Here is a 54,595-nt window from a genome sequence, read left to right on the forward strand (position 1 = left end):
TCGAGGCGACGAGCGACACCGGGTCGTTCATGTCGTTCTCGTCGACCCTCAAGCGCAACGCCATGAAGCTCTCGAAGATCTGCAACGACCTGCGGCTGCTCTCCTCGGGCCCGCAGGCGGGTCTCGGCGAGATCAACCTGCCCGCCCAGCAGGCGGGATCGTCGATCATGCCCGGCAAGGTCAACCCGGTGATCCCCGAGGTCGTGAATCAGGTCGCCTTCTCGGTCGCCGGCGCCGACCTCACCGTCACGATGGCCTCCGAGGCGGGTCAGCTGCAGCTGAACGCATTCGAGCCGATCATCGCCCATTCGATCTTTCAATCGATCACGTGGATGCGCCGCGGCATGCGGACGCTCCGGGTCAACTGCATCGACGGCATCACGGCGAACCGGGATCGCCTCGGTGCGATGGTCGGGTCGTCGGTCGGCGTCGTCACGGCACTGACCCCCTTCATCGGCTACGCGGCATCCGCCGCCCTCGCGAAGACGGCGCTCCTGACGCATCGCAACGTCGGCGATCTCGTCGTCGAGGCAGGACTCATGTCGCGCGACGAGGTCGACAAGCAGCTCTCGCCGGCGCGGCTGTCGGGGCTCGAGGCGATCACGCAGGCGATCCCCGTGATCCAGCCGGTGGAGAACCTCGTCGAGGGCTGACACGCGGAACTGGCGGGCAGCGGCGGCCAGGCGATAGCTTTCTCTCACGCCCGATCGTCGCCGCCGTACCCTCCGAGGAGAACGACATGTCCGACCCGCAGAACCCCGAACCCGCTCCCGCCTACGCTGCGGCTCCCGCGTACGCCGGCCCTCCCGCCGCTCCGGCGACGGTTCCCGGCAAGACGCTCGGCATCGTCGCGTTCGTGCTGTCCTTCTTCGCGCAGCTGATCGCCCTCATCCTCGGCATCGTCGCCCTCGTGCAGAGTCGTAAGGCCGGTGTCAAGAACGGCTTCGCGCTCGCTGCGATCATCATCAGCTCTGTGGTCATCGTCGTGGGCACCATCGTGTTGATCGTGCTCATCTCGGTCTTCGCCTCGGCGGCCGGGGATCTCGTGCAGTTCTGTCTCGACAACCCCGCCGGTGTCTACGAGGTCAACGGACAGACGATCACCTGCGGCGGCTGACCACCCGCGCTGACCCTGTAGCGTCGGAGGACCGGAAACACCGGCACGATCCCCGCGAAGGAGACCGACCCATGACCGATCCGCACAACCCCGCCGCACAGAACCCCTCCGGAGGCGACGCCGCGCCCGCGACGCCTCCCGCTCCGCCTGCTTACGGCGAGTACGCGACGCCGCCCGCCGCGCCGGCATACGGCGAGTACGCGCCGACCGCGCCGGCGGCTCCGCCCGCTCCCGACGCGAACGCCTACCAGCAGCCCGCCTACGCGCAGGCGCCCGCGTACGCCCCCGGAGCGCCTGCGCCGGGAGCCCCCGTTCCCGGCAAGACCCTCGGGATCGTCGCGTTCGTGCTGTCGTTCTTCGTGCAGCTGATCGCACTGATCCTCGGGATCGTCGCGCTCGTGCAGTCGAAGAAGGCCGGTCGCAGCAACGGCTTCGCGCTCGCCGCCATCATCATCAGCGCCGTCCTGATGGTGATCGGCGCGATTCTCGCGGCGATCTTCATCCCCATCTTCATCGAGTCGATCAACGCGGCCACGGTATGCGCGAACGACCCCAACGCGACGGTCGAGGTGTTCGGCCAGCAACTGAGCTGCCAGCAGCTGCTGGAGCAGTCCGGCCGCTGAGCGGTCGGCGTCAGCCGAGAATGCGGCAGTGCGTCGTGAGCGCGCCGATGCCGTCGACCCCGACCGTGACCGTGGAGCGGTCGCGCAGGAAGATCTGCGGATCGCGCGAGTAGCCGGCGCCGCCGGGGCTGCCGGTCGAGATGAGGGTGCCGGGCAGGAGCGTCGCGGAGCGCGAGAGGTGCGAGACCAGGGTCGCGACCGAGCGGATCATCTGCCCCGTTGAGGCATCCTGCACCGTCTGTCCGTCCACGACCGCCCAGATGTGCAGGTCCTGCGGGTCGGGGATCTCGTCGGCGGTCACGACGAACGGTCCGTTCGGCGTGAAGCCGTCGAACGACTTGCACCGCGACCACTGCGCCTCGGAGAACTGGATGTCGCGCGCCGTGATGTCGTTGACGACGGTGTAGCCCCACACGTGGTCGAGGGCTTCGGATGCCTCGACATCCTTCGCCGGCGTTCCGATGATCACGCCGAGCTCCGCCTCGTAGTCGATCGACTCGCTCAGCGATCTCGGCCACGACGTCGTCTCTTCATGCGCCGCGAGCGAGTTCGGCCAGAGCACGAAGACGGTCGGTGCGGTGTCGGCCTTGAGGCCCAGCTCGCTCGAATGCGCCGCGTAGTTGAGTCCGATCGCGAGGACGATGGGGGGAGCGGTGACGGCGGGCGCGAAGACCGCGTCGGCGAGAGCGACCGACGGTGCGTCGGTCGCGTCGGCCGCCGCCGCGCGCACGCGCGCCAGCAGTGCGTCACCGCCGTCGATGAGCTGCTGCAGCGCGCGCGGCGCGCCCTCGAAGAGCTCACCCACCACGACAGCGCGCTCGTCGACGATGACGGCGAGCTCGGGCGCGAGGGACCCAGTCGCAAGGGAATCGGGCAGCCGGAGGTGGGCGAAACGCATTCGTCCAGGCTACCTGCGAGTCCGGGCGCGGCGACGCGCACCTCTAGGCTGATCGCCATGAGCCACCCCTCGCCGCTGGCCCAGCCCGCCGCCGTCGCCCCCGCGCCGATCCCTCCCGCGGCTGTCTCGCCCGCGCCGGTCGGCGCGCCGATGCCCCCGATTCCGCGCGCCGGACGCGCCGCACCGATCTGGGTGTTCGCCGTGCTGCTCGTGCTCCTCGTCGGTGTCGTCGCCTACGTCCTCACCTACCTCGGCGTCGTGGCGTCGGTCATCGGACTCGTTCTCGCGCTCATGCCGCTCGCGGGCGTGCTGTGGGCCGTACGGATCGTCGACCGATGGGAGCCGGAGCCGCCGTCGCTCGTCGTCTTCGCGATCGCGTGGGGAGCCATCGCCGCCGTCGCGATCGCCCTCGGCGTCGACATCGCGCTGTCGGTGATCGTGCCGGCAGCGGCGGACGACCCGGTGCGCGATGCCGTGTCGTCCGTGATCCAGGCGCCGCTGGTCGAAGAGTTCGCGAAGGGCCTCGGCGTGTTCCTCGTCTTCGTCTTCGGCCGCCGGACGTTCGACGGCCCCGTCGACGGCGTCGTCTACGGTGCCCTCGTGGGGGCGGGCTTCGCGTTCACGGAGAACATTCTCTACTTCGCGACGAGCCTGATCGAGGGCGGTGTCGCCGATACGGCGTTCACCTTCTTCCTCCGCGGCATCCTGTCGCCCTTCGCCCACGTCATGTTCACGGCGATCACGGGTTACGCCCTCGGCCTCGCGGCGCGGCGCGGAGCCGGGGCCCCGGGAGCCGCCGCGTCCGGCCTCGTCGGCATGCTGTGCGGTGCCGCGCTGCACGCACTCTGGAACGGGTCGGCGTTGTTCGCGGACTTCTTCCACCTCTACGTCACGCTGCAGGTGCCGCTGTTCGTCGCATTCGTCCTGGGCATCGTCGCGCTACGGCGCGAAGAGGCGCGGCTGACTCGGGCGCGTCTGAGCGAGTACGCCGCAGCGGGGTGGTTCACCCCGGCCGAGGTGGACCTCCTCGCCACGCCGGCGGGCCGGCGCCGCGCCCGCGCGTGGGCGCGTACCCTGCCCGGCGACCGATCGGCGGCGATGGTGGCGTTCATTCGAGATGCCACATCGCTCGCCGCCGCGCGCGAGCGCACCCGCACGGGACGAGACCCGCGATCGACCCAGGACGAGCGTGTACTTCTCGCTCGTGCGACCGCGGCACGCGCGGCGCTTCTCGCGCGCTGATCCACGACGGATGCCTTGACACCCGCGGGCCGGTCCCGTGAGAATGGGGGCACGACAGACCAACTCAACGCCCGGGAGACACGCAGGCATCGCCGCGGCACCGGGCGTTGAGTCTGTCAACGCCCGGCAGAGATGCTGTGCGTTGAGTCTGTCAACGCCCGGCAGAGATGCTGTGCGTTGAGTCTGTCAACGCCCGGCAATCTGTCACCACCATCTCATCCATGCTTGGATGGATGCCATGACACAAGACCGCACGAAGCCCGAGTTCGACGCCCCCGTGGGCCCCGCGCCCACCGACCTCGTCATCCGCGACATCATCGTCGGAGACGGCGCCGAGGCGAAGCCCGGTGACAACGTCACCGTCCACTACGCGGGTGTCGAGTACGAGTCGGGCGAGGAGTTCGACTCGTCGTGGGGTCGCGGCGAGTCGATCCAGTTCCCGCTGCGGGGCCTCATTCAGGGGTGGCAGGACGGCATCCCGGGCATGAAGGTCGGCGGCCGCCGTGAACTCGTCATCCCGCCGCACCTCGCGTACGGCCCCGCCGGCGGACATTTCCTGGGGGGCAAGACCCTGATCTTCATCATCGATCTGCTCGCGGTCGGCTGAGCGTTCAGAAGAACTTTATATTCGCGGGAATAGATGGTCTGCGGGGGCGTTTCACCCCGCAGACCATCGTCCGTTTCACCGAAGGAAAACCATGACCGACACCACCACGACCCTCGACGTTCCGGGCTACAAGGCGGGCACCTGGGTGCTCGACCCTGCGCACAGCGAGGTGACCTTCAGCCTGCGCCACATGATGATCTCCAAGGTCCGCGGCGAGTTCGGCCTCAAGAGCGCCACGATCGAGGCGCCCGCGAACCCCCTCGAGGCGACGGTCACGGCGTCGGTGGATGCCGCATCGATCTCCACGGGCGACCAGAACCGCGACAACCACCTGCGCTCGGCCGACTTCTTCGACGTGGAGACCTACCCGACGATCGACTTCGTCTCGACGGGCGTCCGCTACGAGGGCGGAGACTTCCTCGTCGACGGTGATCTGACGATGCACGGCGTCACCAAGCCGGTCACGTTCGAGCTCGAGTTCGGCGGCTTCGGCACCGACCCGTACGGCAACTACAAGGCCGGCGCGACCGCGAAGACCGTCGTCAATCGCGAGGACTTCGGCCTCACCTGGAACGCCGCGCTCGAGTCGGGCGGCGTGCTCGTCGGCAAGGACGTCACGATCACGCTCGACCTGCAGGGCTCGATCGAGGCCTGATCGATCTCACCGGCCTCCACTGGCCGGAACTCCGGGAGGGGGTGCCGCGAGCGCGGCATCCCCTCCCGCTCGTCTGCCCGCCCGGCGCGGGAGGCGCAGGCGGTTCTGTGCGAGCAGGATGCCGAGGAAGACGACGACCGCGCCCACGGGCTCGTTCCACGTGAGGCTCTCGCCCAGGATCACGACCCCCAGCAGCACACCGACGACAGGCGTGATGTAGGTGACGGTCGACGCACGCGTCGGGCCCCACGCGCGCAGGGCGTTCTGGTTCCAGATGTACGCGATGCCGGTGCCCAGACATCCGAGCAGCACGACGCTGCCGATGACCCAGATGTCGAGGTGCACGGGCGTCAGCACGAGCACGGGCGTCAGGACCAGCATGATGGCCGCCGCGATCCCGATGTTGAGGAACGAGAACACGAGCGCGCTCATCCCGGTATTCGACGTGAAGCGTCGCATGTAGGCGAGGCTGAACCCGTAACAGGCGGTCGCTCCCAGGATCGTCAGCTGTGCGAGCACACTCTGCGAGAGGTCGAGTCCCTGCCACGGCGCGATGATGACCATGACGCCGAGGATGCCCACGAGGATGCCGATCATCTGGCCGATCTTCAGACGCTCGACGCGGAAGACGAGCCACGCCATGATGGCCGTCATGATCGGGGTCGTGGCGTTGTAGATGCTCGCGAGGCCGCTCGTGACGTGCTGCTGCGCCCACGAGAAGAGCAGGAACGGCACGACGCAGAACGAGACGGCGAGGACGGTCATATGTCCCCACACGGCGAGGCGTCGCGGCAGTGGTTCGCGACGCAGCACGACGAACACGCCGAGCGTGATTCCGCCGAGCAGCAGCCGTCCCCAGACCACCTGTGCGGGCGAGATCCCCTCGAGCGCGACCTTCATGAACAGGAAGCTCGATCCCCAGACGATCCCGCACAGGACGAACTGCAGAGCGATCGACGCCTGTGAGGCGGAGGCGGGAGACGGAGTGCGCGGGGTCACGAGGCGACGATAGTCCGGGGTGCGGACACCGGTGCACGCAGGAGACCACGATGACCGATATCCGCCGGATTGCGGCAGTCGAGCGCGGATCAGGGGACGGGGTGCTCCGCGTCGTACGCGCGGAAACCGGGATTCAGCCGCACCAGTACGCCGACGAGAGTGACGATGACGAGCCCGCCGACGAGCGACGGGACCCAGAGCGCGGTGAGGGTCGCGAGTGTGCCCGCGTACAGGGCTCCGATGCGCGGCCCGCCCGCGACGACGACCATGAAGACGCCCTGCAGGCGTCCGCGCATCGTGTCGGGGACGGCGGCCTGCATCATCGTGGAGCGGTAGATCGCGCTGACGTTGTCGGCGGCTCCGGTGAGAGCGAGCGCGATCATCGCGAGCACGATGAGCACGAGGTTGGCGTGCGTCTCGTCGACCCGCGGCGGAGCGAACCAGCCGAGGGCGCCCGCGACGAGGACGAGCCCGAAGACCGCCGTCGCCGCGCCGAACACCTGGATCGAGCGCTGGATGCCGATCCCGTGCCAGCGGTAGCGTCCGATCGGCCCCGAGAAGAGGCTCGACACGAAGGCGCCCGCCGCGATCGAGGCCGTGAGGGCTCCCGTCGTGATGGCGCCGCCCCCGAGGAGCACGGCGCCGATCGCGGGGAAGAGGGCGATCGGGTGGCCGAACGTCATCGCCGTGATGTCGAGGATGTACTGCAGGCGGATGTTCGGTGCGTGCCGCAAGAACCTCAGCCCATCACGGAGCGACTCGAGTCCCGGACGGACGATCTCACCCTCGGGGCGGATGCGGGGCAGCGTCCAGAGACCGAGGAACAGGCTCGTCATGAGTACGACGTCGATCGAGTAGGTCCAGGCGTAGCCCGTGAACGCGACGAGCACGCCCGCGAGCGCCGGGCCCGCCATCACCATGATCCCGACCGTGATGCCCTGGAGCGCCGCCGCGGCCGGCAGCAGTTCGCGGGGGAGAAGGCGCGGTGTGATCGCCGACTTCGTCGCCCCGACGATCGAGTTCGCCGACGAGTTCACGGCGGACAGGACGAACAGCCAGGCGACGCTCTCGTGCCCCGACCATGCGAGGATCGCCAGCAGCAGGGTCGAGAGGAACGTCACGGATGCCGCGAGCAGAGCGACGAGGCGGCGGTCGAAGGCATCCGCCAGCATTCCTCCGTAGAGGCCGGCGATGATCATCGGGACGAGCCCGACGACGGCGACCATCGAGACGGCGAACGTATCGCCGGTGAGCTCGTAGACGTGCAGCATGACGGCGACGATCGTGAGCTGACCGCCGAGCCCGGCGAGCGTCGAACCGACCCACAGGCGAGCGAACGCGGGGCTCACCCGGAAGGGACGCAGATCGATGAAATGATCGCGCCGCAGACGGGGAAGGCGCTTCGGGGTGCTCACTCATCGAGGTTACCGGCCGCCGCGGAGCGCGGATTCGCTGCGGCATCCCTCGCGCTGGTAGACTCTTCGGGTTGCCGTTGGATCGGCCGCGGAGAAAGAGAGCCCACGCATCAGGCGTCGGGCGCCGCGCAACAAAGAGGAAGGGGATCACCTATGGCACTGGAAGCAGACGTCAAGAAGGCGATCATCGAAGAGTACGCGACGCACCCCGGTGACACCGGATCCCCCGAGGTGCAGGTCGCGATGCTGACGCAGCGCATCAAGGACCTCACCGAGCACCTCAAGGAGCACAAGCACGACCACCACTCGCGTCGTGGCCTGTTCCTGCTCGTCGGTCAGCGCCGTCGCCTGCTGGGTTACCTGCAGGATGTCGACATCAACCGTTACCGCTCGCTCATCGAGCGCCTCGGTCTCCGTCGATAAGCAACGCACCAGCGTTCAATCGCGCAAAACATTCTTGAGAAGGCCGCCCACGGTGTGGGCGGCCTTCGTCGTGAGCGCACGGTCTATGCGCGAGCGGCCACGAGGTCGGCGTGCCAGCGCTCGGCGACGTCCGGGTGGGCGCGCAGGCGCGACTTGAGAGCGTTCTCGCCGTAAAGGGAGTGGATCGGATTCGACGGATCCTGCGTCACTCCCCGCGCGTCGGCAGCGAGGTCGGCGGGAAGGTCGATGAGCGGCAGCCGCGCGTCGAGGGCGGGATTGAAGAAGTACGGAACGGAGATGCGGTCGTCCGGGAACCGCGGCGACACGACACGGTGGTTCGTTGCGGTGAGGTAGCCGCCCGTGGCGTACTCGAGCATCTCGCCGATGTTGACGACGAACGCGCCGGGCACCGACGGGGCATCCACCCACTCGCCGCCGCGCTCGACCTGCAGACCGCCCTTGCCGGGTTCGACCCAGAGTAGAGTGAGAACGCCCGAGTCCTTGTGCGCGCCGACGCCTTGCTGGGGCTCGGGATCGCGTGAACCGGGGTAACGGACGATCTTGAGGAGCGTCGCCGGTTCGCCGAAGTGCTCGTCGAAGTACGTCTCGGGTGCGCCGAGGGCGAGCGCCCAGGCGCGCAGCAGCTTCCGTGCGACGCCCGCCAGATGCTCCTGCCACTCGGTCGCGACCTCGCGCAGCTCGGGCTGAGCGTCGGGCCACAGATTCGGACCGATCAGGCGGGCGAAGTCGGGTGCGTCCGCGTCGGTGACGACGCCCCGCTCCGGGCCGATGTCGATCTGCTCGCGCCAGTCGACCTCGCCCTGCGTGCGCTCGCCGCCGATGCGGGTGTAGCCACGGAACTGGGGGCTGTTGATGTTCTCGATCGCGAGCTTGTCGGCCTCCGGCAGCTCGAAGAACGCCCGCGCCGTCCGGTGCAGGCGTGCTTCGAGTTCTGGCGTCACGCCCGTGCCGGTGAGGTAGAAGAAGCCGACGTCGTGGGTGGCGGCACGCAGCTGCGCGCGGAAGGATGCCGCGGCATCCGGGCCCTCGTCCAGCTGCGACAGGTCGAGGACGGGAAGGTTCAGCTCGCTCATGTCCCGACGATAAGCCGATGCCGCGCCGCGCGCGCGAGTGTTGCGTCGCGTTACCGGGGGCGTTTCGAGCCGGTCGGATCGCTGCGCCGGCCCTCCCGCGCCGCGAGCGTGCGGTCGGCGAACATCCATGCCGGCCGGGGCTCGATGAGGGGGCGGAAGACCGTGCGTACCGGCTTCGTCGCGAGGGCCAGGGCGACGAGCACCGAGCCCGCGATGACGGCCGGCAGCCACAGCCAGGTCGGCTCCGCGTTGCGCAGGACGCCGGTCTCGCGCAGCGGGTACAGCACGAAAGAGTGCAGGAGGTATACGTACATCGTGTACTGGCCGAAGTGCGTCCACCAGTACGTGCCGCGCGGCACGAGGGCGAAGAAGGCGACCGAGAGCACGAGCGCGATCGCCATGAGGGCGAGCCGAACCGCTCCGGACCACCACGGTCCGCCGAGATCGGCGTAGCTCGCGTCGTAGAACAGCCATTCGCGCAGATTCACCGCGCGCCACGTGTCGACGAAGAACCAGGCGACGAAGCCCGCGACGGCGAACAGTGCGATCGCGGCGATCCGCACCCCGAGCCGCCGGCGCTGCAGCAGGCCGAACCGTGCGACGACGTCGCGATCGGTGAGCCACCACCCGAGCGTGAAGAAGGGGAGGAGGCCGAGGGTCCGCGACAGCGACAGCGTCGAGTCGATGTTCGTCCAGTACCCCGCGGCGATCGAGATCGCGACCGTCCACAGAAGCGGCCAGCGCAGGAGGGCGAGGTAGGGGAGGACGAGGCGGAAGATCGCGAGCGCGAGCAGGAACCACAGGGTCCATGACGGGCGGGTGAGGTTGGGGTCGGCCTGCCCCTCGACGAGCCACTTCACGAGCGTCCACAGTGTCTCGAAGATCACGTAGGGCGCGACGATGTCGGTGAGCACGCGCGCCATCTGACGCTTGCTGGGAGCATCGCCCTTCGAGAAGTACCCCGAGATGATCGCGAACGCGGGCATGTGGAACGCGTAGACGAGCAGATAGAGGCCGAGGGCCACGTCGCTGTCGTAGGTCAGCCGCTGCACGGCGTGACCGAGCACCACGAGCGCGATGCACGCGAACCGCGCGTTGTCCCACAACGGCACCCGGCGCTTCGGTGCGCGTGTCGTCCCGGTGCGCGGGGCGGGCGGATCGGTCATCGCAGGCAACCCTACCCGGGCGGGAATAACCTGGACGCTGCTGCGTTGGATGGGATATATTCATCTGCATGTAATGGATGCCGAGGCATCCGGAAAGCGGGAACACCGTGAGCGAGAACATCGACACCGTCGACACCAACGGCGCCACAAGCGCCGAGCGGCAGCAGATGCAGTTCGGCCTCATGACGGTCAGCGACATCACGCAGGATCCGACGACGGGGCATACTCCGAGCGAGGCCGAGCGCATCCAGGCATCCGTCACGATCGCGAAGCACGCCGAAGAGGTGGGACTCGACGTCTTCGCGCTCGGCGAGCACCACAACCCGCCGTTCTGGTCGTCGTCGCCGACGACGACGCTCGCCTACATCGCGGCGCAGACCGAGCGCCTCATCGTCTCGACGTCGACGACCCTCATCACGACGAACGACCCGGTGAAGATCGCCGAGGACTACGCGATGCTGCAGCACCTCTCCGGCGGGCGCATGGACCTCATGATGGGCCGCGGCAACACGGGTCCCGTCTATCCCTGGTTCGGCAAGGACATCCGTCAGGGCCTGCCCCTCGCGATCGAGAACTACGCGCTGCTGCACAAGCTGTGGCGCGAGGACGTCGTCGACTGGGAAGGCAAGTTCCGCACTCCGCTGCAAGGGTTCACCGCGACTCCGCGCCCCCTCGACGGCGTCGCGCCGTTCGTGTGGCACGGCTCGATCCGCACGCCCGAGATCGCCGAACAAGCCGCCTACTACGGCGACGGCTTCTTCGCGAACAACATCTTCTGGCCCGCCGAGCACTACCAGCGGCTCATCGGTCTCTACCGCCAGCGTTGGGAGCACTACGGACACGGTGCGCCCGAGACGGCCATCGTCGGCCTCGGCGGGCAGGCGTTCATCGCGAAGAACTCGCAGGATGCCGTGAAGCAGTTCCGTCCGTACTTCGACAACGCCCCGGTCTACGGACACGGCCCGTCGATGGAGGACTTCACCGAGATGACCCCGTTGACGGTCGGCTCACCGCAGCAGGTCATCGACCGGTACGCCGGCATGCGCGACCTTTTCGGCGACTACCAGCGGCAGCTGTTCCTGATGGATCACGCGGGCCTGCCTCTGAAGACGGTGCTCGAGCAGCTCGACTTCCTCGGCGGCGAGGTCGTGCCCGTCCTCCGCAAGGAGCTCGCGCAGAACCGTCCCGCGAACGTGCCGGATGCCCCGACGCACCCCGCGCGCGTCCGCGAGACGTACGGCGACGGTCCGAGCCGTCAGGCGACGCCCCGCGCGAATCGCGGCGACAACCTGTCCGGCCCGTCGCCCTATCAGGACGTGCCCGCGCCTGCAGGAGCGGCGTTCGGAGCGGCGGCCGCGCGATGAGCACCGACACCTCTCCCCGCCGGATCGCGGTCGTCGCGGCGGGGCTGTCGAACCCGTCCTCGACGCGCATGCTCGCCGATCGGCTCGCTGCGGCGACCGTCACCCAGCTCGCGGAGCGGGGAATCACGGCATCCGTCGACACGATCGAGTTGCGTGATCTCGCCCACGACATCACGAACAATCTGCTCACGGGGTTTGCGCCGCCCGCGCTGGAGTCGGCGATCAACACCGTCGTCTCTGCCGACGCGCTGATCGCGGTGACGCCGATCTTCTCCACGAGCTACTCGGGCCTGTTCAAGTCGTTCATCGACGTGCTCGACCCTGATGCCCTCACCGGAATGCCCGTCTTGATCGGGGCCAACGCCGGAACGGCGCGGCACTCGCTCGCGATCGACTACGCGATCCGCCCGCTGTTCGCCTACCTCCACGCAGACGCCGTCTCGACCGGAGTGTTCGCCGCGTCGAGCGACTGGGGTGGGGCGGCCGACCAGGTCGCGCCGCTGAGCGCCCGTGTCGAGAAGGGTGCGCGGGAGCTCGCCGAGGCCGTCGCGCGGCGCACGCCGGCGACAGGCGGCGACCCGTTCGCCCAGGAGAACTATCTGGACAGCTTCCAGCGGTTGATCGGCGGCGGCAACGCGTCTGGCGGCGGACACCTGCTGGGCGGGCTCGCGGGCGAATAGTCGCGCGTTCGCGGTCAGCGCGCGGTGAGCCGGCGCGAGCGGACGAGATCGGCGAAGACGGCGAAGGGGGCTCCCGCGAGCTGCGCGGGGGTCCCCTCGGCTTCGGGGTGCCATTGCACCGCGATGATCGGCAGCTCGGCGTGCTCGACCGCCTCGATGACGCCGTCGGCGGCGACCGCCGTGGCGGTGAGGCCCGCGCCGAGCTCTCGAATGGCCTGGTGGTGTCCCGACGCGACGGCGATCTCGTCGGCATCCACCTCGCCGCGCAGGCGCGAGGCCGGCGCGACTTCGACGGGATGCCACGTCCACTCCAGATTGCCGCAGCCGTCGTCCCCCGTGGTGTGCCTGACCTCGTCGTGGCGGACGGGGAGGTCTTCGACGAGCGTGCCGCCGAAGGCGACGTTGAGCACCTGCAGCCCGCGGCACACTCCGAGGATGGGGAGCCCTGCAGCGACGGCCGCCGCTGTCACGGCGAAGTCGAGATCATCCTGCGCGTCGTTGACGTCGTAGACGGGTGCTGCGGCGTCGCCGCCGTAGCGGGCGGGGTCGATGTCGCCGCCGCCGGGCAGCACGACGCCGTCGAATCCCTTGAGATCGGCACCCCGCACCACGACGACATCGAGCGCCTCCGCGCGGACGAGTGCCGCGACGTCGTCGAAGATCACGTTCGCGAGGCCCACCCGCGCATCGGCGCCCTCGGCATCGGAGAGACGAGCGGGCATGGCGATGCGGGGGAGTCGGGTCACTTCTTCATTGTCCGACACCCGCGATGCCTTCTCGGAGCGGCGCGGCACGTCTCCTCAGCCGGCGCGCCGTACGGCGTCGGCCGCGCGGACGAGTGCAAGGTGGGTGAGCGCCTGCGGCATGTTCCCCACTTGGCGCCCGGCGCGCACGTCGTACTCCTCCGAGAAGAGGCCGAGATCGTTGGCACACGCGCAGACACGCGCGGGCAGCGTCCGGGCGTCGGCGACGCGTCCCGAGGCGGCGTACTGCTCGACGAGCCACAGCGAGCACGCGAGGAACGGGTTCTCCTGTCCCTCGAGACCGTCGACCCCCGATTCGGTGCGATAGCGCAGAACGAGTCCGTCTGGCATGAGCGTGCGCTCGATCTCGGCGACGGTCGCGAGCATCCGCGGGTCGTCGGGTGCGCAGAAGCCGTAGACCGGGAGGAGCAGCAGGGAGGCATCCACGGCGTCCGTATCGCGGTGCTGCACGAAGTGCCCGCTCGCGCTCACTCCGTGGTGGTCGATCTCCTCACGCAGACGTGCGCGGATACGCTCTCAGCGCACCGCCGTTGCGTCCGGCGCGTCCAAGCCATGGACGCGGACGCCTCGGATACCGCAGCCACTGCCGCCAGTGCTGCACGACATGCTGGAACCCCTGCGCGAGGAGCACCTCGATCGTCAGGGACGCGTCGCGCAGCCACACGTAGCGGTAGTCCCAGTTGCGCTCGCCGCCGAACTGCTCGGGCAGCGAGGTCGTCGGCGCCGCGATGATCCCGCCGGTGTCGTGGTGTGTGAGGGCGCGCAGCGTCAGCAGGGAGCGGACGACGACATCGCGGTGCGGACCCTCGACGCGGATGTGTGCCGCCCACTGCGCCCACCACTGCTCCGTGCGCGCGACGGCCTCTGCGACGACGAGCGGCGCAGGCGCGGGGCGGTGCGACGGATGCCACGTCAGCACGAGATCGCGCGTTTCGCCGGCGGTGACGGTGATCTCGCCGCGGTGGACGTGATCGGTGGCATCCACGCGGGCCCCGCGCAGGAGGACGGCATCCGGTCCGGCGATCGCCGTCAGCTCCGGCGCGTCGGCGTCTCCGGTCTGCCGCAGCCAGGGCAGAGCGCGCGCATAGTCGAAGCGCAGCCGCACGTCCTGCGTGAAGGTCACGTCGCCGGAGACGCCGACGACGCGTCGCACGAGATCGACCCGCTCATCCGCTTCGTGTCCGTGTGGGGGGACGACGAGGAAGTCGCGTACCTCGGTGACGCCCGTCGGGGTGCTCCAGCGCGTCACGAGGATGAAGGTGTCGCCGTCGTAGCGTCGCGTGGACTCCGCGCCGGAGTCCGTCGGCCGGACCGCCGGATCCATCTCGTCGGCGCGGGGCGCACCGAGCTCAGCGATGCGCAGTGGCGTCGACGCGTGCGCGACGCCTTCCGCGAGGCGGGCGCGGAGGATGCCTTCGCCTCCGTGGCATCCATCCCCTATCTGGCGGTCGATGCGACGACGGCTCCCGGGCTGCGCCGCGTGATCGAGGATGCCCCCACCGGGCGCCTCGTGCTGTACTTCGCCGTGCCGCCCGCCGCCGCCGCAGCGGCGTGCGCAGCCCTGGCCCCGGGGGAGCTGCCGGACGGGGCGATCCTCGCTCTGGAGAAGCCCTTCGGAGACGACGAGGAGAGCGCGCGTGAGCTGAACCGGGTCCTTTCCGCGCTCCTGCCGGAGGAGCGCATCTTCCGTGTGGATCACTTCCTCGGACGCTCGACCGTTCTCGACATCCTCGGTGTGCGTTTCGCGAATCGCGTGTTCGAGTCGATCTGGTCCGCCGAACACGTCGAGCGCGTCGAGATCCGATTCGACGAGACGCTCGGTCTCGAGGGGCGGGCGGCGTTCTACGACCACGCGGGCGCGCTCGACGACATGATCCAGAGTCATCTGCTGCAGGTCCTCGCCATCCTCGCGATGGAGCCGCCCGCAGCCCTGTCCGCCGAGGACGTGCGCTCGGCGACCTCCGCGGTCCTGCGCGCCGTGCGGGTGTGGGAGGACAACCCGGTGCGCTTCTCGCACCGTGCCCGGTACACCGCGGGGGCGGCGGGCGGGGAGGACCTGCCCGCGTACGTCGACGAGCCCGGCGTGGACCCCGCGCTCGAGACCGAGACCCTCGCACAGGTCGTCTTCGAGGTGCGCAACGCCCGGTGGGCGGGCGTGCCGTTCACGCTCCGTTCCGGAAAGGCGCTCGGTGCGAAGACGGCGGAGATCACGGTCGCCCTGCGCCCCGTGCGGCACCTGCCGACGGGTTTCACGGGCGACGCGCGGGGCGGCGTCGTCCGGATCTCGCTCGGGCCCGACCGCCTCGGCCTCGAGGTCTCGGTGAACGGCGGTGACGACCCGTTCTCGCTCCACCGCGCGACGCTGGAGGCGGATCTCGGGCTCGGGGCCCATCGCGCCTACGTCGAGGTGCTGGCCGCGATCCTCGACGGCGATGCGATGCTGTCCGTCCGCGGTGACGCCGCGGAGGAATGCTGGCGGATCGTTCAGCCGATCCGCGACGCCTGGCGCCGCGGTGATGTCCCGCTCGAGGACTATCCGGCCGGTTCCGACGGCCCGCCCGAGTGGGGCGCGGACGCACTCGGCGCCTGAGTCCGCATCCGCCGCGCGAGGAGCGCATCGATCGCCCCGCCGGTGGCGATGGCGACGGCGACGGACACCACGACGGCCACGACGGGCCCGCCCGGCAGGATCGCCGCGATGGCGGCGCCGATGAGCGCCTGATACGCGGCCCATGCCGTCGCCGCGCACGCGGCGAGGGCGAAGAAGCGGCGCGCTCGCACGCGCGTTGCCCCGGCGGTCACGCCGACAGCGAGGCGCGCGAAGGGGACGAAGCGCGCTGTGAACAGCACGAGCGCGGCTCGATCGTGGAGTCGCCGCTGCGCCCACAGGAACGCGGACTGAATGCGTGGGCGCCGCATCCAGGCCCACCTGGTCGTGCCGACGGTACGGCCGACGAGGTAGCAGAGCCCGTCGCCGCAGAGCGCGGCGGATGCCGCGACGGCGATCACCGCCCACAGCGCCGGCGTGCCGTGGTTCCGTCGTCGATCCGTCGGTTCAGCCCTGGATGCCGCCTTCGAACTCCTCGACCTCGAGCGCGAGTCTGCGCTCGTTCTCGATCTGCTCGGCGCGCGTCAGGTCGTCTTCCTCGGCCCGGGAGGGCACATCCTCGCCGAGACCGGGGGCCGCGGGCTCGTCGGAGGGGGTGTTCGGTTCGCTCATCGTCTTTCGGCCTTTTCTGCCGGGGCTTTCAGCCGCTCTTGCGGCGGAACGTGCGCTTGGTCTCGGCGCCGTGCGTGCCGTGGATCGCGGAGTCGCCGTCGAGGTGCGCTTCGCCGCTGCGGTGATGCGCGTTCTTCTTGTCGAGCGCCTCCTTGAACTTGCGCTTCATCTCGTCCGTCGCGTTCTGGTCGTCGGTGCTCATGCCTCCAGCCTACGTGGGCCGGGTCGCGGCTGATAGGGTGGAACAGGATGCCGTGGAATCTCTGCGGTGTCCGGAGCGGACCGGCGGGAAGCTGGTCTCCTGTGGTGGGTTCCTCTGCGGTGATCGACTGCTGCGCACAGCGCGGTGTATCGAATGCGCATGCAGGGTGGCTTTCTACTGGTGGCCAGCGCTGGCGGCGCGGCACGGCTGCGCGTCTGGATCCGCCTGCTCCGCTCCTTCGCACGATCTCGCGCGCGAAACGCGCGTGCGAGTCTAAACAAAGAAGGAGAGACCTCTTGGAAGGTCCTGAAATCACCGCCGCGGAAGCCGTTCTCGACAACGGCCGCTTCGGAACCCGTACCATCCGCTTCGAGACCGGACGCCTCGCCCAGCAGGCGCAGGGCGCGGTCGCCGCCTACCTCGACGAGGAGACGATGATCCTGTCGGCGACGTCCGCCGGCAAGCACCCGCGTGAAGGCTTCGACTTCTTCCCGCTGACCGTCGACGTGGAAGAGCGTTCCTACGCCGCGGGCAAGATCCCCGGTTCGTTCTTCCGTCGCGAGGGCCGTCCCTCGACCGAGGCGATCCTCGTCTGCCGTCTCATCGACCGTCCTCTGCGTCCGTCGTTCGTCGACGGCCTCCGCAACGAGGTCCAGATCGTCGTCACCGTCCTGTCCATCGCTCCGGGCGAGTACTACGACGCGCTCGCGATCAACGCGGCATCGCTGTCGACGCAGATCTCCGGTCTGCCCTTCTCCGGCCCGATCGCCGGCGTCCGTCTCGCGCTCATCCCGGGCCACGGCGAGCACGCCGACCAGTGGGTCGCGTTCCCGAATGCCGCACAGGTCGACGAGGCGGTCTTCGACCTGATGGTCGCGGGCCGTGTTCTGCCCGACGGCGACGTCGCGATCATGATGGTCGAGGCCGAAGCCACCGAGAACAGCTGGAACCTCATCAAGGGCGGCGCCACGAAGCCGTCCGAAGAGGTCGTGGCCCAGGGCCTCGAGGCGTCGAAGCCCTTCATCAAGGAGCTCGTCGCGGCGCAGAACGTCGTGGCGAACACCGCCGCAAAGGAGATCCAGCCGTACCCGGTCTTCCCCGCGTACAGCCAGGAGGTCTACGACTTCGTCGCGGGCCGCTCGTACGACGAGCTGGTGAACGTGTACCAGATCGCCGACAAGATCGAGCGCCAGAACGCCGACGACGCCGTCAAGGACCGCGTCAAGGCCGAGCTCATCGCCGCCGTCGAGGCGGGGGAGCTCCCCGCCGGTGCGACGCTCGAGTTCGCGGGTGCCTACAAGTCGGTCACGAAGAAGATCGTGCGCGGTCGCATCCTCACCGAGGGCGTCCGCATCGACGGCCGCGGCCTCGCCGACATCCGTCCGCTGGATGCCGAGGTCCAGGTGATCCCGCGCGTCCACGGTTCGGCGATCTTCCAGCGCGGTGAGACCCAGATCCTGGGTGTCACGACGCTGAACATGCTCAAGATGGAGCAGCAGATCGACTCGCTGTCGCCCACGACCAGCAAGCGCTACATGCACCACTACAACTTCCCGCCCTACTCGACCGGTGAGACCGGTCGTGTCGGGTCGCCGAAGCGTCGCGAGATCGGGCACGGCTTCCTCGCCGAGCGCGCTCTTGTGCCGGTGCTGCCGAGCCGCGAGGAGTTCCCGTACGCGATCCGTCAGGTCTCCGAGGCGCTCGGCTCCAACGGTTCGACGTCGATGGGCTCGGTGTGCGCGTCGACCCTGTCGCTGCTCAACGCGGGTGTGCCGCTGCGCGCCCCCGTCGCCGGCATCGCGATGGGTCTCGTCTCCGACGAGGTCGACGGTCAGACGCGCTACGCCGCGCTGACCGACATCCTCGGCGCCGAAGACGCGCTCGGCGACATGGACTTCAAGGTCGCCGGCACCTCCGAATTCGTCACCGCAATCCAGCTCGACACGAAGCTCGACGGCATCCCGTCGTCGGTCCTGTCGGCCGCGCTCACGCAGGCCAAGGATGCCCGGATGACGATTCTCGGCGTGCTGAACGCCGCGATCGACGGCCCCGACGAGATGGCCCCGACCGCTCCGCGCGTGATCAGCGTTCAGATCCCGGTCGACAAGATCGGCGAGCTGATCGGCCCGAAGGGCAAGACGATCAACGCGATCCAGGACGAGACCGGTGCGCAGATCTCCATCGAGGAGGACGGCACCGTCTACATCGGCGCGACCGACGGCCCCTCGGCCGAAGCCGCGCGCGCTCAGGTCAACGCGATCGCGAACCCGACGAACCCCGAGGTCGGCGAACAGTTCCTCGGAACCGTCGTCAAGCTCGCGGCGTTCGGCGCGTTCGTCTCGCTCCTTCCCGGCAAGGACGGCCTGCTGCACATCAGCGAGGTCCGCAAGCTCGCCGGCGGCAAGCGCGTCGAGAACGTCGAAGACGTCCTCGGCGTCGGCCAGAAGCTGCTCGTCCGCATCACCAAGATCGACGACCGCGGCAAGCTGTCGCTCGAGCCCGTGCTGGAGGAGGCTGCCGACCAGGAGGGTTCCGCGGCCGCGAGCGAGGGTCCCGGTGACGCACCCGCCGAAGGCTGATCACGCCTGAGGTCGTATCGACCACGGATGCCCGTCTCCTCCCGACTCGGAGGGACGGGCATCCGTTCTTTCCCCTGCCGGTGCGTGCTCTGTCACCCGTTCGGGGGACAGTGGAGCGGTGGGAGCGATCCCGACGCCAAAGCGTTATGCAATGTTTACCGTGGGTTCCCCGCAATGCTCGGGTGCGTCGTTGGGCTGCCCTACCCTCGGAACTACGCATCGGGGGATGCGGATGATGCGGCTCCCGACGACGAACAGCTTCGTGAGGGGGTGTGAGATGGGTTTCTTCGGCGTAGGTGCAACGCCCTCGTCGACGCGCCCCGAGCCGGGCACTCCCGACGCGCCCGCCACGCCGACCGCGGTGACGACGCTGGCACCGCACCCCTCCGCGCCGATCCCCGTTCAGGGAACACCGCTCGGTGCCGCGATGCGCGTGCCGCTCGGAGAGACCGGCGCGCGGGTCTTCCCGCTCATCCTCGGTGGCGCGGAGTTCGGCTGGCACGTCGATCCGACGGCCGCCCATGCGATCCTCGATGCCTACCGCGAGCGCGGCGGCAACGCCGTGAAGGCGTCGGACGCCGATGCCGCGGGTCGCAGCGAGTACATCATCGGCGAGTGGATGGCGCGTCGTCGCGCGCGCGACTCCACGGTGCTGTGCGTCCGGGTGGGGACGAACCCCGACCACCCCGGCCTCGGGTCGGTCAATCTCATCCGCTCGGTCGAGGCGTCCCTGACGCGGCTGCAGACCGATCGCATCGACGTGCTGTACCTCGACGCCACCGCCGAGGCCCAGACGCCGCTCGAAGACACCCTTGCCACGGCGGAGTGGCTGATCGAAGCAGGCAAGGTGCGTGCGCTGGGCTCGGTCGGCCACACCCCAGCTCAGCTCGTCGAGGCTCGGATCCTCTCGTCGGCCGGGTACCCGCGCTTCTCGGCACTGAGCGTGCCGTTCAACGTGCTGCGTCAGGGCGCGTTCGACCAGGATCTGCGCCTCGTAGCCGGAGCGCAGGGAATCGCGGTCACGCCGTCGCAGCCCCTCGAGCACGGGTACCTCTCCGGCATGCATCGAACGCGGTCGCAGGTCGCGGCATCCGTCCGGGGCTCGCAACTCGCAGCGGCGATGAACCGGCGTGGTCAGCGGACGCTCCGGGCGATGGATCGCATCGCCGCGGAGCTCTCGATTCCGACGTCGGCGGTCGCGATCGCGTGGCTGCTCGCGCAGCGCACGGTCGTCGCGCCGGTCGTGAATGCATACGCCGTCCAGCACGTCGCCGAGCTCGTCCAGGGCGTCGGGGTGAAGCTCAGCCGCGCGCAGCTCGCCGAGATCGCGAAAGCGGCGCAGTAGCGCACGCAGCCCTCGTAGTGCCGAACGCTCCGCTGCGCAACCGTCCTGGCGGCGTGGCGGAGCTGACGTAGGCTGAGACCTCATCTTCCCCCCGATGTCGAGACGAGACGCCGTGACGCATTATCTGTACCTCGTGCGCCACGGCGAGCATCTCGACGCCGAGCACGGTCTCGAGGACGGGCCGCTGTCGCCCCGCGGGCGGCGCCAGGCGGAGCTGCTCGCTGATCGCCTCTCCGGCGTCCCCCTGGATTCCGTCTGGCACTCGCCGTTGGAGCGTGCCGCCGAAACGGCGCGTGCCGTGGCGGAGCGGCTGCCCTCGGTCGAGCCGAAGCCGTCGGCCCTGCTGTTCGACTGCATCCCGAGCGGACCCGGCGCGGACATGCCGCCCGCTTACGACGGGTTTTTCGGGGCGATCACCGAGGCCGACATCGAGGCCGGGGCTGCTCAGATGGCCGACGCCGTGGGGGAGTTCCTCGTGCGCAAGCCCGACGCGCATGAGCTGCTCATCACGCACAACTTCGTCATCGCGTGGTTCGTGCGTGAAGTGCTCGACGCGCCGGACTGGCGCTGGATGACGATCAACCAGGCGCACTGCGGGCTGACCGTGCTCTCCCAACGCTCGGGACGGCCCTGGACCCTCGCTTCGCACAACGATCTCGCGCATCTGCCGGTCGAGCTGCGTACCGGCCTCCCCGAGGCGCTCCCGGTCTGAGCTCTGGCTCAGAGTGCCTTGCCGTACCAGCGCGTCGCGTTGGGGTTGTCGTTGTACGCAGCGATGGTCTCGTATCCGCTGCGGGCGTACAGCGCTCCTGCCGCTTCCAGCGTGTGGTGCGTGTCGAGGACGAGCTCGCGGGCGCCGAGCTCGCGAGCCCGCTCCTCGAGGTCTTCGAGGATCAGGCGACCCCACCCACGGCCGCGCGTCGAGGGCCCGACGTAGAGGTGCTTGATCTCGTATCGGACGCCGCGGGGGCCGTCGTCGACGCGGCGGATGCCGCCGCACCCGGCATCCCGCCCATCATCGTCGACGAGGATGACGAAGACGCCCGCGGGCGGAGTGAACACCGCGGCCGCCGGGAATACGGGGCGATAGGTCTGTCCCGCCGGGAACGTCTCGCCGCGCATCGCGAAGTACTCGGTGAGGAGCGTGTGCGCGCGGGGATCGGCGACGTCGACGGGTTCGAGAGCGACCATCCACTTAGGCTAGACGCATGACGACGAGAGTGGCCCTCGTAGGCGGCACCGGCAAGCTCGGCGGGATCATCCGTGCCGTGATCGATGCAGAGCCGGGCTTCGAGCTCGCCGCCGTGCTCGGCTCGCGCAGCGACCTCGCCGAGATGGATGCCGCGGACCTCGTCGTCGACGCGTCGACCCCGGGTGTTTCCATCGACGTCGTCCGCGCCGCGATCGAGCGCGGCCTCAACGTGCTGGTCGGCACATCGGGCTGGTCGGTCGAGCGCATCGCTCTCGTGCGCCCCCTCGTCGAGGCCGCGGGGACCGGCGCGGTGTTCATCCCCAACTTCTCTCTCGGCTCGGTCATCGCGAGCGCCCTCGCCGCAGCGGCGTCGCCCCAGTTCCCGTCCATCGAGATCATCGAGGCGCACCGCGAGACGAAGGTCGATTCGCCGAGCGGCACCGCCGTGCGCACGGCGGAACTCATCGCCGCAGCCCGGGCCGGCGCCGGGCCCGTCGAAGCCCCGCACATCGATCAGCGTGCGCGGGGTCAGCAGGTCGCGAGCGTGCCCATCCATTCCCTCCGCCGGCCCGGTGTCATCGCTCGACAGGAGACGATCCTCTCCGGCCCGGGCGAGTCGATCACGATCGTGCACGACACGATCGATCCCGCTCAGGCGTACGCCCCCGGCATCCGCGTCGCCCTCGCTGCCGCTCGTGATGCGCGCGGCGTGACGGTCGGCCTCGACGCGCTGATCGATCTCGGCCTCGGCGGGGGTCGCCGCGCCGCCCATATCCCGGCGCCGATCGACGAGGGCGACGTCCCGGGTCAGGTCGCTCGCGCGACGAGCGCATGAGCGCTCGCGTCGGCGTCGCCGTCATGGCGGTGCTGCTCGCCCTGTACATCGTTCTGGTGGGTCAGCGCGCATGGCTGCTGCTGACCTCGGGCGACGGCGTCGGCGTCGCGATGGGAGCCGCGCTCGTCGTGCTTCCGCTCATCGCCGCGTGGGCGCTCTGGCGCGAACTCGCCTTCGGCGTGGGTGCACAGCGGCTCGCGCGGCGCCTGGAGGCCGACGACGCGCTGCCGCACGAAGAGCTCGACGTCCGCGTGAGCGGTCGCCCCGATCGTGCGCAGGCCGACGCCCTGTTCCCCGTGTACCGCGCCGACGTGGAGGCGCACCCCGACGACTGGCGTGCCTGGTTCCGTCTCGGTCTCGCGTATGACGGCTCGGGCGACCGACGCCGGGCGCGCGAGGCCATCCGCACAGCGATTCGGCTCGAGAAGTCCGCCCGCTCCTGATCAGCGGGCGGGGACGGCGGCGGCCACCGCGTCCTCGACCGTCGGGTGCGTGAACGTGAAGCCGGATGCCGCAAGCCGCTCCGGCACGACGTCCATGTCGCTCGTGAGGAGCGCTTCGGTGGCATCCTTGCCGAGGGCGAGCCGCAGGCCCCACGCGGGTGCGCGCACGAGGAACGGACGGTTCATCCGCCGTGCCAGGGCGAAGCCGAGGTCGTTCGCCGTCGCCCGCTCGGGGCCGGTGAGGTTCACGGGGCCGTCGAGGTCGCCGTCGATGACGTGTCGGATGGCGCGGACCTCGTCGTCGAGCGAGATCCACGGCCAGACCTGCGTGCCGCGACCGATGGGACCGGCCACACCGAGGCGCGTCAGCAGCATGAGCGGCTTCAGCACGCCGTCCGCGTGGATGACCGGTGCGGTCCGCAGCATCGCGACGCGCGCCTGCGGACCGGCCCCACGCGCCGCGGCTTCCCACTCCCCGCAGAGGTCGGCGAGGAACGTGTCGCCGCGCCGGGACTGCTCCGTCAGACGTTCGCCCGGTGCCGACGGGTAATAGCCGACAGCCGAACCGGAGACGAAGGCGGGCGCACCGGCGCCGAGAGCGCGCACGGCGGCCGCGAGCGCCTGCGTGGGCGCGAGGCGCGACCAGACGAGGTCATGCTTGTAGCGCTTCGTCCAGGGGAACCGACCGATGCTCGCACCGTTCAACCCGACGACGGCGCGGGCACCCGCGAGGACATCGGGGGAGAGGGGAGCACGCTGAGGATCCCAGAAGACGTCGTCCGGGTCCTCGGGCGCACTCCGCACGAGGCGCGTGACGGCGACGCCGTCAGCGCGGAGTGCGGCCACGAGCGCGCCGCCGATGAGTCCCGAGGACCCGGCGACGACGACGCGCCCGGTGGTGTCAGGCAAGCGTCGCCTCGAGGGTGATCTCGATGCCCGCGAGCGCGGCAGAGACGGGGCATCCGGCCTTCGCCTCGTCGGCGATGCGCGCGAAGTCCTCCGCCGAGATGCCCGGGACGACCGCATTGACGTTGAGGTGGGAGCCAGTGATGCCCGTGCCCGGGATGAACGTCACCGATGCCGTCGTCTCAACGCTCTCGGGGGGTGTCCCGTTGCCGGCGAGGGCGTGGGACAGTGCCATCGAGAAGCACGACGAGTGCGCTGCGGCGATGAGTTCCTCGGGCGTCGTGACCGACGTCGAGCCCTCGCTGCGCGCCTTCCAGTTGACGGCGAGCGGGCCCTGGTTCGAGCTCTCCAGAGCGACCTCGCCGGAGCCCTCGGTGAGGCTTCCCTTCCAGCTGGTGGTCGCTTCGCTGGTCACGCTCATGGTGTCTCCTCGGGATCTCGGACGGCAGCCTCGTGCTGCGGTCACGTCTGCGTCGAGCCTAGACGGCGCCGCTCACCCCGGGGAGGGGGTCAGGCCGTGGCGGCCCGCCCGGCGATGCCGAAGCGCTGGAGGAGCAGGTACAGCTGGCATCCGAGGCAGAGCCCGAACACGGCGTTGAGGAAGGCCGCGACGAACGCCAGTGCCGCTGCGATCGGGAGCGCCCACGGCACGCCCGCGAGGTGCAGGACCAGTCCCACCGTCGTCACGAAGAGGCCGACGCCCTGCGCGAAGCGCGGGGGACGAGGATCCTCGAGGTCGGTCGGCGGTGCGAGGCGCGGCTGGACGGCACGCCGGTATAGCACGCCCCACGGCGCGGTGCGCGGCGACAGCACGCCCCACAGGAACAGAAGCGCCACGACGAGCAGCAGCAGGAATCCGGGTGCCATCGCGCGCTCGGCGAGCGATGCGTGCGCGATCGCCCACTCGTCGGAGTCGACCACGACACCGCGCGGCACGAACATCGCCGTTCCGCGCAGGGTGGACAGCCCCGTCAGACCGAGGAACACGGCGACGAGGAGGAGCGCCGCCGTGATGGACGCCGCGAAGCGCGGGCCGCGCGGGTCGATGCCCTGGGGGAGGCGGCCCGGCACGGCCGACGTGGACTCAGACATGGACATCCCTCCCGCTGACGCGATCGAGTTCGAGTTCGACGGCACCGCGACTCGGGGTACCGCCGAAGCGGGTCTGGATGACGCCGTCGCGGTCGAGGATGAGGGTCGTCGGCGTCTGCAGCACGTGGAAGTGCTTGGCGATGTCGGGACGGTGGGTGAGGTCGACGTCGAGGTGGAGCACACCTTCGCGCTCCTCGGCGATCGCGCCGAGCGTGCGATGAACGCCCGGGCAGCGGCTGCACATCTCGGTGCTGAACTGCAGCAGGGTGGCACGGTCGCCCAGCGCCTCGGCACCCAGCCGCTCCGCCTCGACGATCTCGCTCGGGTCGAGGTGACGGGGGCGGTTCTGCTGCCACCGCGTGTAGACGCCCACGCCGACCGTCACCGCGAGGAGCGCGGCGAGGACGAGGATGGCATCGATCGGAGTCACAGCCTGCGAGTTTAGTGCGTGCAGTCCGGGGCGGTCGCGAGAAGGAGCGAATGCGGGCGCGGATCGTCATCCGGCGTCACACGAGCCGATGTCCTCACCCGCCGGTAGTCTGGCGGGGTGAGCGCGGCATCCATCCCGACCCCCTACGAAGACCTCCTGCGCGAAGTGCTTCGCGACGGCGTCCACAAGGACGACCGCACCGGCACCGGGACGACGAGCGTCTTCGGTCGGCAGATCCGGTTCGACCTTGCGCAGGGGTTTCCTCTCATCACCACCAAGCGCGTGCACCTGAAGTCGATCGTGTACGAGCTGCTGTGGTTCCTGCGCGGTGAATCGAACGTCGGCTGGCTGCAGGCGAACGGCGTCACCATCTGGGACGAGTGGGCCGACGAGCGCGGTGAGCTCGGCCCCGTGTACGGCGTGCAGTGGCGGTCGTGGCCCACGCCTTCGGGCGAGCCGATCGATCAGATCGCCCAGGTCGTGCAGCAGATCCGCGACAACCCGGATTCGCGGCGACTCATCGTCTCGGCGTGGAACCCCGCCCAGATCCCCGACATGGCGCTCGCGCCGTGCCATGCTCTGTTCCAGTTCTACGTCGCTGACGGCAAGCTCTCGTGCCAGCTCTATCAACGCTCGGCCGATATGTTCCTCGGCGTGCCCTTCAACATCGCCTCGTACGCGCTGCTGACGCTCATGATCGCGCAGCAGACGGGTCTCGAACCGGGTGACTTCGTGTGGACGGGCGGCGACTGCCATGTCTACGACAACCACGTCGAGCAGGTGCGCGAGCAGCTCTCGCGCGACCCGTATCCCTCCCCGACGCTGCGGTTCGCGCGCACACCCGACTCGATCTTCGACTACACCTTCGACGACATCGTCGTGGAGGGCTACCAGCATCACCCCGCGATCCGCGCCGCGGTCGCCGTCTGATCGTGCGACTGGGGCTCATCTGGGCGCAGGCACGCGGGGGCGTGATCGGCAAAGACGGCGGGATGCCGTGGCACGTGCCGGAGGACCTCGCTCACTTCCGGGCGGTCACGACGGGCGCCCCCGTCATCATGGGGCGACGCACATGGGAGTCCTTCCCTCCGCGCTTCCGCCCGCTCCCCGAACGGCGAAACATCGTCGTCACGCGTTCCGACTCCTGGCGCGATGAGGGGGCGGAGCGGGCTGATTCATTGGATGCCGCACTGCAGCTCGTCCGCGGCGCGGAGACGGTGTGGGTGATCGGCGGGGCGGGCCTGTTCGTCGAGGCACTGCCGCGCGCCGACGTGCTCGAGGTGACCGAACTCGACCTCGCGATCGACGGGGGAGACACCTGCGCCCCCATGCACGAGGGGTGGTCCGTCGCATCCGTGTCGCCGGAAGCGGGGTGGGCGGTCTCCCGCAGTGGCATCCCCTATCGATTCCTGACCCTCATCCGTCCGTGAAGCCTGGGCCGCTCAGCGGAAGCGGCCGAGGTGGATGCCCGCGAGGGCGAGGGCAGCGATGGTCTCGCCGTCGCTGATGTCGCCGCGCCGAATCATCGCGAGTGCGTCGGCGAACGGGACGCGCATGATCTCCCGGATGCCTTCCTCGAGCTGACTGACCGACGCGTCGACGGCCGCGGAGAGGCCCCGGGCGAGGAAGACGAACTCCGGGGCATCCGCGATGCCGTTGAGCGCGTTCATGCGTCCGAGCGCGGTCCACTCCGCGGCGTCCAGGCCGGTCTCCTCCCGCAGTTCCCGTCGCGCGGCGACGAGCGGATCCTCGCCGTCCGAGCCGCCCGCCGGTACCTCGTACGACAGCCCGACGGTGTAGCGATCCACGGCGACGAGCACCACGCGGTCCTCATCGTCGAGCGCGACGACGAAGACGGCGGCGTTCTTCATGCGCACCACTCCGTAGATGCCGTCACCGTGCGGGCCGGTGACATCGTCCTCGCGCACGTGGATCCACGGGTTCTCGTAGACGGTGCGGGAAGCTCGCGTGCGCCAGGTCATGGCGTCAGCCTAGGCGTCCGCGCGCTGCGCGTCGGGAGGGCGCCGCCTAGGCTGGCGCCATGACGAAGGCGACGGCACTCATCACCGGTGCGAGTTCAGGACTCGGGGCGGAGTTCGCGCGGCAACTCGCCGCCCGCGGGGCGGATCTCGTCCTCGTCGCACGCGACCGCACCGCGCTCGAAGGGGTGGCCGCGGCGGTGCGCAGCGCGAACGGCGTTGCGGTCGAGGTGCTGCCGGCCGATCTGACCGATACCGCGCAGCTGGATGCCGTGGCATCTCGTCTCGCCGATGCCGAGCGCCCGATCGATGTCCTCGTGAACAATGCGGGCTTCGGCCTCGACCTCGACTTCGCGGCGAACGCGTACGCCGACGAAGAGCGCCATCTCGATCTGCACGTGCGGGCGACGATGCGCCTCTCGCACGCCGCGCTCAGGACGATGCTCGAGCGCGGGCGCGGGCGCATCATCAACGTGGCCTCCGTCGCCGCGTTCATGCCGCGCGGAACCTACGGCGCCGTCAAGGCCTGGATCGTCTCTTTCAGTCGCTGGGCGAACGCCGCGTACGCCCCGCGCGGCGTCACGGTCACCGCGGTCTGCCCAGGGTTCACGCACACGAACTTCCACGAGCGGCTGGGTCTGGATCCCGGCCAGGAGGGGATCCCCTCCTTCCTCTGGCTCGACGCCGAATCGGTCGTCCGCGAGGGGCTGCGCGACGCCGCGCGGGGGAGGCCCGTCTCGATCCCATCGTTGCGGTACAAGCTGTTGATCGGCGCCATGCGTGCCCTTCCGGGCTCCCTCTCGGCGCGGTTGGCGAAGACGGGGCGCTGACCCCGGGCGGCGCACGCATCCGAACCCGGGCTTGCGCCCGCCGACCAGATAGCCTGGAGCCATGACGCATTCGGGCAATCCCTTCGGACAGGTCCTCGTGGCCCTCGTCACGCCGATGACGGCCGACGGCGAGGTCGACTGGCCCGCCGTCGAGAAGCACATGGACGACGTGATCTCCGCCGGCGCCGACGGAATCGTCGTCACCGGCACCACGGGTGAGACGTCCACGCTCACCGACCCCGAGAAGCTCCGCCTCGTCGAAGTCGGCAAGGACGTCGCCGCGGGCCGCGCCAAGATCATCACGGGCGGTGGTTCGAACGAAACCGCTCATGCGATCGAGCTGTACAAGGCCAGCGAGAAGGCCGGCGCCGACGGCATCATGATCGTGACGCCCTATTACAACAAGCCGACGCAGGCCGGCATCCTGACGCACTTCCGGCTCGTCGCCGACGCCACCGACCTTCCGGTCATCCTCTACGACATTCCCGGTCGCACGGGTGTGCCGATCAAGTACGAGACGATCCTGCGGCTCGCCAAGCACCCCAACATCCTCGCCGTGAAGGACGCCAAGGGCGACTTCAGCGAGGTGAGTCGCGTGCTCAACCAGACCGACCTGATGTACTTCTCCGGCGACGACGCGAACGCGCTGCCGCACATGGCGATCGGCGCGACGGGACTCATCGGCGTGACGGCGAACATCACCGCCGCTCCCTATCGCGTCATGGTGGATGCCGTGAACCGCGGCGACCTCGCCGCGGCGACCGCCGCGCACAAGAGTCTCGAGCCGCTCGTGCGCGCCGTCATGACGCACGTGCCCGGGACCGTGAGCGCGAAGTACATCCTGCACGGGCTCGGCCGGATCGGAAGCCCGCGCGTGCGGCTCCCGCTCGTCGGCCCGGAGGAGTGGGAAGCCGCCCTCATCGAGGACGAGCTCGCCCTCGTGAGGGACGTCGACGGCGCCGACTTCTCGAACTTCCGACCCGACCGCAACGCCGCCGCCGGCGGCGCCCTTCCGAAGGTGCACGGCACGACCCGATGAGCACGAACGTCTTCGACCCGCCCGCCCTCGAAAAGGGCACTCTGCGCGTCATCCCCCTCGGCGGGCTCGGCGAGATCGGTCGCAACATGACCGTTTTCGAGTTCGACGGAAAGCTCCTCATCGTCGACTGCGGTGTGCTGTTCCCCGAAGAGCACCAGCCGGGCGTCGACCTGATCCTCCCCGATTTCGAGCCGATCCGTGATCGCCTCGACGACGTCGTGGGGCTGGTCCTGACGCACGGCCACGAAGACCACATCGGAGCCGTGCCCTACCTTCTGCGTCTCAAGCAGGACATCCCGCTCATCGGCTCGCAGCTGACTCTCGCTCTCGTCGAGGCGAAGCTCAAGGAGCACCGCATCAAGGCGTACACGCTGACCGTCGAGGAGGGTCAGGAGGAGCAGGTCGGTCCGTTCGACCTCGAGTTCGTCGCGGTCAACCACTCGATCCCCGATGCGCTGGCCGTCGCCATCCACACGGATGCCGGGACGGTGCTCGCCACCGGCGATTTCAAGATGGACCAGCTGCCCCTCGACGGGCGCCTCACCGATCTGCGCGCGTTCGCGAGCCTCGGCGAGGACGGAGTCGACCTCTTCCTCGTCGACTCGACCAACGCCGACGTGCCCGGCTTCACGCCGCTCGAGCGCGATATCGGCCCGGTGCTCGACCAGGTGATTGCGAAGGCGCCGCGTCGCGTGATCGTCGCGAGCTTCTCGAGCCACGTCCACCGCGTGCAGCAGGTCATCGACGCCGCCGCCGCGAACGGGCGACGCCTCGCGTTCCTCGGCCGTTCGATGGTCCGCAACATGACGATCGCGGAAGACCTCGGATACCTGCACGTGCCCGACGGCGTCCTCATCGACTACAAGAAGGCGAAAGACCTCCCCGACGACAAGATCGTCTACATGTCGACGGGGTCGCAGGGCGAGCCGATGGCGGTGCTCTCGCGCATGGCCAACATGGACCACGCGATCGAGATCGGCGAGGGCGACACGGTCATCCTCGCCTCGAGCCTCATCCCGGGCAATGAGAACGCCGTCTACCGTGTGATCGACGGGCTGACGAAGCTCGGTTCGAACGTCGTGCACAAGGGCAATGCGAAGGTGCACGTGTCGGGCCACGCCGCGGCCGGCGAGCTCCTCTACTGCTACAACATCCTGCAGCCTCGCAACGTCATGCCCGTGCACGGCGAGTACCGGCATCTCATGGCGAATGCGAAGCTCGCGCAAGACACCGGCATCCCGGCGGAGAACACGATCATCGCCGAGAACGGCACGGTCGTCGACCTCCGTGACGGCGTCGCGAAGGTCGTCGGTCAGCTCGACCTCGGTTTCGTCTACGTCGACGGCTCGACGGTCGGCGAGATCACCGACGCCGACCTCAAGGACCGCCGCATCCTGGGCGAGGAGGGGTTCATCTCCGTGATCGTCGTCGTCGACTCGGCGACCGGCCGCATCATCACGGGCCCGGAGATCCACGCGCGCGGCTTCGCCGAGGATGACAGCGTCTTCGACTCGGTCAAGCCGAAGATCGCCGCGGCCCTCACCGAGGCGGCGCAGTCGGGCGTGCGCGACACGCACGCGCTGTCGCAGGTCGTTCGCCGCACGATCGGCCGGTGGGTCAACCAGCAGCTGCGCCGCCGGCCCATGATCGTTCCGCTCGTCATCGAGGCGTAACAAGGCGCCGGTAGCCTCGACCCATGGCCGCGAGCTTCTCGATCCGCCCCGCGACGCAGGCCGACGGGGCCTTCCTCGGCGACATGGTCGTGGAGGCGGCGAACTGGCGTCAAGGCGGCGCGCGGCCGCGTCACGAGGTGATGACCCACCCCGACCACAGCCGCTACGTCGCGGGATGGATGCGTCCGGGCGATGCCGGTTTCGTGGCGGTGGATGCCCACGATCAGCCGGTCGGCGCCGCGTGGTATCGGATGCTCCCTCGCACCGACCCCGGGTTCGGCTACATCGGCACGGGCGTGCCCGAACTCATCATCGGCGTGCGTCCGATCTGGCGTGCGCACGGGGTCGGCCGTGCCCTGCTCCAGCGGCTGTGCGAGCGGGCGCGGGCGGAGGGCTTCGGTCGCATCAGTCTGTCGGTCGAACGCGGCAACTTCGCGCAAACCCTCTACCGCAGCGAGGCGTTCGCGGTGACGCAAGCCAGACACGGGCGCGACACGATGGTCAAACGACTGCGCTGACGCATCGGCACCGCGTCAATCCGCGGAATCACCGGCCCTCGGCCGTACCGTGGAGTGATGGCCAGGAGCACCTCGACGCCCACGAACGCCCGCGCGTCCGCGAAGGGCTCCTCGTCGCGCGCCCGCAAGCCCGAACCCGCACCCAAGCGCTACGTCGACGACGTGGAGAAGCCTCCCGTCATCGTGCGGATGTGGCTCGGACTGGCGCATGCCACGGGCGGTATGTTCCGCGCGTTCGGGCCGGAGGTGCTCGAGAAGGACCAGCGTCGCGACGGCTTCCCGTTCCTGCTGGTGCTCCTCGCCGTCGTCGGAGCGGTGGTGGAGTGGTTCCTGATCGGCACCGACATCGGCACGACGATCAGCGCCTACTCGGTGGGTGCGCTCATCGGTCGGGTGGCGTTCATCATGCCGGTGCTCCTCCTGCTGCTGGCGGGGTGGCTCTTCCGCCACCCGCCGTCTGTGCACGACAACGGTCGGATCGGCATCGGTTTCGGACTCTTCGTCCTCTCGATCGCGGGATTCTGTCACGTCGCCGGTGGGCGGCCGCAGCCGAGTGCCGGCCTCCCCACCCTGAGTGAGGGCGGTGGACTGTTCGGCTGGATGGTGGGTGAGCCGCTCACGTTCCTGACGGTCGTCGGCGCCTACCTCATCCTCGTCATCCTCGCGGTGCTGTCCGTTCTGATCCTCACCAAGACGCCGCCGAATCGCATCGGGCGCCGCCTCGGCGACCTGTACGCGTGGATGTTCGGAGCCGAGCGCCCCGATGCGTCGGCTCAGGATGCCACGGCGACGGGCCCGACCGTCGCATTCGGCGCGGCGCAGCTCGAGGGCGACGACGTGAAGGATGCCGGTACGCCGTGGTGGCGCCGCAACAAGACGGGCCGCGAGGAGGATGCCGACGGTCATCTGGGGTCGGACGACCTGACGGCTCTTCTCAGCACCTCCGGCGACGGTGGGTTCGACCAGGCGATCGCGACGCCGCCCCCGCTCCCACCGCTGCCGGATGCCGCGACCGAAATCATCGACCCGGCCGTCATCGCGCACGCGAAGAAGGCGGCGCGCGGGGCCGACACCGGCATCCGCGAGGACAGCGGCGAAATCGTGCTCGACGACGGCACGCTGCCGGGCATCTCGGCGCTCGGCGACGACCACGACGGCCGCCCGCCGGCGCCCCCGTACCGCCTCCCCGCCGTCACGGCGCTCGCTGCGGGTACGCCGCCGAAGGCGCGTTCCGAGGCCAACGACCGCGTCGTCGCGGCGATCACGGGCGTCTTCGAGCAGTTCTCGGTGGATGCCCGGGTCACGGGCTTCTCGCGCGGCCCGACCGTCACGCAGTACGAGATCGCGCTCGGTCCCGGCGTCAAGGTCGAGCGCATCACGGCGCTCACCAACAACATCGCCTATGCCGTGGCATCCAACGAGGTCCGCATCCTCGCGCCGATCCCCGGCAAGAGCGCGATCGGCGTGGAGATCCCCAACACCGACCGCGAGATCGTGACCCTCGGAGACGTGCTGCGCTCGCAGGCCGCGACGAGCCAGACCCACCCGATGACGATCGGCGTCGGCAAGGACGTCGGCGGCGGCTACGTGGTCGCCAACCTCGCGAAGATGCCGCATCTGCTCGTGGCGGGATCGACCGGCTCGGGCAAGTCGAGCTTCGTGAACTCGATGATCACGTCGCTGCTCATGCGGGCCAAGCCGTCCGAAGTGCGAATGGTGCTGATCGACCCCAAGCGCGTCGAACTCACGAGCTACGCCGGCGTCCCGCACCTGATCACCCCGATCATCACGAACCCCAAGAAGGCTGCCGAGGCGCTGCAGTGGGTCGTGAAGGAGATGGACATGCGGTACGACGACCTCGCGTCGTTCGGCTTCCGCCACATCGACGACTTCAACCGTGCCGTCGTCGCGGGGGAGATCCAGCTGCCGGCGGGCAGCGAGCGCGTGCTCAAGCCCTACCCCTACCTGCTCGTCGTCGTCGACGAGCTCGCCGACCTGATGATGGTCGCTCCGCGCGACGTCGAGGACTCGATCGTCCGTATCACCCAGCTCGCCCGTGCGAGCGGCATCCATCTCGTCCTCGCGACGCAGCGCCCGTCGGTCGACGTCGTCACGGGACTGATCAAGGCCAACGTCCCGTCGCGGCTCGCCTTCGCCGTGACGAGCGTCACGGACTCGCGTGTCATCCTCGACCAGCCCGGCGCCGACCGCCTGATCGGTCAGGGCGATGGCCTGTTCCTGCCGATGGGAGCCTCGAAGGCTCTGCGTGTGCAGGGCGCGTGGGTGGCCGAGAGCGAGATCGAGAAGGTCGTCCACCACGTCAAGAACCAGGCGCGGCCCGAGTACCGGAAGGATGTCGAAGCTGTCGCCGAGCGCAAGGAGATCGACGCCGACATCGGGGACGACCTCGAGCTGCTGCTCGCGGCGGCCGAGCAGATCATTTCGACCCAGTTCGGCTCGACGTCGATGCTGCAGCGCAAGCTTCGCGTCGGGTTCGCCAAGGCGGGTCGCCTCATGGATCTGCTCGAATCGCGCGAGATCGTCGGCCCCTCGGAGGGCTCGAAGGCGCGTGACGTGCTCGTGACGCCGGAGCAGCTGCCTGAGGTGCTCGCGCGCCTGCGCGGCGACGACCCGCCGACGCCCGCCGGCGGCGCGGCATCCGACGATCCGTACGGACCGGACGCCGTCGAGTCGCAGTACGACGGCTACGAGGTCGTCGATGGCAGCGAGTCCGAAGACGCGTGGGGCCTCACGGGTCGGGACTGACCCGCTCCGGATAGAGTCTGAGCGTGGCGATCCCGAGGCAACTCCCCAATGCGATCACGATCGTGCGCATCTTCTGCGCCCCGGTCTTCCTGTGGATGCTGTTGGCGGATGCCGGGGCCGACGGGCCGCTGCGGTGGTGGGCCGCCGTCCTCTTCATCGTCGCCATCGCGACCGACGGCATCGACGGGTACCTGGCACGCACCTACGAGATCGTCACGGACCTCGGCAAACTGCTCGACCCGATCGCCGACAAGGCGCTCACGGGGTGCGCCTTCGTCGGGCTGTCGATCCTCGCGGAGCTCCCCTGGTGGGTCACGGCGCTCGTCCTGGTGCGGGAAGTGGGCATCACGGTCCATCGGCTCATCGTCGCGTCGAACCACGTCGTCGCGGCTGCGTGGATGGGAAAGCTCAAGACCGTCGCGCAAGCCGTCGCGCTCTCCCTCGCCCTGCTGCCGCTGTGGACGGTCGTGGGGGACTGGATCCACGTCGTCAACGCGGTGACCATGTGGATCGCCGTGATCCTCACGCTCGCGAGCGGGATCGACTACGTCGTCACCGAGGTGCGCGGAGCGCGGTCGGCCCGGTCCGCGGCACCCGAGCGCGAGACGGGCAACGCGTGAACGGCTGGTCGCAGACGCCCGCTCCTGAGCCCGGCGGCGGGCTCGCCGATGACCTCGAGCGAACGGATGATCTCGAGCGCACGCAGGTGTCCAGCGGGCGGCTGAGCGAGCCGGAGCGGCTTGTCGCCCGCCTGACCGAACTGGGGTGGACCCTGGGGGTCGCCGAGTCGCTGACGGGCGGACTGGTCCTGTCCTCGATCGTCGACGTCGCGGGTTCGTCCCACGTGCTGCGCGGCGGCGTCGTGGCCTACGCGACCGACCTCAAAGCGGCTCTGCTGGGCGTCGACGAGACACTTCTCGCGGCGCACGGCCCCGTGCACCCGCGGGTCGCGCGCCAGATGGCCGAGGGCGTCCGCCGCACCGTCGCCGGTGCGGGAGAAGCGGCAGACGTCGGCATCGCGACGACGGGGATCGCGGGACCGGTCTCTCCCGACGGGCAGCCGGTCGGCACGGTCCACCTCGCGGTGGCGACCGCCCTCGGATCGCGCGTCGAGTCGCTCCGACTGACGGGCGGTCGCGCCTCGATCCGCGCGGAGGCAGCCGCCCGGGCGATCCGAATGGCGCTCGAGGCGCTCTGAGAGGCGGCTTCACCCGCCGGGTGAGCATTCCTCGCGCGGGGAATACGCCAGATGTCCTCCCTGTTACGTCTCAGTGATTCCAGGCCATTCCTCAGGGCCGGGGGTCTAGTGTGACTGGCAAGGTGCTGTACTGTAGTCCACCCGGGACGCGGTTCGATCATCGTAAGGAGGGGGCCCGACATGATCCTGGTACGTCAAGAGATCGGCGAAGTCCTGCGCGACTTCCGCCTGCAGAAGGGGCGCACCCTCCGTCAGGTCGCGGGGCGCGCGAGCGTGGCCCTCGGATACCTCAGCGAGGTGGAGCGCGGCCAGAAGGAGGCGTCGAGCGAGATCCTCGCGTCCGTCGCGGAGGCACTCGATGTGCCCATCTCGACGATCATGCGCGAGGTCGGCGATCGCATCTCGGTGCTCGAGGGGCTGCAGGTCTTCCCCGATGTCGTCCCCGACGACCTCGTCGCGCTCGACCGCGACATCGAGTCGCAGCTCTCGCTGCACTGACGTGCGGCGCAGCGAGTTCGACCGCGCTGTCGCAGATGAGTTCGGTCCGCGCGCACCGTACGTCGTCGGCGACCTGACTCTCGGCGCCGTCGGCTACCGCACGGCCCGTCAGGCGATCGCCGACGGCGTGCCGCCGCGCGACGTGTGGCTGGCGCTGTGCGCCGAGATGGACGTGCCCGAGTCGCGTCGCCACGGCGTGGGGCATCTGGAGCCGCGCCGACACTGAGCGTCGGAGCATCGACGCGCGGCGTGTCGTCGTACTTTTGTTCGACGCTGACATAGGCTCCTCCACAAGAGGTATCGCGGAGAAGTTATCCACCGTTTCGCAGGTTCCGCCGACCGATGTCGGAGGCCCTTCGTAACGTAGGCGGCGTCACCACGACACCTCCGCCTTGTCGCAGATCCCACCCCGTCGGGGTGGGGCGCGACAGCCTACAGGCGACGGATACGCGAACAGAAGGAGCACGTCATGCCATCACCCGCCGACCGCGAGAAGGCCCTCGAATCGGCCCTCGCCCAGATCGACCGGCAGTTCGGAAAGGGCTCGGTGATGCGGCTCGGCAGCGACGAGCGCGCTCCCGTCGCCGTCATTCCCACCGGATCCATCGCCCTGGACGTCGCCCTCGGCGTGGGTGGTCTCCCGCGGGGACGCATCGTGGAGATCTACGGTCCTGAGTCCTCCGGTAAGACGACTCTCACGCTGCACGCGATCGCGAACGTCCAGCGCGCGGGCGGCATCGCCGCCTTCGTGGATGCCGAGCATGCGCTCGACCCCGACTACGCACAGAAGCTCGGCGTCGACATCGATCAGCTGCTCGTCTCGCAGCCCGACACGGGGGAGCAGGCGCTCGAGATCGCCGACATGCTCGTCCGTTCCGGGGCCATCGACCTCGTCGTCATCGACTCGGTCGCAGCGCTCGTCCCCAAGGCTGAGATCGAGGGCGAGATGGGCGACTCGCACGTGGGTCTCCAGGCACGCCTCATGTCGCAGGCGCTCCGCAAGCTCACGGGTGGGCTCAACCAGACCGGCACCACGATGATCTTCATCAACCAGCTGCGCGAAAAGATCGGCGTCTTCTTCGGCTCTCCCGAGACGACCGCCGGCGGCAAGGCGCTGAAGTTCTACGCGTCCGTGCGCCTGGACATTCGTCGCATCGAGACGCTGAAGGACGGCACCGAAGCGGTCGGAAACCGTACCCGCGTGAAGGTCGTCAAGAACAAGATGGCGCCCCCGTTCAAGCAGGCCGAGTTCGACATCCTGTACGGCGTCGGCATTTCCCGCGAGGGCTCCCTCATCGACTACGGCGTCGACCAGGGCATCGTGAAGAAGTCGGGGGCGTGGTACACCTACGACGGCGAGCAGCTGGGGCAGGGCAAGGAGAACGCGCGCAACTTCCTGCTGAAGAACACCGATATCGCCGCCGACATCGAGCAGAAGATCCTTCAGAAGCTCGGCATCGGCCAGCCGAAGTCGGCGGAAGGTGCGGCGCCCGTCGCCGACCTAGCCGAGCGTCGCCCGGCCTGACGTGCTTCGCCGCGATGCACAGTGACGACGGGGGCGAGGAGACTCTCGCCCCCGTGATCCCCTTGTTCGGCGCAGCACCTGAGTGGAACAACACCTGGGCCGGCCATACGGACGAAAGAGACAGCGCGCTTGCGCCGGCCGCCGATGCGGCAGGCGAGGAGATCGCCGCCGCCGGCGAGGCCACGCTTCTGCGAAAGCTGCGCACTCGTTCGCTCTCCGAGCGTGAAGCGCGCGACGTGCTCGCGGCGTGCGAGGTCGATGAGGGGTCACGGGAAGAGATCATCGCCCGATTCATCGGCAACGGATATCTCGACGACGCGCGTCTGGCCGATCAGCTCCTGCACTCCGGCATCGAACGCAAGAGCCAGGGGCGGTCCGCGTTGGCGCGCAGCCTTGCCCAGCGCGGAATCGCCCGCGATGTGATCGATGACGTCCTCGCCGCGCTTCCCCATGACGAGTTCGCGCGGGCGCTCGAGTTCGCACGCACGAAAGCGCGCGCCATGCGCGGGCTGGAGCGTGATGTGGCGCTCCGCCGCCTCTCCGGACAACTAGCGCGCCGCGGGTACGGAGGGCTGTCGCTCGAGGCCGCCCGACGCGCCCTCGACGAAAACGCGCCCACTCGCGGTCGCGGCGTCCGGTTCGAACCCTGATCCGGACGCCGCGGCATCCGATTCGCTCCGCGGCTTCTACGGTATCGACCTGTTCGTCGGGTCGGCGCAGGTGGCGGTGTGGGTTGCCGTCGGCGTGCTCATCGTCGTCGCCGTCGGGTTCACGGCGCTGTCGGCGGGCCGCATTCGCTCGCTCCTGCGCTGACGCACGACTCCGCGAGGCATCCACCCGTCATGCGCCCGGCGTCCCTCCGAGGCGCCGCTCGTACAATGGACCCATCATGACCTCTCCGTCCGCCGCCCCCACCCTCATCGCGCAGTCCTCCGCGGCCGTCACCGCAGACGGTCGCCCGCGCACGTACGAAGTGCGCACCTTCGGCTGCCAGATGAACGTCCACGATTCCGAGCGGCTCTCCGGATCGCTCGAGTCCGCCGGCTACGTTCCCGCCGCTGCCGGTGCGGAGGCCGACGTCGTCGTCATCAACACCTGCGCGGTCCGTGACAACGCCGCGGGCAAGCTCTACGGCACGCTCGGGCACCTGAAGAGTCGCAAGGACAAGCACGAGGGCATGCAGATCGCCGTGGGCGGCTGCATGGCTCAGATGGATAAGGACGCGGTCCAGCAGAAGGCGCCGTGGGTCGATGTCGTCTTCGGCACGCACAACATGGGGTCGCTGCCGACGCTGCTCGAGCGTGCGCGTCACAACGGCGACGCCGAGCTCGAGATCCTCGAGGCGCTCGAGGTCTTCCCGTCCACCCTGCCCACCAAGCGCGACTCGGTATACAGCGGCTGGGTGTCGATCTCCGTCGGCTGCAACAACACGTGCACCTTCTGCATCGTGCCGCACCTGCGCGGCAAAGAGAAGGACCGCCGCCCCGGCGACATCCTGAACGAGATTCGACTGCTCGCCGACGACGGCGCCATCGAGGTGACTCTTCTCGGTCAGAACGTCAACAGCTACGGTGTCGAGTTCGGCGACCGCCAGGCGTTCGGAAAGCTCCTGCGTGCGGCGGGAGAGATCCCCGGCATCGAGCGCATCCGCTTCACGAGCCCGCACCCCGCTGCCTTCACCGACGACGTCATCGACGCGATGGCCGAGACCCCCGCCGTCATGCCGCAGCTGCACATGCCGCTGCAGTCGGGGTCCGACCGCATCCTCAAGGCGATGCGCCGCTCGTACCGCAGCGAGCGGTTCCTCGGGATCCTCGACCGCGTGCGCGAGCGCATCCCGCACGCGGCGATCTCGACTGACATCATCGTCGGCTTCCCCGGTGAGACCGATGAGGACTTCGAGGACACGATGCGCGTCGTCGAGCAGGCGCGGTTCGCCAGCGCTTTCACCTTCCAGTACTCCATCCGCGAGGGAACGCCCGCGGCGACCATGGCCGATCAGGTGCCGAAGGCTGTCGTGCAGGAGCGGTACGAGCGTCTCATCGCCCTGCAGGAGCGGATCTCGCTCGAAGAGAACCAGGCCCAGGTCGGGCGTGAGCTGCAGGTGCTCGTCTCGACCGGCGAGGGCAAGAAGGATGCCGAGACGCACCGTCTCACCGGGCGCGCCGAGGACAACCGTCTCGTCCACTTCGAGCTCCCCACCGGCAGCGACCGCCCTCGACCCGGCGACGTCGTGACAGTGACGGTCAGTCATGCCGCACCCTTCCACCTCCTCGCCGACAGCCCCGACGGCGCTCCGCTGCGGATCCGTCGGACCCGCGCCGGCGACGCCTGGGACCGTACGCAGGCGGAGTCCTGCGGAGTCCCCGCGCCGGCGGTGACGCTCACGGCAGACGGACGCCGCGCGGTCGGCCTCGGCATTCCGGCCCTTCGCCCCGCCGACGTGCGGTGACCGCACCCGCCGAGCCGGCGCGGGCCGCCCGGCCGCCGAGGCTCTGGGCGGTTGTCGGCGCGACCGGAACGGGCAAGACCGACCTCTCGCTCCGGCTCGCCGCTGCGCTCGTGACGCGCGGGCGGGCCGCTGAGATCGTCAACGCCGACGCGATGCAGCTGTACCGCGGCATGGACATCGGCACGGCGAAGCTTCCCGCGACGGAGCGCCGCGGCATCCCGCACCATCTCTTCGACGTGCTCGAGGTCGCCGACGAAGCCGCCGTCGCCTGGTATCAGGATGCCGCGCGTGTTGCCATCGCGCAGATCTTCGCGCGCGGAGCCGATGCCATCCTTGTCGGCGGGTCGGGGCTGTACGTCTCGAGCGTCGTCTACGACTTCCGCTTTCCTCCGCACGACGAGGCGGTGCGTACACGGCTCGAGACCGAGCTGGAAAGCCTCGGCGCCGCAGTTCTGTACGAGCGCCTGCGCGCCCTCGATCCCGCGACGGCCGCCCGCGTCGACGAGCGCAACGGTCGTCGCGTGGTCCGGGCGCTCGAGGTGCTCGCGCAGGGGGCTGACACCCACGGCGCCGCCCTACCGGAGGCGCCGGTGCTCTGGCACGACCCGACGACGATCGTCGGCGTGGCGGTCGACCGCGCCGAGCTCGTCGCTCGATTGGATGACCGGGTCGAGCGCATGTGGGCCGACGGGCTGCTCGCCGAGGTCGACGCCCTCCGGGGGCGGGGGATCGCGGACTCGCCGACCGCGGGTCGCGCGATCGGCTATGCGCAGGCGCTCGCGCAGCTGGACGGAACACTCGGTCAGGACGAGGCGATCGCGCAGACCCAGGCCCTCACGCGGCGCTACGCCCGTCGGCAGGTGTCGTGGTTTCGGCGCTACCCCGACATCCTGTGGACAGCGCCGGACGCCGATGCGACGGCCCTGGCAGACTCGATCGAATGACCATCGAGATCCGCCCGTTCGCCGTCATCGATACGGATGCCGTCGTCGCGCTGTGGCAGGAGACCGGCCTCACGCGCCCGTGGAATGGCGGGCTACGACGGACACCGAGGGTGGCTCTATTACCTCGCCAGCGCGCCGGAGCGCCGGAGCGAGGGCATCGGCCGGCGGCTCGTGGCTCGTGCGGAGGATCTCTTGCGGGAGATGGGATGCCCCAAGGTGCAGCTCATGGTGCGACCCGAGAACGGCGGCGTGCACGACTTCTACGCGGCCGTCGGCTACGAGCCGTTCGAGACCTGGACGACCGCCAAGCGACTCATCGCGGACTGATGCCTTTCGCGCGCCTCTAAGCTGGATGCCATGACTCGGACCGTCGCGTTCACCAAAGGCCACGGCACGGGCAACGACTTCGTGATCCTGCCCGATCCGGACGGTGAGCTTACGCTGAGCAACGATCAGGTGGCTGCTCTCACCGACCGCCGGTTCGGCATCGGCGGCGACGGCACACTGCGCGTCGTCCGCTCGACCCACCTCCCCGAGGGAGCTGCGACGGCGGATGCCGAGTGGTTCATGGACTACCGCAACGCCGACGGCTCCGCCGCCGAGGTGTGCGGCAACGGCATCCGGGTGTTCGCGAAGTACCTCGTCGAGTCGGGGCTCGCGTCGATCGATGAGGCCCCGCTGCGCATCGGCACACGCGCCGGCACGAAGGTGCTCACCCGCAGCGCGCTCGGGTTCGAAGTCGATCTGGGACTGTTCGCGGTCGACGAGTCGGGCGTCCTCGTGCGGGCGCGCGGGCTGGACGTCGCCCGCCCCGGCCTCGGCATCGACGTCGGCAACCCGCACGTCGTCGTCGCGATCGGTGCGACCTCCGAACTCGACGCGCTCGATCTCACGGTGCAGCCCGTGCTGTCCCCCCTCCCGCCGCACGGCGCCAACGTGGAGTTCGTCGTGCCCGCCGACCCGCTCGTGACCGGCGGTGTGGGCGCGATCCGCATGCGTGTCTTCGAGCGCGGTGTGGGTGAGACGCTCTCGTGCGGGACCGGGGTCGCGGCATCCGCCCTCGCCGTGCGGCACTGGGCCGGTGCCGCCGCGCCCGACGAGTGGATCGTCGACGTGCCCGGCGGCACGCTCGGCGTGCGCATCGTGGACGAGCGCGACGGCTCGCACGTGCTGCTGTCAGGCCCCGCGACGCTCGTCTACTCGGGTGAGGTTGCGCTCGCCTGAGTCACTCGCCGAGACCGGCGAGGAGCGTCACCGGGGGCACGAAGAACACGCCTCCTGTCAGCGCCGTCGACACATCGAGCAGGCGATCGTACTTTCCGGGCGGGTCGCCGATGAACATGCGCTCGAGCATCTTCTCGATGACCCACAGTTCGCGCGTGTAGCCGATGAAGTACGTGCCGTACTCGGCCGCGCCGGGGGAGCCGAATGGCATGTTGTCACGCAGGATGTCGTGCTCGATGCCCGCGTCGTCGACGATCGTGGAGAGGGTCTTATGCGACTTCTGGTCGGGCGCGGCCGCATCGTCGAGCTCGATGTTATCGCTCTTGGTGCGACCGATCACCGCCTCCTGCTGCTCGGTCGACAGTTCGCTCCAGCCGGTGAGCGCGTGGACGTACTTCTGCACCACGAGGTAGCTGCCACCGGATCCGGCAGGATCCTCCTCGCCGATGATCGTCGCCGCGGGCAGGGCCGCGCCGACCGGATTCGCGGTGCCGTCGACGAATCCGAGCAGGTCGCGGGCGTCGAAGTACCGGAACCCGACCGTTTCGTCGGCAACCGCGACGGCGTCGCCGAAGCGATCGAGAAGCTGCCGCTCGAGTTCGAAGCACAGGTCTCTGCGGTTCGCGCGGATGTGCAGCAGCAGGTCTCCCGGCGTCGCGGGGGCCGTGTGCACGGCGCCGCGGACGTCGCGGAAGGGGTGCAGTTCGCGAGGCCGAGGAGCTCGCGTGACGGCATCCCACACATCGCTCCCGATGCCGACGGTGCAGGCGAGCGCGGCGGAGAGATCGCGGAAGGAGACGTTCTTCACGATGTCGTCGAGATCCCCGAGGACGCCGCGCACCGTGTCGACCGCCCCCACCGCCTGCGTGAGAGTGAGCGTCAGCAGGACGGCGGAGGAGGTCAGCGGGGCATCGACGCGTTGCGGCTCGATCGGAACCCGGCCGGAGCCGCTCTGACCCGTACTCACGCGTCAACCACCTCGACCGCGCCGGTCCGCACGGCGCCATGGCGCCGCACCTTGAGCACGCGGAATCCGCGTGCCGTTGCCGCCCGGCTGACCGAGAATCCTGCGTGGAATGTGGCATCCAGCCATCTCTGCAATGAATCGGAACCAAGGTTCCGCTGCACGACGAGCCACGCGTCGCTGCGCTCGTCGAGGCGGGGGATCCAACGCTCCAGCAAGCCGTGCAACTCGTTCTTGCCGACGCGGATGGGCGGGTTGGAGCGGATCGTGCGGAAGACCACATCCTCGGGAACATCGTCGGGGAGGGCGGCGTTGATGTTGGAGAGCCCCCACGCCTGCGCATTCCGACGCACGAGATCGAGTGCTCGCTCGTTGACGTCGACCGCCCAGACGGTCGCATGCGGCGACGCGATCGCGAGGCTCATCGCGATCGGGCCCCATCCGCACCCGAGATCCAGCAGATGGCCGCCGGGCGGTGCGGGGGGCGTGTTCGCGAGGAGAACCGCCGTGCCTCCGTCGACGTGATCGGGGCTGAACACCCCGCCCGCGGTCGTCACCTCGCCGGAGCGTCTCGCGAGCGAGACGGGGATGCGGCGCAGGTGCTCTGCACTGGACGGGGACGCACTGAAGTAGTGATCGAGCCCCATGCCCGTCAGCGTACCGGAGCCGCCCACCGGCCAGATAGTCCGCAGAGCGGCTAGACTGCAAGGCTCACTGACGAGAAGGAACGAATGACTCAGGACACCGGCATCACCGAAGCCGAGAACACCGCCACCGACAGCGTCGCCGGGGGCACCGAACCGATCGACCCCGTCGACCGGGTGCTCGCGCGCGCCGAGTCGCGCTCCGGCGTGCACGTGTTCGGCGCCGCCCAGGCGCTGCAGGACGAGGCGACCGTCGCGTACGGCGACACCGACGGCGACCAGTGGGACCGCGAGGAACGCGCGGCGCTGCGGCGGGTGCCGGGACTGTCCACCGAGCTCGAGGACGTCACCGAGGTCGAGTACCGCCAGTTGCGGCTCGAGAACGTCGTCCTCGTCGGCGTCTACCCGCAGGGCTCGCACGACGACGCGGAGAACTCGCTGCGCGAACTCGCGGCGCTCGCCGAGACGGCCGGCGCGGTCGTGCTCGACGGTGTGCTCCAGCGGCGGCCGCATCCCGACCCGGCGACCTACATCGGCCGCGGCAAGGCGGCCGAGCTGCGCGATCTCGTCGCGGCGGTCGGGGCCGACACCGTCATCGCCGACACCGAACTCGCGCCCAGCCAGCGGCGCGCGCTCGAGGACGTCGTGAAGGTCAAGGTCATCGACCGCACGACCGTCATCCTCGATATCTTCAGCCAGCACGCGAAGAGCCGCGAGGGCAAGGCGCAGGTCGAACTGGCCCAGCTCGAGTACCTCCTGCCGCGCCTGCGCGGCTGGGGCGAGTCGATGAGCCGGCAGGCCGGTGGCCAGGTCGGCGCCGGCGGCGCGGGCATGGGCTCGCGCGGCCCCGGTGAGACCAAGATCGAGCTCGACCGCCGCCGCATCCGCACCAAGATGGCGCAGCTGCGCAAGCAGCTCCGCGACTTCGCCCCTGCCCGTGAGGCGAAGCGCGCCGAGCGCAAGCGCCACACGATCCCCGCCGTCGCCATCGCCGGGTACACCAACGCCGGCAAGTCGAGCCTGCTGAACCGTCTCACTCGCGCGGGCGTCCTCGTCGAGAACGCCCTGTTCGCGACGCTCGACACGTCCGTGCGCCGGAGCGAGACCGCCGACGGGCGCGTGTACACCCTCACCGACACCGTCGGTTTCGTGCGGAACCTGCCCCACCAGCTCGTCGAGGCGTTCCGCTCGACCCTCGAAGAGGTGGGGGATGCCGATGTCATCGTCCATGTCGTCGATGGATCCCATCCCGATCCCGCGGCGCAGCTGCAGACCGTCCGCGACGTGATCGGCGATGTCGGCGCGCGCGATATTCCCGAGATCGTGGTCTTCAACAAGGCCGATCTCCTGGACGACGACACCCGCCTCGTGCTGCGGGGGCTTGCGCCGCAGGCGCTGTTCGTCTCATCACGGACGGGGGAAGGGATAGACGAGCTCCGCGCCCGCATCGAGGACACGCTGCCGCTCCCCGCGGTCGAGGTGCGTGCGGTCGTCCCCTACGACCGCGGCGACCTCGTCTCGGCGATCCACGAGCACGGCATCATCGTCAGCGAAGAGCACGGCCCCGAGGGCACCATCCTGCACGCGCACGTGCCGGCGATCCTCGGCGGACGCCTCGCACCCTTCGCGGTCTGACCGGCGTCACGGGAGGCCCGGGCGTCAGTCGAGCGCGATCGGCGGGATGTCGGGCGGCGTGAACCCGAACACGGCACCCAGGAAGGCGATCTCCGCCTCCGTCGCGTCGACGATCGTGTCGGCGCGACGGAAGCCGTGGCCCTCACCCTCGTATAGGCGGTACGCGTGCGGGATGCCGCGCGCCGCGAGAGCATCGCGGATCGCCTCCGACTGCGCCGGAGGGACGACGCGGTCGTCGCTGCCCTGCAGCAGCAGCACCGGCGCGGTGAACCCGTCGACGTGCGTCAGGGGCGACCGCTCGCGGTAGACGTCCTCCGCATCGGGCAGGGGGCCGATCATGCCGTCGAGGTAGCGCGACTCGAAGTCGTGCGTATCCTGTGCGAGTGCGCGCGCGTCGGCCACGCCGTAGCGGCTGATGCCGGCGGCGAACGCGTCAGTGCGGGCCAGTGCTGCGAGTACCGTCCACCCGCCGGCCGAGCCGCCCTTGATGGCGATGCGCCCCGGATCGGCATCGCCGCTCACGACGAGTCCCGTCGCGACCGCGACGACGTCGTCGACGTCGACGACGCCCCACTGGCCGCGCAGACGCTCCCGGTAGTCGCGGCCGTATCCCGTGGATCCGCCGTAGTTCACCTGTACGACCCCGATGCCCCGGCTCGTCAGCGCGATCGTCTTCGCGTCCGCGACCCCGCCTTCGTGCCCGGTCGGTCCGCCGTGGACGAGGACGACGTACGGGGGCCGCTCGTCGGCGGGGCCGATGAGCTCGGGGTGGGTGGGCGGGTGTACGAACGCGTACACAGGCCCGTGCGGGCCGTCCGCGGTGAGCGCTCGCGTTCGCGGCATCCAGTGCGCGTCGATCTCGTCGGGGGTGCCGACGACCTGGCGTGCCGTGCCCGCGTCGACGTCGACGAGCCACAGGCCGCTCGTCCCCGGCGCCTTGCCGGACACGAGCGCCCGGCCGCCGGAGACGGCGTCGACGTTCACCTCACTCGTTGCCGCGATCTCGATCGCGACGACGGTGCCGTCGGTGTCGATACGGACGAGCTCGTCGGATCCGTTCGTGCGGACGGCGACGATGCGGCCATCCGGAAGGATGCCGTACCACCGCATGCCGAGCGACCAGAGGGCACCGCCCGTGTCGGCCTCGGCCGGAGCGAGAGGCGCGGGCGCCTCGAAGCCGTCCGCGCCGTGTGCGCGGCGCCACAGGTTCCATCGGCCTGTCGGCTCGTCGAGGTAGACGAGCTCCGTGTCGCTGCGCCACGTGGGCTGGAGAGCCGCCGTAGTCCCCGCCGTCACGGCGGACCAGGACCGGACGCGGCCGTCGGAGATGGCTCCCACGCGCACCTCGGTGCGATCCCACGGCATGTGCGGGTGGTCCCACGCGATCCAGGCGAGGTGTGTGCCGTCGGGGGAGAGATCGGGCTGGGCGACGAAGTCGCTGTCGGCGACGAGCTGGCGAACGGATGCCTCGCCCTCCAGGGCGACCTCGACGATTCCGTGCCGTACGACGCCCTCGCCCTGCCACTCGCGCACCGCCAGGAGACGGCCGCGCGTGAACCGCAGGCCGCCGTAGCTCGTCGCCTCATCCACGGGGGTGAGCGCACGTGGTTCTTCGCCGGGTACGAGGAGCCAGATGCGCTGATCGGTCTTCTCGACGAAGGCGAGGCGCCCGTCGTCGGTCGCTGCCCACGCACCGCCGCCGTACTCGTGTACGCGCGAGCGGGCGCTCCAGGGTGGCGGGAGGATCTGGGCGGTCCCGGCATCCGTCCGCCGTCGCACCGTCGTGCGGCCGCCCTCTTCGGGAACGGACTGGCCCCACCAGATCTCGTCGCCCACGAAGGCCGCGCCGTCGATGCGCGGCGACGAGGCCGACGCCCACTGCGCGGTGAACGGAGACGGCCAAGATCCGTAGGGCAGCGTGTCGACCATGCCCCTTACGGTACGCGCGCTCACGCGACCAGCGCTCACTCCAGGAGCGTGACGCCGAAGTCGGCGACGACCGCACGCACCTCGGCGAGGTAGCGCTGCGCCTGCTCCGTCAGGGGGATCGCGGCGTGCCCGATCCAGCCGATCTCGATGCGTTCATCGACGTCGAGCGGGACGGCCACGATCTCGGGGTCGAGCTGATCGCTGATGATGCCGGTCGAGATCGTGTAGCCGTCGAGGCCGATCATGAGGTTGAAGATCGTCGCGCGATCCGACACCCGGATCTCCTGTGCGCTGGAGCGCGTGGAGAGGATCTCCTCCGCGAAGTAGAAGGAGTTGTTCGCGCCCTGATCGAAGGTCAGCCGCGGCAGTCCCGCGAGGTCGGCGAGGGTCGCGCGCGCCTTCGTCGCGAGGGGGTTCCGTCGCGAGACGAAGATGTGCGGCTCGGCGATGAAGAGCGGGTGGAACGCGAGCCCGGAATCACGCAGCAGCCGCTCCATCACGGCACGGTTGAAGTCGTTGCGGTAGAGGATGCCGAGCTCGCTGCGGAGCGTCCGGACGTCTTCGATGATGTCCCACGTGCGCGTCTCGCGCAGAGAGAACTCATACTCGGCCGCGCCGCTTGCCCTGACCATCCGGACGAAGGCATCGACGGCGAACGAATAGTGCTGCGCCGAGACGCCGAGCAGGCGCCGCGAGGGCGGACGGCCGAGGTAGCGCTGTTCGAGCAGCTCCACCTGCTCGACGACCTGGCGGGCATAGCCGAGGAACTCGGCCCCCTCATCGGTGAGGCGCACACCTCGCGTCGAGCGGACGAGGAGCGCGCGGCCGACGCGGGCCTCGAGATCCTTCATCGCCGCCGACATCGTCGGCTGCGCGACGTACAGCACGTCGGCGGCCGCGGAGATCGATCCCTCCGCGGCGACCTCGATGAAGTAGCGGAGCTGCTGGAGGGTGAGCCCGCTCGGTGCCTGAGCCATAGCGCAAGGCTATACCTATCCATAGTTTCACCGAGTTACCCGATATCCGGGAACCGCTGCACGATGGAATCGACTCGTTTCACGTCAGGCCGACCCGCGGCCGCAGACCCACAGGAGTGGCCCCTCATGGCGGAGGACTTCGCGTTCAACATCAGCACGACCCGGTTCGACGAGGAGTACGCGCCGTCGGAGAGCTCGCGCATCACGACCAACTTCGCGAACCTCGCGCGCGGCGAGCGCCGTCAGGAGAACCTCCGCGGTGCGCTCACGATGATCGACAACCGCTTCAACGACCTCGCGGACTGGGACAACCCGGCGGGCGACCGCTACACCGTCGAACTCGACATCGTCTCGGTCGAGTTGCAGTTCGCGGCCCAGCCGCGTCACAGCGCGGATGCCGCCGACAGCGCGGACGAGAAGTTCCCGCTGCTCGAAGTCCTCGACATCCACATCGTCGACACGCGGACGGGCACCCGCACGCACGGCATCGTGGGCAACAACTTCTCGTCGTACGTCCGCGACTTCGACTTCAGTGTCGTCCTGCCCGCGGCGAACGAAGGGCGCACGGGCGCGCCTGTGCTCCCCGACGGCTTCGGAGTGCTCCACGGCGCGCTGTTCCAGAACTTCCTCGCCTCCGACGCGTACCGCGGTCGGTTCCCGCAGGCACCCGTCATCTGCATCAGCGTTTCGACGAGCAAGACCTATCACCGCACGAGCAACCGCCACCCCGTGCTGGGCGTGGAGTATCAGCAGGAGGAGTACTCGCTCACCGACGAGTACTTCGCCAAGATGGGTCTGCAGGTGCGGTACTTCATGCCGCGGGGCAGTGTCGCGCCGCTCGCGTTCTACTTCCGCGGCGACCTGCTCGCGGACTACTCCGACCTGCAGCTGATCGGCACGATCAGCACGATGGAGACGTTCCAGAAGATCTACCGTCCCGAGATCTACAACGCCAACTCCGCAGCCCCCGCCGTGTACCGTCCGACGCTCGGCGCGCAGGACTTCTCGCGCACACTGATCGACTACGACCGTGAGGAGCGCAGCCGCCTCGCCGTCACCCAGGGGCGCTTCACGCAGGAGCACTTCATCGAGCCGCACCGCGACGTGCTCGAGAGCTGGCTGGCGCAGAACACGGCGCAGACCACGGTGCCGGTCGCATGAGCTCCGCCGCCGCACCCGAGCTGCTCCCCACGACGATCGTGGGGAGTCTGCCCAAACCCTCCTGGCTCGCGCAGCCCGAGGTCCTCTGGTCGCCGTGGGCGCTGGAGGGCGAGGCGCTCGTGGAGGGCAAGCAGGACGCGCTGCGCATCGCCGTGCAGGAGCAGACTCGACGCGGGATCGACATTCTCAGCGACGGCGAGCAGACCCGTCAGCACTTCGTGACGACGTTCATCGAGCATCTGAGCGGGGTCGACTTCGCGAAGCGCGAGACCGTGCGCATCCGCGACCGTTACGACGCGAGCGTTCCGACGGTCGTCGGCGAGGTGCGCCGCGAGCGCCCCGTGTTCGTCGACGATGCGCGGTTCCTGCGCGAGAGCACCGACCGTCCGATCAAGTGGGCGCTGCCCGGCCCGATGACGATGGTCGACACGCTCTACGACGCCCACTACAAGAGCCGCGAGAAGCTGGCGTGGGAGTTCGCGACGATCCTCAACGAGGAGGCGCGTGCGCTCGAAGCCGCCGGCGTCGACGTCATCCAGTTCGACGAGCCCTCATTCAACGTCTTCTTCGACGAGGTGAAGGACTGGGGGGTGGCGACGCTCGAGCGGGCGACGGAAGGTCTGCGTGCCGAGACCGCCGTCCACATCTGCTACGGCTACGGGATCAAGGCGAACACCGACTGGAAAGCGAGCCTCGGATCGCAGTGGCGGCAGTACGAGGAGTCGTTCCCGCTGCTGCAGCGCTCGAGCATCGACATCATCTCGCTCGAGTGCCAGCACTCGCACGTGCCGATGGAGCTCATCGAGCTCGTCCGCGGCAAGAAGGTCATGCTCGGTGCGATCGATGTGGCCGACGAGACGGTCGAGACACCCGAGGAGGTCGCCGACACCCTGCGCCGCGCCCTCGCGTTCGTCGACGCGGACAAGCTCATCCCGAGCACCAACTGCGGGATGGCGCCCTTCCCGCGGGGCGTCGCGCTGCACAAGCTCAGCGCGCTGAGTGCGGGGGCGGCCATCGTCCGTGAGGAACTCACGGTCTCCGCCGGGAGCCGGCGGTGACCGCGCCTGCGGGTGCGCCGACCGGCGCCGCGGCCCGCCACGGCTTCGCCTCGTCTCTCTCGGCCGATGAGTTCAAGGCGCTCTTCCGTGGACACCCCGGCGGCGTCGCCGTCATCACCGCCGATGCGGGCGACGGGCCCGTCGCCCTGACGGCAACGTCGGTCGTATCGGTGAGCGCGGAGCCGCCGCTGCTCATCTTCTCGATCTCGGCGCTCTCCTCGTCATCCGATGCTCTCTCCCGCGCCGAGACCGTCGTCGTCCACCTCTTGGACGCGAACGACATCGACGTGGCGAAGCTCGGCGCGTCCCGCGGGGTCGACCGCTTCGCGCAGGCGCAGAGCTGGTCGAGGCTCCCGACGGGGGAGCCCGTGTACGACGGAGTGCGCGCCTGGGTGCGCTGTGCCGTCATCGATCGCATGGATGCCGGGACATCCACCGTCATCGCGGCGCACGCGCTCGAGAGCGGTTTCGGGCGTGAGCTCGGTGCGGGTGATGCGGGAGATGCGCTCGTCTACCACAACCGCGCGTGGCACCGACTCAGCGACCAGTCGCGTATCGACGCCTGAGCGGTCACGCTTCGTCGGGGCGCGTCTGCAGCAGTTCGGTGATCCACCACGTGAGCAGCGCGACGACCGTCACGAGCGCCACTTCGCTCGCCGATAGCGGGCGCAGCGCGAACAGCCCGGCGATGACGACGAGGGCGATCACGGCACGCACGACTCCCCGCTGTGCGAAGAGCCAGCGGCCGACGGCGCCGGTACCGATTCCCCGGCCGATACGCGCGCGTCGAACGTCGCTGTTCACCGCGCCGATGACGCCGCGGAGGGCGATCGCCGCCCGCGACCGCCCGTGCGTCCAGGCGAGCACCGCGACGACGGCACCCACGAGGGCGACGATCGCGGACGTCCGCGCCATCCCGTCAGCGATCTGCGCGTAGATCGCGGCGAGGGCGGACGGTTCGAGCCCGGTCTGAGTGCCGACGGTCGTCATCAGGCCCGCACCGATCGCGATCCCGATCGCAAGTGCGCCCCCACCGATGAGGAGCCCGAGCCCGGCACCCAGCAGCGCCGTCGCACGTCGGCGCGCGACGAGGATCCCGGCGGCGAGCAGTCCGAGCGTCACGACGGGGGCCCAGTAGCCGACCGCCGCGGCGACCGCGTGGCCTGTGCGGATCATCGCGAGAGTCTCACCCGTGCCGAGGATCACCACCCGATCGACCGGTGGAATGAGACCGGCGACTCTCACGCCCTGCGCGGTCAGGTGCTGCTTCACGGCATCGACAATGGCGCCGAGCTGGATGCCGACGCCGTCGTCCGTGCGGACGACGAGACCACCGCCGTCCGACGTCGCCGCGGTCGTGAGGGCCCGGTGGCCGGCGCGCGTCGCCGTCGCCCACACCGCTGCGAATCCGTCCGAGGTCACGACCTGCGTCACGGCGCGATCGACCAGGCTTTCGAGGCCGTCCGCCGCGGGCTGCGAGAGGAGCGACAGAGCGGATGCCGCGGCCGGCGGGAGCCCGAGGCTCACGATCCCGTCGATCGCGGTGGAGGTGATCGCCGCGAAATCGACCTGATCCGTGATGGCGGCCGTCGTCTCGTCGATGATCATCTTCTGGACCGCGGGATCCGATGCGAGGGGAGCGAGGGTCGCGACGAACGTGTCCTCCTCGACGAGCTGCGCGCGGCCCCACGCCGTGGCGATCGAGACCGGCACGAGAACCGATGCCACGACGATGCAGAGCGCTGAGATCCACGCGCGCCACCGCCCGCGACCGCCCACGGCCGTGATTCAGACCGCGCGGAGGACGGCGACGACCTTGCCCAACACGGTGGCGTCGTCGCCGAGAATCGGCTCGAACGCCGTGTTGCGCGGCAGCAGCCAGGTGTGTCCGTCGCGCTGGCGGAACGTCTTGACAGTCGCCTCGCCGTCGAGCATGGCCGCGACGATGTCGCCGTTGTTCGCGTTCGGCTGCGAACGGACGACGACCCAGTCGCCGTCGCAGATCGCGGCGTCGATCATCGACTCGCCGCTCACCTTCAGCATGAACAGCTCGCCCTTGCCCACGAGCTGACGGGGGAGCGGGAAGATCTCCTCCACCTGCTGGTCCGCGGTGATGGGGACACCGGCGGCGATGCGACCCACGAGCGGCACGAGCGCGGCGTCGCCCACCACGGGCGCTTCGTCGGCGGGGTTCTCGACGGAGGAGCCGGGCAGATCGATGAGGACCTCCATCGCGCGAGTCTTACCCGCATCGCGGCGCAGGTAGCCGCTGAGCTCCAGCTGGTTGAGCTGGTGGGTGACGCTCGAGAGCGACTTGAGTCCGACGGCGTCGCCGATCTCGCGCATGCTCGGCGGATAGCCGTGCCGCGCGATGGAGCGCTGAATGACCTCCAGGATCGCGAGCTGCTTGTCGCTCAGGCTTTTGCGTCGCCGAGTCTGCGGCCGTTCCATGTCGCTCTCCTTCGATCGCACCGGACGCTCTCGTCTTCGAATGTCGGAGGTCGGTGATGGGGTGTCCTCGTCGAAACCGTATCCGGTAACGAGCGTCCGCACTGACAGGCTCACGCGTGTCGCGTTCGATTCGCTTCCGATCAGATGCGTTCTTGACATCCGCAATATATCGAAGATAGATTCGGAAGAGAACTTCGCATCCGGCTCTCCCGGCCGAGAGTCGGATGCGAAGATCACGACTTCCGTCGAGGAGAAGACCATGACCACGATCGACCTCACCGCCGCCACGTTCGCCCGTCGCGTTCCGACGACGCGACTGCGTCTGACTGTGCGGGGACGGCGTGTGCTCGCGGCGATCGCCGCGCTTCCCGCGGTCCTCGCGCTCGCATTCGCAATCGTGTCGGGTGGTGGCGCGCTCGCCTCGAACGATGCCGGCGCTCCGGCGGGCTCGTTCGAGCAGGTGACGGTCATGCCCGGCGACACGCTGTGGTCGATCGCCGAAGCGGCTGACCCGGCATCCGACCCGCGCGACGTGGTGGATGAGATCGTCCGCCTGAACGCGCTCCCGTCGGGTGCGCTGACGGTCGGGCAGACGATCTCACTCCCCGCCCGCGCCGAGCGCTGAGGCTTCGGTCGCGCCGTACGATGGTGCTGTGAGCGCGCGTCTCGATGACCTCCCCCTCCGGCCCGACCTGCGTGGGCTGACTCCCTACGGGGCACCGCAGGCGCCGCTGCCGGTTGCCCTCAACGTCAACGAGAACACCCACCCGGTGCCGGAGGATGTGGCCGACGACATCCTCGATTCGCTGGCGCACGCGCTGCGCGACGTCAATCGGTACCCGGATCGCGAGTTCACGGCGCTGCGCGAGGGATTCGCCGATTACCTCGGGCACGGACTGCTACCCGAGCAGATCTGGGCGGCGAACGGGTCGAACGAGGTCCTGCAGCACCTCCTCCAAGCCTTCGGCGGCCCGGGCCGCACGGCGTTCGGGTTCGGTCCCACCTATTCGATGTATCCGCTGCTGACCCGTGCCACGGGCGCGTCGTACGTCGCCGGAACGCGCGGCGTGGATTTCACGATCACGCCCGAGGATGCCGCGACGCAGATCGAGGAGGCGAAGCCCGACGTCACCTTCCTGTGCTCGCCCAACAACCCCACCGGGACCCCGCTCGGCCTCGATGTGATCGAGTCCGTGTACGAGGCGACCGAGGGCATCGTGATCGTCGACGAGGCGTACCAGGAGTTCGCTCCGCGCGACTCCCGCTCCGCGCTCACACTGCTGCCGGGCCGAGAGCGGCTCGTGGTTTCGCGCACGATGAGCAAGGCGTTCGCGTTCGCCGGTGCGCGCGTGGGCTATCTGGCCGCAGACCCGGCGCTCATCGATGCGCTGCGTCTCGTCCGGCTGCCGTACCACCTCAGCGCCCTGACGCAGGCGGCGGCGATCGCGGCCCTGCGTCACGCTCCCGCCATGCTCGCGATGGTCGACGACATCGTCGCGCAGCGCGATCGGATCTCCGCGACCCTCGATGCCCTCGGCTACGAGCCGTTCGAGAGTTGGACGAATTTCGTGCTCTTCGCCGGCGTCAACGACCCGGCCGCGACATGGCAGGGGCTCTACGACCAGGGCGTTCTCGTCCGTGACGTCGGACTGCCGCGGAGCTTGCGCGTGACCGCGGGCACCGAAGACGAGTCGACGGCGTTCCTCGACGCCCTCGCCTCGCTCGGTGCTGGCGGGGCGCACGCGGGAACGACGGCGCGGGCACAGGGCTGAGAGCGTGCGTCGCTAGACTCGGCAGCATGGCATCCGCGTCACTCCCGCCCGTCTCTCGCCGCACGGC

The 54,595-nt window shown here is 69.6% G+C and carries 62 protein-coding genes (2 of these 62 only partly in view); 39 read left to right on the top strand and 23 right to left on the bottom strand.

The features are described 5' to 3' along the window. From WFI52_RS05470 to WFI52_RS05480, 3 genes are all read left to right on the top strand, one after another. Positions 1–653, top strand: the end of a protein-coding gene (locus tag WFI52_RS05470) for an aspartate ammonia-lyase (RefSeq protein ID WP_336625737.1). 805 nt of this gene lie to the left of the window's left edge; only the last 653 of its 1,458 coding nucleotides appear in the window; the start codon falls outside the window, past its left edge; its stop codon occupies positions 651–653. Between the two features lie 86 nt (positions 654–739). After that, positions 740–1,117, top strand: coding sequence for a DUF4190 domain-containing protein (locus tag WFI52_RS05475; RefSeq protein ID WP_336625736.1), 378 nt, complete (start codon positions 740–742; stop codon positions 1,115–1,117). A 71-nt stretch (positions 1,118–1,188) separates the two neighbouring features. Then, positions 1,189–1,740 (top strand): DUF4190 domain-containing protein, encoded by a 552-nt coding sequence (locus WFI52_RS05480; protein ID WP_336625735.1) that lies wholly within the window; start codon positions 1,189–1,191, stop codon positions 1,738–1,740. 10 nt (positions 1,741–1,750) lie between these two features. Here WFI52_RS05480 and WFI52_RS05485 read toward each other — a convergent pair whose 3' ends face one another. After that, on the bottom strand, positions 1,751–2,638 hold the full coding sequence (locus WFI52_RS05485) for a fumarylacetoacetate hydrolase family protein (RefSeq protein WP_336625734.1): 888 nt from the start codon (positions 2,636–2,638) through the stop codon (positions 1,751–1,753). Between the two features lie 57 nt (positions 2,639–2,695). On the opposite strand from WFI52_RS05485, the gene WFI52_RS05490 reads away from it, so the two are divergent. From WFI52_RS05490 to WFI52_RS05500, 3 genes are all read left to right on the top strand, one after another. Continuing rightward, complete coding sequence (locus tag WFI52_RS05490; RefSeq protein ID WP_336625733.1) at positions 2,696–3,880, top strand: PrsW family intramembrane metalloprotease; 1,185 nt, start codon at positions 2,696–2,698, stop codon at positions 3,878–3,880. Positions 3,881–4,118: 238 nt separating this feature from the next. Next, positions 4,119–4,487: an FKBP-type peptidyl-prolyl cis-trans isomerase gene (locus WFI52_RS05495; RefSeq protein WP_336625732.1), complete on the top strand. Its 369-nt coding sequence runs from the start codon at positions 4,119–4,121 to the stop codon at positions 4,485–4,487. Positions 4,488–4,578: 91 nt separating this feature from the next. Further along, positions 4,579–5,142: a YceI family protein gene (locus tag WFI52_RS05500; RefSeq protein ID WP_336625731.1), complete on the top strand. Its 564-nt coding sequence runs from the start codon at positions 4,579–4,581 to the stop codon at positions 5,140–5,142. A 6-nt stretch (positions 5,143–5,148) separates the two neighbouring features. On the opposite strand, the gene WFI52_RS05505 is transcribed toward WFI52_RS05500, so the two are convergent. Together WFI52_RS05505 and WFI52_RS05510 are read right to left on the bottom strand one after the other, a co-directional pair. Continuing rightward, on the bottom strand, positions 5,149–6,141 hold the full coding sequence (locus tag WFI52_RS05505; protein ID WP_336625730.1) for a DMT family transporter: 993 nt from the start codon (positions 6,139–6,141) through the stop codon (positions 5,149–5,151). A gap of 89 nt (positions 6,142–6,230) precedes the next feature. Next, a complete protein-coding gene (locus tag WFI52_RS05510) occupies positions 6,231–7,556 on the bottom strand; it encodes an MFS transporter (protein ID WP_336625729.1) in 1,326 nt (441 codons plus the stop codon). Between the two features lie 153 nt (positions 7,557–7,709). Between WFI52_RS05510 and rpsO the strand changes: the two genes are divergently transcribed. Continuing rightward, a complete protein-coding gene (gene rpsO, locus WFI52_RS05515) occupies positions 7,710–7,979 on the top strand; it encodes a 30S ribosomal protein S15 (RefSeq protein WP_018187174.1) in 270 nt (89 codons plus the stop codon). A gap of 83 nt (positions 7,980–8,062) precedes the next feature. Here the strand turns inward: rpsO and WFI52_RS05520 are convergent, their stop codons facing one another. Beyond that, on the bottom strand, positions 8,063–9,073 hold the full coding sequence (locus tag WFI52_RS05520; protein ID WP_336625728.1) for an isopenicillin N synthase family dioxygenase: 1,011 nt from the start codon (positions 9,071–9,073) through the stop codon (positions 8,063–8,065). Between the two features lie 50 nt (positions 9,074–9,123). After that, complete coding sequence (locus tag WFI52_RS05525; RefSeq protein ID WP_336625727.1) at positions 9,124–10,239, bottom strand: acyltransferase family protein; 1,116 nt, start codon at positions 10,237–10,239, stop codon at positions 9,124–9,126. A gap of 167 nt (positions 10,240–10,406) precedes the next feature. On the opposite strand from WFI52_RS05525, the gene WFI52_RS05530 reads away from it, so the two are divergent. Continuing rightward, a complete protein-coding gene (locus WFI52_RS05530; protein WP_336626079.1) occupies positions 10,407–11,603 on the top strand; it encodes an LLM class flavin-dependent oxidoreductase in 1,197 nt (398 codons plus the stop codon). Next, positions 11,600–12,283, top strand: a complete 684-nt coding sequence (locus WFI52_RS05535; RefSeq protein ID WP_336625726.1) for an FMN reductase — start codon at positions 11,600–11,602, stop codon at positions 12,281–12,283. The genes WFI52_RS05530 and WFI52_RS05535 overlap by 4 nt, the downstream gene beginning before the upstream one ends. A gap of 14 nt (positions 12,284–12,297) precedes the next feature. On the opposite strand, the gene WFI52_RS05540 is transcribed toward WFI52_RS05535, so the two are convergent. Genes WFI52_RS05540 through WFI52_RS05550 form a run of 3 tightly spaced genes read right to left on the bottom strand, consistent with a single transcriptional unit; the run spans position 12,298 to position 14,371 of the window. After that, on the bottom strand, positions 12,298–13,029 hold the full coding sequence (locus WFI52_RS05540; RefSeq protein WP_336625725.1) for a gamma-glutamyl-gamma-aminobutyrate hydrolase family protein: 732 nt from the start codon (positions 13,027–13,029) through the stop codon (positions 12,298–12,300). 54 nt (positions 13,030–13,083) lie between these two features. Further along, positions 13,084–13,518, bottom strand: a complete 435-nt coding sequence (locus WFI52_RS05545) for a glycoside hydrolase family 15 protein (protein WP_336625724.1) — start codon at positions 13,516–13,518, stop codon at positions 13,084–13,086. Positions 13,519–13,537: 19 nt separating this feature from the next. Further along, a complete protein-coding gene (locus tag WFI52_RS05550) occupies positions 13,538–14,371 on the bottom strand; it encodes a glycoside hydrolase family 15 protein (RefSeq protein ID WP_336625723.1) in 834 nt (277 codons plus the stop codon). Between WFI52_RS05550 and WFI52_RS05555 the strand changes: the two genes are divergently transcribed. Beyond that, positions 14,366–15,637 (top strand): glucose-6-phosphate dehydrogenase, encoded by a 1,272-nt coding sequence (locus WFI52_RS05555; protein WP_336626078.1) that lies wholly within the window; start codon positions 14,366–14,368, stop codon positions 15,635–15,637. The genes WFI52_RS05550 and WFI52_RS05555 overlap by 6 nt on opposite strands. Here WFI52_RS05555 and WFI52_RS05560 read toward each other — a convergent pair. The 3 genes from WFI52_RS05560 to WFI52_RS05570 are packed head-to-tail and all read right to left on the bottom strand — an operon-like array spanning position 15,580 to position 16,469. After that, positions 15,580–16,056 carry a DedA family protein gene (locus WFI52_RS05560; RefSeq protein ID WP_336625722.1) on the bottom strand — a complete coding sequence of 159 codons (477 nt, stop codon included), beginning with the start codon at positions 16,054–16,056 and terminating at the stop codon, positions 15,580–15,582. The two genes, WFI52_RS05555 and WFI52_RS05560, sit on opposite strands and share 58 nt — an antisense overlap. 46 nt (positions 16,057–16,102) lie before the next feature. Continuing rightward, positions 16,103–16,267, bottom strand: a complete 165-nt coding sequence (locus tag WFI52_RS05565; protein WP_336625721.1) for a hypothetical protein — start codon at positions 16,265–16,267, stop codon at positions 16,103–16,105. A 28-nt stretch (positions 16,268–16,295) separates the two neighbouring features. After that, positions 16,296–16,469: a DUF5302 domain-containing protein gene (locus tag WFI52_RS05570; RefSeq protein WP_336625720.1), complete on the bottom strand. Its 174-nt coding sequence runs from the start codon at positions 16,467–16,469 to the stop codon at positions 16,296–16,298. A 296-nt stretch (positions 16,470–16,765) separates the two neighbouring features. Here WFI52_RS05570 and WFI52_RS05575 point away from each other — a divergent pair, with 296 nt between their 5' ends. The 3 genes from WFI52_RS05575 to WFI52_RS05585 all read left to right on the top strand — a co-directional run bounded on the left by WFI52_RS05575 (position 16,766) and on the right by WFI52_RS05585 (position 21,105). Then, positions 16,766–19,048 (top strand): polyribonucleotide nucleotidyltransferase, encoded by a 2,283-nt coding sequence (locus tag WFI52_RS05575; RefSeq protein ID WP_336625719.1) that lies wholly within the window; start codon positions 16,766–16,768, stop codon positions 19,046–19,048. A gap of 277 nt (positions 19,049–19,325) precedes the next feature. Continuing rightward, complete coding sequence (locus WFI52_RS05580; protein WP_336625718.1) at positions 19,326–20,393, top strand: aldo/keto reductase; 1,068 nt, start codon at positions 19,326–19,328, stop codon at positions 20,391–20,393. 112 nt (positions 20,394–20,505) lie between these two features. Continuing rightward, positions 20,506–21,105, top strand: a complete 600-nt coding sequence (locus WFI52_RS05585; protein WP_336626077.1) for a histidine phosphatase family protein — start codon at positions 20,506–20,508, stop codon at positions 21,103–21,105. Between the two features lie 8 nt (positions 21,106–21,113). On the opposite strand, the gene WFI52_RS05590 is transcribed toward WFI52_RS05585, so the two are convergent. Then, the gene (locus tag WFI52_RS05590) at positions 21,114–21,584 is read right to left on the bottom strand and encodes a GNAT family N-acetyltransferase (protein ID WP_336625717.1); all 471 of its coding nucleotides are present in this window, start codon (positions 21,582–21,584) and stop codon (positions 21,114–21,116) included. Between the two features lie 17 nt (positions 21,585–21,601). Here WFI52_RS05590 and dapB point away from each other — a divergent pair, with 17 nt between their 5' ends. Together dapB and WFI52_RS05600 are read left to right on the top strand one after the other, a co-directional pair. Further along, positions 21,602–22,420 carry a 4-hydroxy-tetrahydrodipicolinate reductase gene (gene dapB, locus WFI52_RS05595; RefSeq protein WP_336625716.1) on the top strand — a complete coding sequence of 273 codons (819 nt, stop codon included), beginning with the start codon at positions 21,602–21,604 and terminating at the stop codon, positions 22,418–22,420. Then, positions 22,417–22,863: a tetratricopeptide repeat protein gene (locus WFI52_RS05600; protein ID WP_336625715.1), complete on the top strand. Its 447-nt coding sequence runs from the start codon at positions 22,417–22,419 to the stop codon at positions 22,861–22,863. Before dapB ends, WFI52_RS05600 begins: the two co-directional genes overlap by 4 nt. Here WFI52_RS05600 and WFI52_RS05605 read toward each other — a convergent pair whose 3' ends face one another. The 4 genes from WFI52_RS05605 to WFI52_RS05620 all read right to left on the bottom strand — a co-directional run bounded on the left by WFI52_RS05605 (position 22,864) and on the right by WFI52_RS05620 (position 25,291). After that, entirely contained in the window at positions 22,864–23,772 is a 909-nt protein-coding gene (locus WFI52_RS05605; RefSeq protein ID WP_336625714.1) for a TIGR01777 family oxidoreductase, read from the bottom strand. It lies immediately after the preceding gene. Then, on the bottom strand, positions 23,765–24,190 hold the full coding sequence (locus tag WFI52_RS05610) for an OsmC family peroxiredoxin (RefSeq protein WP_292864660.1): 426 nt from the start codon (positions 24,188–24,190) through the stop codon (positions 23,765–23,767). Before WFI52_RS05610 ends, WFI52_RS05605 begins: the two co-directional genes overlap by 8 nt. A gap of 89 nt (positions 24,191–24,279) precedes the next feature. Beyond that, on the bottom strand, positions 24,280–24,861 hold the full coding sequence (locus WFI52_RS05615; RefSeq protein WP_336625713.1) for a DUF4395 domain-containing protein: 582 nt from the start codon (positions 24,859–24,861) through the stop codon (positions 24,280–24,282). Further along, positions 24,854–25,291, bottom strand: coding sequence for a TlpA family protein disulfide reductase (locus WFI52_RS05620; protein WP_336625712.1), 438 nt, complete (start codon positions 25,289–25,291; stop codon positions 24,854–24,856). The genes WFI52_RS05615 and WFI52_RS05620 overlap by 8 nt, the downstream gene beginning before the upstream one ends. A 117-nt stretch (positions 25,292–25,408) precedes the next feature. Between WFI52_RS05620 and WFI52_RS05625 the strand changes: the two genes are divergently transcribed. Together WFI52_RS05625 and WFI52_RS05630 are read left to right on the top strand one after the other, a co-directional pair. Further along, a complete protein-coding gene (locus WFI52_RS05625) occupies positions 25,409–26,221 on the top strand; it encodes a thymidylate synthase (RefSeq protein WP_336625711.1) in 813 nt (270 codons plus the stop codon). Then, positions 26,221–26,721, top strand: coding sequence for a dihydrofolate reductase (locus tag WFI52_RS05630; protein ID WP_336626076.1), 501 nt, complete (start codon positions 26,221–26,223; stop codon positions 26,719–26,721). Before WFI52_RS05625 ends, WFI52_RS05630 begins: the two co-directional genes overlap by 1 nt. 12 nt (positions 26,722–26,733) lie before the next feature. Here WFI52_RS05630 and WFI52_RS05635 read toward each other — a convergent pair whose 3' ends face one another. Then, positions 26,734–27,273 carry an NUDIX hydrolase gene (locus tag WFI52_RS05635; protein WP_336625710.1) on the bottom strand — a complete coding sequence of 180 codons (540 nt, stop codon included), beginning with the start codon at positions 27,271–27,273 and terminating at the stop codon, positions 26,734–26,736. A gap of 59 nt (positions 27,274–27,332) precedes the next feature. On the opposite strand from WFI52_RS05635, the gene WFI52_RS05640 reads away from it, so the two are divergent. The 15 genes from WFI52_RS05640 (at position 27,333) to dapF (ending at position 41,937) form a co-directional block, all read left to right on the top strand. Continuing rightward, on the top strand, positions 27,333–28,100 hold the full coding sequence (locus WFI52_RS05640; RefSeq protein ID WP_336625709.1) for an SDR family NAD(P)-dependent oxidoreductase: 768 nt from the start codon (positions 27,333–27,335) through the stop codon (positions 28,098–28,100). A gap of 61 nt (positions 28,101–28,161) precedes the next feature. Then, positions 28,162–29,139, top strand: a complete 978-nt coding sequence (gene dapA / locus WFI52_RS05645; protein ID WP_336625708.1) for a 4-hydroxy-tetrahydrodipicolinate synthase — start codon at positions 28,162–28,164, stop codon at positions 29,137–29,139. Next, the gene (locus tag WFI52_RS05650) at positions 29,136–30,812 is read left to right on the top strand and encodes a ribonuclease J (protein WP_336625707.1); all 1,677 of its coding nucleotides are present in this window, start codon (positions 29,136–29,138) and stop codon (positions 30,810–30,812) included. The genes dapA and WFI52_RS05650 overlap by 4 nt, the downstream gene beginning before the upstream one ends. A gap of 23 nt (positions 30,813–30,835) precedes the next feature. Continuing rightward, positions 30,836–31,330, top strand: a complete 495-nt coding sequence (locus tag WFI52_RS05655) for a GNAT family N-acetyltransferase (RefSeq protein ID WP_336625706.1) — start codon at positions 30,836–30,838, stop codon at positions 31,328–31,330. A 57-nt stretch (positions 31,331–31,387) separates the two neighbouring features. Next, entirely contained in the window at positions 31,388–34,096 is a 2,709-nt protein-coding gene (locus WFI52_RS05660; RefSeq protein ID WP_336625705.1) for an FtsK/SpoIIIE family DNA translocase, read from the top strand. 23 nt (positions 34,097–34,119) lie between these two features. Beyond that, positions 34,120–34,716: a CDP-diacylglycerol--glycerol-3-phosphate 3-phosphatidyltransferase gene (gene pgsA, locus WFI52_RS05665; RefSeq protein WP_336625704.1), complete on the top strand. Its 597-nt coding sequence runs from the start codon at positions 34,120–34,122 to the stop codon at positions 34,714–34,716. An 86-nt stretch (positions 34,717–34,802) separates the two neighbouring features. Further along, positions 34,803–35,294, top strand: a complete 492-nt coding sequence (locus tag WFI52_RS05670; protein ID WP_442927705.1) for a CinA family protein — start codon at positions 34,803–34,805, stop codon at positions 35,292–35,294. A gap of 180 nt (positions 35,295–35,474) precedes the next feature. Beyond that, positions 35,475–35,792: a helix-turn-helix domain-containing protein gene (locus WFI52_RS05675; RefSeq protein ID WP_336625703.1), complete on the top strand. Its 318-nt coding sequence runs from the start codon at positions 35,475–35,477 to the stop codon at positions 35,790–35,792. 1 nt (position 35,793) lies between these two features. Further along, the gene (locus WFI52_RS05680) at positions 35,794–36,018 is read left to right on the top strand and encodes a DUF3046 domain-containing protein (protein WP_336625702.1); all 225 of its coding nucleotides are present in this window, start codon (positions 35,794–35,796) and stop codon (positions 36,016–36,018) included. A gap of 243 nt (positions 36,019–36,261) precedes the next feature. Then, positions 36,262–37,317 carry a recombinase RecA gene (gene recA, locus WFI52_RS05685; protein WP_336625701.1) on the top strand — a complete coding sequence of 352 codons (1,056 nt, stop codon included), beginning with the start codon at positions 36,262–36,264 and terminating at the stop codon, positions 37,315–37,317. A gap of 53 nt (positions 37,318–37,370) precedes the next feature. Beyond that, positions 37,371–37,967, top strand: coding sequence for a regulatory protein RecX (locus WFI52_RS05690; RefSeq protein WP_336625700.1), 597 nt, complete (start codon positions 37,371–37,373; stop codon positions 37,965–37,967). Positions 37,968–38,206: 239 nt separating this feature from the next. Further along, positions 38,207–39,769 (top strand): tRNA (N6-isopentenyl adenosine(37)-C2)-methylthiotransferase MiaB, encoded by a 1,563-nt coding sequence (gene miaB / locus WFI52_RS05695; protein ID WP_336625699.1) that lies wholly within the window; start codon positions 38,207–38,209, stop codon positions 39,767–39,769. Continuing rightward, on the top strand, positions 39,766–40,713 hold the full coding sequence (gene miaA, locus WFI52_RS05700; RefSeq protein ID WP_336625698.1) for a tRNA (adenosine(37)-N6)-dimethylallyltransferase MiaA: 948 nt from the start codon (positions 39,766–39,768) through the stop codon (positions 40,711–40,713). The genes miaB and miaA overlap by 4 nt, the downstream gene beginning before the upstream one ends. An 84-nt stretch (positions 40,714–40,797) precedes the next feature. Then, positions 40,798–41,040, top strand: a complete 243-nt coding sequence (locus WFI52_RS05705) for a GNAT family N-acetyltransferase (protein WP_336625697.1) — start codon at positions 40,798–40,800, stop codon at positions 41,038–41,040. 30 nt (positions 41,041–41,070) lie between these two features. Next, positions 41,071–41,937 carry a diaminopimelate epimerase gene (gene dapF / locus WFI52_RS05710; RefSeq protein WP_336625696.1) on the top strand — a complete coding sequence of 289 codons (867 nt, stop codon included), beginning with the start codon at positions 41,071–41,073 and terminating at the stop codon, positions 41,935–41,937. A 1-nt stretch (position 41,938) separates the two neighbouring features. On the opposite strand, the gene WFI52_RS05715 is transcribed toward dapF, so the two are convergent. After that, the gene (locus WFI52_RS05715) at positions 41,939–42,904 is read right to left on the bottom strand and encodes a Dyp-type peroxidase (RefSeq protein WP_336625695.1); all 966 of its coding nucleotides are present in this window, start codon (positions 42,902–42,904) and stop codon (positions 41,939–41,941) included. Beyond that, the gene (locus WFI52_RS05720) at positions 42,901–43,548 is read right to left on the bottom strand and encodes a class I SAM-dependent methyltransferase (protein WP_336625694.1); all 648 of its coding nucleotides are present in this window, start codon (positions 43,546–43,548) and stop codon (positions 42,901–42,903) included. Before WFI52_RS05720 ends, WFI52_RS05715 begins: the two co-directional genes overlap by 4 nt. Positions 43,549–43,632: 84 nt before the next feature. Between WFI52_RS05720 and hflX the strand changes: the two genes are divergently transcribed. Next, positions 43,633–45,180, top strand: a complete 1,548-nt coding sequence (hflX, locus tag WFI52_RS05725) for a GTPase HflX (protein ID WP_336625693.1) — start codon at positions 43,633–43,635, stop codon at positions 45,178–45,180. A gap of 24 nt (positions 45,181–45,204) precedes the next feature. Here hflX and WFI52_RS05730 read toward each other — a convergent pair whose 3' ends face one another. Next, on the bottom strand, positions 45,205–47,109 hold the full coding sequence (locus tag WFI52_RS05730; RefSeq protein ID WP_336625692.1) for an alpha/beta hydrolase family protein: 1,905 nt from the start codon (positions 47,107–47,109) through the stop codon (positions 45,205–45,207). A gap of 35 nt (positions 47,110–47,144) precedes the next feature. Further along, entirely contained in the window at positions 47,145–48,086 is a 942-nt protein-coding gene (locus WFI52_RS05735) for a LysR family transcriptional regulator (RefSeq protein ID WP_336625691.1), read from the bottom strand. Between the two features lie 126 nt (positions 48,087–48,212). Here WFI52_RS05735 and WFI52_RS05740 point away from each other — a divergent pair, with 126 nt between their 5' ends. The 3 genes from WFI52_RS05740 to WFI52_RS05750 are packed head-to-tail and all read left to right on the top strand — an operon-like array spanning position 48,213 to position 50,871. Continuing rightward, positions 48,213–49,247, top strand: coding sequence for a DUF1852 domain-containing protein (locus WFI52_RS05740; protein WP_336625690.1), 1,035 nt, complete (start codon positions 48,213–48,215; stop codon positions 49,245–49,247). Continuing rightward, positions 49,244–50,305 carry a methionine synthase gene (locus WFI52_RS05745; RefSeq protein WP_336625689.1) on the top strand — a complete coding sequence of 354 codons (1,062 nt, stop codon included), beginning with the start codon at positions 49,244–49,246 and terminating at the stop codon, positions 50,303–50,305. The genes WFI52_RS05740 and WFI52_RS05745 overlap by 4 nt, the downstream gene beginning before the upstream one ends. Beyond that, positions 50,302–50,871, top strand: coding sequence for a flavin reductase family protein (locus tag WFI52_RS05750; protein ID WP_336625688.1), 570 nt, complete (start codon positions 50,302–50,304; stop codon positions 50,869–50,871). Before WFI52_RS05745 ends, WFI52_RS05750 begins: the two co-directional genes overlap by 4 nt. Positions 50,872–50,875: 4 nt before the next feature. Here WFI52_RS05750 and WFI52_RS05755 read toward each other — a convergent pair whose 3' ends face one another. Next, positions 50,876–52,084 (bottom strand): hypothetical protein, encoded by a 1,209-nt coding sequence (locus WFI52_RS05755; protein WP_336625687.1) that lies wholly within the window; start codon positions 52,082–52,084, stop codon positions 50,876–50,878. 9 nt (positions 52,085–52,093) lie between these two features. After that, positions 52,094–52,756: a transcriptional repressor LexA gene (gene lexA / locus WFI52_RS05760; RefSeq protein WP_336625686.1), complete on the bottom strand. Its 663-nt coding sequence runs from the start codon at positions 52,754–52,756 to the stop codon at positions 52,094–52,096. Between the two features lie 259 nt (positions 52,757–53,015). On the opposite strand from lexA, the gene WFI52_RS05765 reads away from it, so the two are divergent. The 3 genes in view from WFI52_RS05765 to hisB are tightly spaced (at most 28 nt apart) and all read left to right on the top strand, a layout consistent with a single transcriptional unit that may run on beyond the window. Continuing rightward, the gene (locus WFI52_RS05765) at positions 53,016–53,381 is read left to right on the top strand and encodes a LysM peptidoglycan-binding domain-containing protein (RefSeq protein ID WP_336625685.1); all 366 of its coding nucleotides are present in this window, start codon (positions 53,016–53,018) and stop codon (positions 53,379–53,381) included. Between the two features lie 28 nt (positions 53,382–53,409). Continuing rightward, positions 53,410–54,528 carry a histidinol-phosphate transaminase gene (locus WFI52_RS05770; RefSeq protein WP_336625684.1) on the top strand — a complete coding sequence of 373 codons (1,119 nt, stop codon included), beginning with the start codon at positions 53,410–53,412 and terminating at the stop codon, positions 54,526–54,528. Positions 54,529–54,554: 26 nt separating this feature from the next. Further along, positions 54,555–54,595, top strand: partial view of an imidazoleglycerol-phosphate dehydratase HisB gene (gene hisB / locus WFI52_RS05775; RefSeq protein ID WP_336625683.1) — the beginning only. The gene runs 586 nt beyond the window's last position; only the first 41 of its 627 coding nucleotides appear in the window; its start codon is at positions 54,555–54,557; the stop codon falls past the right edge of the window.

Source organism: Microbacterium sp. MMO-20, assembly GCF_037147735.1.
Lineage (GTDB): Bacteria > Actinomycetota > Actinomycetes > Actinomycetales > Microbacteriaceae > Microbacterium.

Coding starts and splice junctions, on each gene's coding strand:
- WFI52_RS05475 (WP_336625736.1), top strand. CDS start 740: ATGTCCGACCCGCAGAACCCCGAACCCGCTCCCGCCTACGCTGCGGCT.
- WFI52_RS05480 (WP_336625735.1), top strand. CDS start 1,189: ATGACCGATCCGCACAACCCCGCCGCACAGAACCCCTCCGGAGGCGAC.
- WFI52_RS05485 (WP_336625734.1), bottom strand. CDS start 2,638: ATGCGTTTCGCCCACCTCCGGCTGCCCGATTCCCTTGCGACTGGGTCC.
- WFI52_RS05490 (WP_336625733.1), top strand. CDS start 2,696: ATGAGCCACCCCTCGCCGCTGGCCCAGCCCGCCGCCGTCGCCCCCGCG.
- WFI52_RS05495 (WP_336625732.1), top strand. CDS start 4,119: ATGACACAAGACCGCACGAAGCCCGAGTTCGACGCCCCCGTGGGCCCC.
- WFI52_RS05500 (WP_336625731.1), top strand. CDS start 4,579: ATGACCGACACCACCACGACCCTCGACGTTCCGGGCTACAAGGCGGGC.
- rpsO (WP_018187174.1), top strand. CDS start 7,710: ATGGCACTGGAAGCAGACGTCAAGAAGGCGATCATCGAAGAGTACGCG.
- WFI52_RS05520 (WP_336625728.1), bottom strand. CDS start 9,073: ATGAGCGAGCTGAACCTTCCCGTCCTCGACCTGTCGCAGCTGGACGAG.
- WFI52_RS05525 (WP_336625727.1), bottom strand. CDS start 10,239: ATGACCGATCCGCCCGCCCCGCGCACCGGGACGACACGCGCACCGAAG.
- WFI52_RS05530 (WP_336626079.1), top strand. CDS start 10,407: ATGCAGTTCGGCCTCATGACGGTCAGCGACATCACGCAGGATCCGACG.
- WFI52_RS05535 (WP_336625726.1), top strand. CDS start 11,600: ATGAGCACCGACACCTCTCCCCGCCGGATCGCGGTCGTCGCGGCGGGG.
- WFI52_RS05550 (WP_336625723.1), bottom strand. CDS start 14,371: ATGGATCCGGCGGTCCGGCCGACGGACTCCGGCGCGGAGTCCACGCGA.
- WFI52_RS05565 (WP_336625721.1), bottom strand. CDS start 16,267: ATGAGCGAACCGAACACCCCCTCCGACGAGCCCGCGGCCCCCGGTCTC.
- WFI52_RS05570 (WP_336625720.1), bottom strand. CDS start 16,469: ATGAGCACCGACGACCAGAACGCGACGGACGAGATGAAGCGCAAGTTC.
- WFI52_RS05580 (WP_336625718.1), top strand. CDS start 19,326: ATGGGTTTCTTCGGCGTAGGTGCAACGCCCTCGTCGACGCGCCCCGAG.
- WFI52_RS05590 (WP_336625717.1), bottom strand. CDS start 21,584: ATGGTCGCTCTCGAACCCGTCGACGTCGCCGATCCCCGCGCGCACACG.
- dapB (WP_336625716.1), top strand. CDS start 21,602: ATGACGACGAGAGTGGCCCTCGTAGGCGGCACCGGCAAGCTCGGCGGG.
- WFI52_RS05600 (WP_336625715.1), top strand. CDS start 22,417: ATGAGCGCTCGCGTCGGCGTCGCCGTCATGGCGGTGCTGCTCGCCCTG.
- WFI52_RS05610 (WP_292864660.1), bottom strand. CDS start 24,190: ATGAGCGTGACCAGCGAAGCGACCACCAGCTGGAAGGGAAGCCTCACC.
- WFI52_RS05615 (WP_336625713.1), bottom strand. CDS start 24,861: ATGTCTGAGTCCACGTCGGCCGTGCCGGGCCGCCTCCCCCAGGGCATC.
- WFI52_RS05635 (WP_336625710.1), bottom strand. CDS start 27,273: ATGACCTGGCGCACGCGAGCTTCCCGCACCGTCTACGAGAACCCGTGG.
- WFI52_RS05640 (WP_336625709.1), top strand. CDS start 27,333: ATGACGAAGGCGACGGCACTCATCACCGGTGCGAGTTCAGGACTCGGG.
- dapA (WP_336625708.1), top strand. CDS start 28,162: ATGACGCATTCGGGCAATCCCTTCGGACAGGTCCTCGTGGCCCTCGTC.
- WFI52_RS05650 (WP_336625707.1), top strand. CDS start 29,136: ATGAGCACGAACGTCTTCGACCCGCCCGCCCTCGAAAAGGGCACTCTG.
- WFI52_RS05655 (WP_336625706.1), top strand. CDS start 30,836: ATGGCCGCGAGCTTCTCGATCCGCCCCGCGACGCAGGCCGACGGGGCC.
- WFI52_RS05660 (WP_336625705.1), top strand. CDS start 31,388: ATGGCCAGGAGCACCTCGACGCCCACGAACGCCCGCGCGTCCGCGAAG.
- WFI52_RS05675 (WP_336625703.1), top strand. CDS start 35,475: ATGATCCTGGTACGTCAAGAGATCGGCGAAGTCCTGCGCGACTTCCGC.
- recA (WP_336625701.1), top strand. CDS start 36,262: ATGCCATCACCCGCCGACCGCGAGAAGGCCCTCGAATCGGCCCTCGCC.
- miaB (WP_336625699.1), top strand. CDS start 38,207: ATGACCTCTCCGTCCGCCGCCCCCACCCTCATCGCGCAGTCCTCCGCG.
- WFI52_RS05705 (WP_336625697.1), top strand. CDS start 40,798: ATGGCGGGCTACGACGGACACCGAGGGTGGCTCTATTACCTCGCCAGC.
- dapF (WP_336625696.1), top strand. CDS start 41,071: ATGACTCGGACCGTCGCGTTCACCAAAGGCCACGGCACGGGCAACGAC.
- WFI52_RS05720 (WP_336625694.1), bottom strand. CDS start 43,548: ATGGGGCTCGATCACTACTTCAGTGCGTCCCCGTCCAGTGCAGAGCAC.
- hflX (WP_336625693.1), top strand. CDS start 43,633: ATGACTCAGGACACCGGCATCACCGAAGCCGAGAACACCGCCACCGAC.
- WFI52_RS05730 (WP_336625692.1), bottom strand. CDS start 47,109: ATGGTCGACACGCTGCCCTACGGATCTTGGCCGTCTCCGTTCACCGCG.
- WFI52_RS05735 (WP_336625691.1), bottom strand. CDS start 48,086: ATGGCTCAGGCACCGAGCGGGCTCACCCTCCAGCAGCTCCGCTACTTC.
- WFI52_RS05740 (WP_336625690.1), top strand. CDS start 48,213: ATGGCGGAGGACTTCGCGTTCAACATCAGCACGACCCGGTTCGACGAG.
- WFI52_RS05745 (WP_336625689.1), top strand. CDS start 49,244: ATGAGCTCCGCCGCCGCACCCGAGCTGCTCCCCACGACGATCGTGGGG.
- lexA (WP_336625686.1), bottom strand. CDS start 52,756: ATGGAACGGCCGCAGACTCGGCGACGCAAAAGCCTGAGCGACAAGCAG.
- WFI52_RS05765 (WP_336625685.1), top strand. CDS start 53,016: ATGACCACGATCGACCTCACCGCCGCCACGTTCGCCCGTCGCGTTCCG.